Source organism: Mucilaginibacter sp. CAU 1740 (genome assembly GCF_039839285.1).
Taxonomy (GTDB): domain Bacteria; phylum Bacteroidota; class Bacteroidia; order Sphingobacteriales; family Sphingobacteriaceae; genus Mucilaginibacter.
Genome location: NZ_JBDOQS010000010.1, coordinates 230,686 through 288,228, shown reverse-complemented (window position 1 = coordinate 288,228; position 57,543 = coordinate 230,686). Strand labels below are relative to the sequence as shown.

58 protein-coding genes (1 of these 58 only partly in view) are annotated in these 57,543 nt (G+C 43.2%); 22 read left to right on the top strand and 36 right to left on the bottom strand.

Translation table 11 applies throughout. The features are described 5' to 3' along the window. Positions 1 to 229: 229 nt before the first annotated feature. The 3 genes from AAFN85_RS21755 (at position 230) to AAFN85_RS21745 (ending at position 2,956) form a co-directional block, all read left to right on the top strand. Positions 230 to 607, top strand: a complete 378-nt coding sequence (locus tag AAFN85_RS21755) for a BlaI/MecI/CopY family transcriptional regulator (RefSeq protein ID WP_347529756.1) — start codon at positions 230 to 232, stop codon at positions 605 to 607. After that, complete coding sequence (locus tag AAFN85_RS21750) at positions 604 to 2,397, top strand: M56 family metallopeptidase (protein ID WP_347529755.1); 1,794 nt, start codon at positions 604 to 606, stop codon at positions 2,395 to 2,397. Before AAFN85_RS21755 ends, AAFN85_RS21750 begins: the two co-directional genes overlap by 4 nt. Positions 2,398 to 2,713: 316 nt before the next feature. Next, complete coding sequence (locus AAFN85_RS21745) at positions 2,714 to 2,956, top strand: hypothetical protein (RefSeq protein ID WP_347529754.1); 243 nt, start codon at positions 2,714 to 2,716, stop codon at positions 2,954 to 2,956. Positions 2,957 to 3,051: 95 nt separating this feature from the next. Here AAFN85_RS21745 and rsmG read toward each other — a convergent pair whose 3' ends face one another. From rsmG to AAFN85_RS21730, 3 genes are read right to left on the bottom strand one after another with little or no spacing between them, the layout of a single operon-like run. After that, complete coding sequence (rsmG, locus tag AAFN85_RS21740; RefSeq protein ID WP_347529753.1) at positions 3,052 to 3,678, bottom strand: 16S rRNA (guanine(527)-N(7))-methyltransferase RsmG; 627 nt, start codon at positions 3,676 to 3,678, stop codon at positions 3,052 to 3,054. Next, positions 3,668 to 4,273, bottom strand: a complete 606-nt coding sequence (locus tag AAFN85_RS21735; RefSeq protein ID WP_347529752.1) for a sigma-70 family RNA polymerase sigma factor — start codon at positions 4,271 to 4,273, stop codon at positions 3,668 to 3,670. Before AAFN85_RS21735 ends, rsmG begins: the two co-directional genes overlap by 11 nt. Next, on the bottom strand, positions 4,264 to 5,385 hold the full coding sequence (locus AAFN85_RS21730; protein ID WP_347529751.1) for a glycosyltransferase: 1,122 nt from the start codon (positions 5,383 to 5,385) through the stop codon (positions 4,264 to 4,266). Before AAFN85_RS21730 ends, AAFN85_RS21735 begins: the two co-directional genes overlap by 10 nt. A gap of 224 nt (positions 5,386 to 5,609) precedes the next feature. Between AAFN85_RS21730 and tgt the strand changes: the two genes are divergently transcribed. From tgt to AAFN85_RS21705, 5 genes are all read left to right on the top strand, one after another. After that, a complete protein-coding gene (gene tgt / locus AAFN85_RS21725) occupies positions 5,610 to 6,740 on the top strand; it encodes a tRNA guanosine(34) transglycosylase Tgt (RefSeq protein WP_347529749.1) in 1,131 nt (376 codons plus the stop codon). 54 nt (positions 6,741 to 6,794) lie between these two features. Continuing rightward, positions 6,795 to 7,898, top strand: a complete 1,104-nt coding sequence (locus AAFN85_RS21720) for an LptF/LptG family permease (RefSeq protein ID WP_347529748.1) — start codon at positions 6,795 to 6,797, stop codon at positions 7,896 to 7,898. Then, positions 7,898 to 8,800: an EamA family transporter gene (locus tag AAFN85_RS21715; RefSeq protein WP_347529747.1), complete on the top strand. Its 903-nt coding sequence runs from the start codon at positions 7,898 to 7,900 to the stop codon at positions 8,798 to 8,800. The genes AAFN85_RS21720 and AAFN85_RS21715 overlap by 1 nt, the downstream gene beginning before the upstream one ends. Positions 8,801 to 9,819: 1,019 nt before the next feature. Further along, positions 9,820 to 10,098: a LapA family protein gene (locus AAFN85_RS21710; RefSeq protein WP_347529746.1), complete on the top strand. Its 279-nt coding sequence runs from the start codon at positions 9,820 to 9,822 to the stop codon at positions 10,096 to 10,098. Positions 10,099 to 10,101: 3 nt separating this feature from the next. Further along, the gene (locus tag AAFN85_RS21705; RefSeq protein ID WP_347529745.1) at positions 10,102 to 10,989 is read left to right on the top strand and encodes an NAD(P)-dependent oxidoreductase; all 888 of its coding nucleotides are present in this window, start codon (positions 10,102 to 10,104) and stop codon (positions 10,987 to 10,989) included. A 569-nt stretch (positions 10,990 to 11,558) separates the two neighbouring features. Here AAFN85_RS21705 and ispE read toward each other — a convergent pair. After that, a complete protein-coding gene (gene ispE, locus AAFN85_RS21700; RefSeq protein ID WP_347529744.1) occupies positions 11,559 to 12,359 on the bottom strand; it encodes a 4-(cytidine 5'-diphospho)-2-C-methyl-D-erythritol kinase in 801 nt (266 codons plus the stop codon). A gap of 171 nt (positions 12,360 to 12,530) precedes the next feature. Between ispE and AAFN85_RS21695 the strand changes: the two genes are divergently transcribed. The 6 genes from AAFN85_RS21695 to AAFN85_RS21670 all read left to right on the top strand — a co-directional run bounded on the left by AAFN85_RS21695 (position 12,531) and on the right by AAFN85_RS21670 (position 20,021). Next, positions 12,531 to 13,352, top strand: a complete 822-nt coding sequence (locus AAFN85_RS21695; protein WP_347529743.1) for a thymidylate synthase — start codon at positions 12,531 to 12,533, stop codon at positions 13,350 to 13,352. A 71-nt stretch (positions 13,353 to 13,423) separates the two neighbouring features. Further along, entirely contained in the window at positions 13,424 to 13,789 is a 366-nt protein-coding gene (locus AAFN85_RS21690; protein WP_347529742.1) for a four helix bundle protein, read from the top strand. 53 nt (positions 13,790 to 13,842) lie between these two features. After that, the gene (locus AAFN85_RS21685) at positions 13,843 to 14,325 is read left to right on the top strand and encodes a dihydrofolate reductase (RefSeq protein WP_347529741.1); all 483 of its coding nucleotides are present in this window, start codon (positions 13,843 to 13,845) and stop codon (positions 14,323 to 14,325) included. Positions 14,326 to 14,440: 115 nt separating this feature from the next. Then, positions 14,441 to 17,419 (top strand): protein translocase subunit SecDF, encoded by a 2,979-nt coding sequence (gene secDF, locus AAFN85_RS21680; RefSeq protein ID WP_347529740.1) that lies wholly within the window; start codon positions 14,441 to 14,443, stop codon positions 17,417 to 17,419. Between the two features lie 246 nt (positions 17,420 to 17,665). Then, the gene (locus tag AAFN85_RS21675; RefSeq protein ID WP_347529739.1) at positions 17,666 to 18,979 is read left to right on the top strand and encodes an NAD(P)/FAD-dependent oxidoreductase; all 1,314 of its coding nucleotides are present in this window, start codon (positions 17,666 to 17,668) and stop codon (positions 18,977 to 18,979) included. Between the two features lie 190 nt (positions 18,980 to 19,169). After that, positions 19,170 to 20,021 (top strand): hydroxymethylglutaryl-CoA lyase, encoded by an 852-nt coding sequence (locus AAFN85_RS21670; RefSeq protein ID WP_347529738.1) that lies wholly within the window; start codon positions 19,170 to 19,172, stop codon positions 20,019 to 20,021. Positions 20,022 to 20,155: 134 nt separating this feature from the next. On the opposite strand, the gene AAFN85_RS21665 is transcribed toward AAFN85_RS21670, so the two are convergent. The 6 genes from AAFN85_RS21665 to AAFN85_RS21640 form a co-directional block, all read right to left on the bottom strand. Next, the gene (locus AAFN85_RS21665) at positions 20,156 to 21,388 is read right to left on the bottom strand and encodes an ROK family protein (RefSeq protein WP_347529737.1); all 1,233 of its coding nucleotides are present in this window, start codon (positions 21,386 to 21,388) and stop codon (positions 20,156 to 20,158) included. A 211-nt stretch (positions 21,389 to 21,599) separates the two neighbouring features. After that, a complete protein-coding gene (locus AAFN85_RS21660; protein WP_347529735.1) occupies positions 21,600 to 22,292 on the bottom strand; it encodes a DUF4288 domain-containing protein in 693 nt (230 codons plus the stop codon). An 18-nt stretch (positions 22,293 to 22,310) separates the two neighbouring features. Next, a complete protein-coding gene (locus AAFN85_RS21655; RefSeq protein ID WP_347529734.1) occupies positions 22,311 to 22,844 on the bottom strand; it encodes a hypothetical protein in 534 nt (177 codons plus the stop codon). Positions 22,845 to 23,263: 419 nt separating this feature from the next. Next, positions 23,264 to 23,881, bottom strand: coding sequence for a pyridoxamine 5'-phosphate oxidase family protein (locus AAFN85_RS21650; protein WP_347529732.1), 618 nt, complete (start codon positions 23,879 to 23,881; stop codon positions 23,264 to 23,266). 90 nt (positions 23,882 to 23,971) lie between these two features. Next, entirely contained in the window at positions 23,972 to 24,508 is a 537-nt protein-coding gene (locus AAFN85_RS21645; protein ID WP_347529731.1) for a carboxymuconolactone decarboxylase family protein, read from the bottom strand. 96 nt (positions 24,509 to 24,604) lie between these two features. Then, entirely contained in the window at positions 24,605 to 25,468 is an 864-nt protein-coding gene (locus tag AAFN85_RS21640; protein ID WP_347529730.1) for an AraC family transcriptional regulator, read from the bottom strand. Between the two features lie 193 nt (positions 25,469 to 25,661). Between AAFN85_RS21640 and AAFN85_RS21635 the strand changes: the two genes are divergently transcribed. Continuing rightward, on the top strand, positions 25,662 to 26,480 hold the full coding sequence (locus tag AAFN85_RS21635) for a sterol desaturase family protein (protein WP_347529729.1): 819 nt from the start codon (positions 25,662 to 25,664) through the stop codon (positions 26,478 to 26,480). Between the two features lie 18 nt (positions 26,481 to 26,498). On the opposite strand, the gene AAFN85_RS21630 is transcribed toward AAFN85_RS21635, so the two are convergent. Both AAFN85_RS21630 and AAFN85_RS21625 read right to left on the bottom strand, forming a co-directional pair. Continuing rightward, positions 26,499 to 26,939 (bottom strand): DUF695 domain-containing protein, encoded by a 441-nt coding sequence (locus AAFN85_RS21630; protein WP_347529728.1) that lies wholly within the window; start codon positions 26,937 to 26,939, stop codon positions 26,499 to 26,501. A gap of 222 nt (positions 26,940 to 27,161) precedes the next feature. Next, the gene (locus AAFN85_RS21625) at positions 27,162 to 29,579 is read right to left on the bottom strand and encodes a glycoside hydrolase family 3 N-terminal domain-containing protein (RefSeq protein WP_347529727.1); all 2,418 of its coding nucleotides are present in this window, start codon (positions 29,577 to 29,579) and stop codon (positions 27,162 to 27,164) included. Between the two features lie 395 nt (positions 29,580 to 29,974). On the opposite strand from AAFN85_RS21625, the gene AAFN85_RS21620 reads away from it, so the two are divergent. Continuing rightward, complete coding sequence (locus AAFN85_RS21620; RefSeq protein WP_347529726.1) at positions 29,975 to 30,364, top strand: hypothetical protein; 390 nt, start codon at positions 29,975 to 29,977, stop codon at positions 30,362 to 30,364. A 14-nt stretch (positions 30,365 to 30,378) separates the two neighbouring features. On the opposite strand, the gene AAFN85_RS21615 is transcribed toward AAFN85_RS21620, so the two are convergent. The 11 genes from AAFN85_RS21615 to fdhD form a co-directional block, all read right to left on the bottom strand. Further along, on the bottom strand, positions 30,379 to 31,794 hold the full coding sequence (locus AAFN85_RS21615) for a hypothetical protein (protein ID WP_347529724.1): 1,416 nt from the start codon (positions 31,792 to 31,794) through the stop codon (positions 30,379 to 30,381). Positions 31,795 to 31,910: 116 nt separating this feature from the next. Further along, positions 31,911 to 32,306 (bottom strand): hypothetical protein, encoded by a 396-nt coding sequence (locus AAFN85_RS21610; protein ID WP_347529723.1) that lies wholly within the window; start codon positions 32,304 to 32,306, stop codon positions 31,911 to 31,913. A gap of 43 nt (positions 32,307 to 32,349) precedes the next feature. Continuing rightward, on the bottom strand, positions 32,350 to 33,369 hold the full coding sequence (locus AAFN85_RS21605; protein ID WP_347529722.1) for a hypothetical protein: 1,020 nt from the start codon (positions 33,367 to 33,369) through the stop codon (positions 32,350 to 32,352). A gap of 72 nt (positions 33,370 to 33,441) precedes the next feature. Then, a complete protein-coding gene (locus AAFN85_RS21600) occupies positions 33,442 to 34,011 on the bottom strand; it encodes a Crp/Fnr family transcriptional regulator (protein WP_347529721.1) in 570 nt (189 codons plus the stop codon). Between the two features lie 86 nt (positions 34,012 to 34,097). Beyond that, entirely contained in the window at positions 34,098 to 34,619 is a 522-nt protein-coding gene (locus tag AAFN85_RS21595; protein ID WP_347529720.1) for an O-acetyl-ADP-ribose deacetylase, read from the bottom strand. A gap of 42 nt (positions 34,620 to 34,661) precedes the next feature. Next, entirely contained in the window at positions 34,662 to 35,390 is a 729-nt protein-coding gene (locus AAFN85_RS21590; RefSeq protein ID WP_347529719.1) for an alpha/beta hydrolase-fold protein, read from the bottom strand. A gap of 44 nt (positions 35,391 to 35,434) precedes the next feature. Further along, a complete protein-coding gene (locus tag AAFN85_RS21585) occupies positions 35,435 to 36,040 on the bottom strand; it encodes a GDSL-type esterase/lipase family protein (protein WP_347529717.1) in 606 nt (201 codons plus the stop codon). A 107-nt stretch (positions 36,041 to 36,147) separates the two neighbouring features. Next, positions 36,148 to 36,468 carry a hypothetical protein gene (locus tag AAFN85_RS21580; RefSeq protein ID WP_347529716.1) on the bottom strand — a complete coding sequence of 107 codons (321 nt, stop codon included), beginning with the start codon at positions 36,466 to 36,468 and terminating at the stop codon, positions 36,148 to 36,150. Between the two features lie 156 nt (positions 36,469 to 36,624). After that, complete coding sequence (locus tag AAFN85_RS21575; RefSeq protein WP_347529714.1) at positions 36,625 to 38,943, bottom strand: FdhF/YdeP family oxidoreductase; 2,319 nt, start codon at positions 38,941 to 38,943, stop codon at positions 36,625 to 36,627. Further along, positions 38,940 to 39,296 (bottom strand): hypothetical protein, encoded by a 357-nt coding sequence (locus tag AAFN85_RS21570; RefSeq protein WP_347529713.1) that lies wholly within the window; start codon positions 39,294 to 39,296, stop codon positions 38,940 to 38,942. Before AAFN85_RS21570 ends, AAFN85_RS21575 begins: the two co-directional genes overlap by 4 nt. Before the next feature lie 7 nt (positions 39,297 to 39,303). Continuing rightward, on the bottom strand, positions 39,304 to 40,191 hold the full coding sequence (gene fdhD, locus AAFN85_RS21565) for a formate dehydrogenase accessory sulfurtransferase FdhD (RefSeq protein WP_347529712.1): 888 nt from the start codon (positions 40,189 to 40,191) through the stop codon (positions 39,304 to 39,306). 260 nt (positions 40,192 to 40,451) lie between these two features. Here fdhD and AAFN85_RS21560 point away from each other — a divergent pair, with 260 nt between their 5' ends. The 3 genes from AAFN85_RS21560 (at position 40,452) to AAFN85_RS21550 (ending at position 41,672) form a co-directional block, all read left to right on the top strand. Further along, positions 40,452 to 40,694, top strand: coding sequence for a MoaD/ThiS family protein (locus AAFN85_RS21560; protein WP_347529711.1), 243 nt, complete (start codon positions 40,452 to 40,454; stop codon positions 40,692 to 40,694). 112 nt (positions 40,695 to 40,806) lie between these two features. Next, positions 40,807 to 41,241: a GNAT family N-acetyltransferase gene (locus AAFN85_RS21555; protein ID WP_347529710.1), complete on the top strand. Its 435-nt coding sequence runs from the start codon at positions 40,807 to 40,809 to the stop codon at positions 41,239 to 41,241. Between the two features lie 11 nt (positions 41,242 to 41,252). Continuing rightward, the gene (locus tag AAFN85_RS21550) at positions 41,253 to 41,672 is read left to right on the top strand and encodes a molybdenum cofactor biosynthesis protein MoaE (protein WP_347529709.1); all 420 of its coding nucleotides are present in this window, start codon (positions 41,253 to 41,255) and stop codon (positions 41,670 to 41,672) included. A gap of 152 nt (positions 41,673 to 41,824) precedes the next feature. Here AAFN85_RS21550 and AAFN85_RS21545 read toward each other — a convergent pair whose 3' ends face one another. The 5 genes from AAFN85_RS21545 to moaA form a co-directional block, all read right to left on the bottom strand. Next, positions 41,825 to 42,886, bottom strand: a complete 1,062-nt coding sequence (locus AAFN85_RS21545) for a HesA/MoeB/ThiF family protein (protein ID WP_347529708.1) — start codon at positions 42,884 to 42,886, stop codon at positions 41,825 to 41,827. Then, positions 42,879 to 44,072, bottom strand: a complete 1,194-nt coding sequence (locus AAFN85_RS21540) for an NTP transferase domain-containing protein (RefSeq protein ID WP_347529707.1) — start codon at positions 44,070 to 44,072, stop codon at positions 42,879 to 42,881. The genes AAFN85_RS21545 and AAFN85_RS21540 overlap by 8 nt, the downstream gene beginning before the upstream one ends. Next, complete coding sequence (moaC, locus tag AAFN85_RS21535; RefSeq protein WP_347529706.1) at positions 44,053 to 44,523, bottom strand: cyclic pyranopterin monophosphate synthase MoaC; 471 nt, start codon at positions 44,521 to 44,523, stop codon at positions 44,053 to 44,055. Before moaC ends, AAFN85_RS21540 begins: the two co-directional genes overlap by 20 nt. Positions 44,524 to 44,759: 236 nt before the next feature. Then, a complete protein-coding gene (locus AAFN85_RS21530; RefSeq protein ID WP_347529705.1) occupies positions 44,760 to 45,962 on the bottom strand; it encodes a molybdopterin molybdotransferase MoeA in 1,203 nt (400 codons plus the stop codon). A gap of 21 nt (positions 45,963 to 45,983) precedes the next feature. Further along, entirely contained in the window at positions 45,984 to 46,973 is a 990-nt protein-coding gene (gene moaA / locus AAFN85_RS21525) for a GTP 3',8-cyclase MoaA (protein ID WP_347529704.1), read from the bottom strand. A 424-nt stretch (positions 46,974 to 47,397) separates the two neighbouring features. On the opposite strand from moaA, the gene AAFN85_RS21520 reads away from it, so the two are divergent. After that, a complete protein-coding gene (locus AAFN85_RS21520; RefSeq protein WP_347529703.1) occupies positions 47,398 to 47,988 on the top strand; it encodes a nucleotidyltransferase family protein in 591 nt (196 codons plus the stop codon). Positions 47,989 to 47,996: 8 nt separating this feature from the next. Here the strand turns inward: AAFN85_RS21520 and AAFN85_RS21515 are convergent, their stop codons facing one another. The 7 genes from AAFN85_RS21515 to AAFN85_RS21485 form a co-directional block, all read right to left on the bottom strand. Next, positions 47,997 to 48,440, bottom strand: coding sequence for a KTSC domain-containing protein (locus AAFN85_RS21515; protein WP_347529701.1), 444 nt, complete (start codon positions 48,438 to 48,440; stop codon positions 47,997 to 47,999). Positions 48,441 to 48,730: 290 nt separating this feature from the next. After that, positions 48,731 to 49,105 (bottom strand): hypothetical protein, encoded by a 375-nt coding sequence (locus AAFN85_RS21510; protein WP_347529700.1) that lies wholly within the window; start codon positions 49,103 to 49,105, stop codon positions 48,731 to 48,733. Between the two features lie 99 nt (positions 49,106 to 49,204). Next, the gene (locus AAFN85_RS21505; RefSeq protein ID WP_347529698.1) at positions 49,205 to 50,371 is read right to left on the bottom strand and encodes an aldose epimerase family protein; all 1,167 of its coding nucleotides are present in this window, start codon (positions 50,369 to 50,371) and stop codon (positions 49,205 to 49,207) included. Positions 50,372 to 50,415: 44 nt separating this feature from the next. Continuing rightward, entirely contained in the window at positions 50,416 to 51,468 is a 1,053-nt protein-coding gene (locus AAFN85_RS21500; RefSeq protein WP_347529697.1) for a UDP-glucose--hexose-1-phosphate uridylyltransferase, read from the bottom strand. 697 nt (positions 51,469 to 52,165) lie between these two features. Further along, entirely contained in the window at positions 52,166 to 53,035 is an 870-nt protein-coding gene (locus tag AAFN85_RS21495) for an HAD-IIA family hydrolase (protein ID WP_347529695.1), read from the bottom strand. A gap of 54 nt (positions 53,036 to 53,089) precedes the next feature. Continuing rightward, positions 53,090 to 54,130, bottom strand: coding sequence for a hypothetical protein (locus AAFN85_RS21490; protein WP_347529694.1), 1,041 nt, complete (start codon positions 54,128 to 54,130; stop codon positions 53,090 to 53,092). A 196-nt stretch (positions 54,131 to 54,326) separates the two neighbouring features. Further along, the gene (locus tag AAFN85_RS21485; protein WP_347529693.1) at positions 54,327 to 55,685 is read right to left on the bottom strand and encodes a glutamine synthetase family protein; all 1,359 of its coding nucleotides are present in this window, start codon (positions 55,683 to 55,685) and stop codon (positions 54,327 to 54,329) included. Positions 55,686 to 55,801: 116 nt separating this feature from the next. On the opposite strand from AAFN85_RS21485, the gene AAFN85_RS21480 reads away from it, so the two are divergent. Continuing rightward, the gene (locus tag AAFN85_RS21480; protein WP_347529692.1) at positions 55,802 to 56,218 is read left to right on the top strand and encodes a gamma-glutamylcyclotransferase family protein; all 417 of its coding nucleotides are present in this window, start codon (positions 55,802 to 55,804) and stop codon (positions 56,216 to 56,218) included. A gap of 2 nt (positions 56,219 to 56,220) precedes the next feature. Next, the gene (locus AAFN85_RS21475; RefSeq protein ID WP_347529691.1) at positions 56,221 to 56,721 is read left to right on the top strand and encodes an endonuclease V; all 501 of its coding nucleotides are present in this window, start codon (positions 56,221 to 56,223) and stop codon (positions 56,719 to 56,721) included. A gap of 60 nt (positions 56,722 to 56,781) precedes the next feature. Here the strand turns inward: AAFN85_RS21475 and AAFN85_RS21470 are convergent, their stop codons facing one another. Continuing rightward, positions 56,782 to 57,543, bottom strand: partial view of a glutamine synthetase beta-grasp domain-containing protein gene (locus tag AAFN85_RS21470; RefSeq protein ID WP_347529689.1) — the 3' portion only. It continues 249 nt past the right edge of the window; the window shows 762 of its 1,011 coding nt (coding positions 250-1,011); its start codon lies beyond the right edge, outside the window — the gene reads right to left on this strand; the stop codon is at positions 56,782 to 56,784.

The following is a 57,543-nucleotide window of genomic DNA, read 5'->3' as shown; positions in this document are numbered from 1 at the left end:
ATTACAAATGTGCAGATGAAAAGATCTACTCTCTATTTTCCAATCTGCACATTCGCACATCTAAAATTTGCACATCTGCACATCCGCACATTTGCACATTTGCACATCTATTCCCTCGCTAAAATATAAATAAATCCTAAAAATATTAGTAAAAAAATAAAAACTACAAAAATAGTTTGCAAACTATAAAAATAGTTGTAGCTTTATCTAACTACAAAAATAGTTTGCTATGCACATTAAAGAACTAACCAAGGCCGAAGAACAGATCATGCAGATACTTTGGCAGTTAAACGAGGCCATTGTAAAAGACATCATTGAACAAATGTCCGATCCCAAGCCTGCTTACAACACCGTATCTACAGTGGTAAGGGTACTGGAGGGCAAAGGTTTTATCGATCATAAAGCTTACGGAAACTCGCATGTGTACTTCGCCCTCATTACCGAGGCCGAGTATAAAAAGTTCACGTTTGATAAAATGATGAAAAACTATTTCAGCAATTCGTACCAAAGCCTGGTATCATTTATTGTTGACGAAAAGAAGATCAGCGTAAAAGAACTGGACGAGTTAACCTCCTTAATTGACGAACTTAAAAACAAAAAACAATGAACTGGCTGCATTACCTCATGGAGGCAAACCTATACCTATGCGTATTTTACGCCGGTTATTGCCTGTTTTTAAATAAAGAGACCCATTACACCTTAAACAGGGTGTACCTGCTGCTTAGCTGCATAGTATCGTTCATTATACCTGTTGTACAAATTGGCTGGCTAAAACCTGCCGAACAAGGCCTGCAAACCTTTGTGGTTAGGGGTAACGTGTCAACACAGATCAATACGGGCGCTATTCAATCTCATTTAAGCGCCAGTCAATTACTTATATACGCTTATATAATAGGTGTTACCGTACTTGCCGGAATGTTGATTGTTAAACTTTACCACCTGTTAAAACTTACCAAAACAAGCCAAACCCGGGTTGATAATAAATATAAACTGGTTAACATTGAAGGCTCCAACACAGCGTTCTCGTTTTTCAACTACCTTTTTATAGGCACAAAAACGGCTACAGATAATATCATCATTAAGCACGAACTGGTGCACATCCGCCAAAAACACTCGGCCGATATTGTGTTTCTGGAGCTGATCAAGATCATTAACTGGTTCAATCCCCTTGTTTACCTTTTACAAATCAGCCTGAAAACCGTGCACGAATACATTGCCGACGAGCAAACCGCCGCGCAGGAAAGTGATGCCATCAGCTACTCATCGTACCTGGTTAGCAACGCCTATGGTGTAAACGGCTCGCCCCTCGCGCATTCATTTTTCAATTATAATTTACTAAAAAAGAGGATCATTATGTTAAACCAAAAACGATCGGGGAAATTAGCCAGGCTAAAATACCTTGTGGCCGTGCCCATAAGTGGCGGCCTGCTGTGCGCATCAACGCTGGCATTCAGTAAAACTTATGGCTTTATCGACCTGTTGCCGCAACTCCAGACTAATGGCGCACGACCAGTATCTCTATCAGATACCAACAAACACGCGCAGGTTACCCGCAAGTACGATACCGCCAAAGGCTACAAATTTGAAGAGACCGGCTATCTGGTTAACGGCAAAACCGAGTTCCGCGTGATCATTACCGAGAAAAACGGCGAGCAAAAAGAGTATTACAAAAGTAAATCAACTCCCGAAGATCTGGCTACGCTGAAGGATAAATACGGATACACCTTCCCTAAAACTATGATCTATCCTAAACTTCCGCCACCTCCACCGGCTCCCCCCGGCCCGGCAAAAGCAGGCCTGCATGCATCTATAGATAAATTACCTCCACCGCCGCCACCACCGGTTGCTCCTAAAAAAGGCAAAAAAGCTAAAATAGTTGACGTAGTACTACTTCCTCCACCGCCGCCACCTGCAGATGGGAAGAATGTTCCACCTCCGCCGCCGCCAGCGCCGCCTGTACCTGGCAATGGAGCAAATATACCTCCGCCGCCGCCCCCTGCCGATCCATTTGGTGAATTGTATAAATTCATGGGAAAATATACGCGTTATCCGTCAAAAGCAAGGGAAAATCATTTAACTGGCCGCGTGATCTTAACCTTCAATATTGATAATGGTAAAATAAGTAATGTAAATGTAGTGAGAGGTGTAGATGAGGCAATTGATAACGAAATACTTAGGGTGTTAAATAAATTTGATGGAAACCTTGCGGTAAAATCAGGTCTTTACAGTTTACCTGTATATATGGGACTTAAAGATGCTAACGATAATGATTATCCTCCTAAAACATCTTACGATAATTCGCAATCAACCTATCCGGGCAAAACTACTCAGTCAACCGCTTCAGGAAAACCTACGATGAGTTTAAACGAAGTTGTCGTTATAGGTTACGGCGCTTAGTTTTGCAAACAATTTCATTAATTCGGAGCTATTAAATAGTTCTCATAATTGCCGACCGGCCTAAACCCGTTCCGGCAATTTTTGGCGTAAACAACTCTCCTCTTTTTTAGTAGTTTGCAAATATAAATCACTCAATACTTGCATTATATCCTCCTAAATTCCGTAACTTTATTATAGCCGGAATTTAAATGTATTTTCTGACCACCGGCCAAATACAAAGCAAACAAATACCATTGCGCTTTGTAATATTAGTACCAATTATACTTCCTTAACCTTACCGTTAGCCTGCTTTCGTTCAATTTTTAAACTTGATAATATGAAAAGGTTTGGTATCATTTTAGCAATTGTGGGGCTGATAGCTCTTATTGCCGGTAACTTTTTTTACGGATCGACCATTAACGCGGTGGATAGCTCAGGCAGCTCAATCATCACCACGGGGATGGGTGGCGGCTGGACATTTAAGCTTCCTGTTTTTGCGGGCGGCGCGTTGTTTTTCCTGGGATTTGTGTTCTGGGCAGCGTCACGTACCGACAATCAACATCATGATCATCTGATATAATCTTCAGCATAAAACAGCAAAAGCGCTAAGAAAAACTTTGCGTCTTAGCGCCTTTGCGTGCTTATAAAATCTAAAATTGATGGTAAACGATAGGATTATCCCTTTACATATATCACTTGTTTTGTTTCAAAAAACTCTTCTTTAAAGTAGTCTTTAAGGTGATATTGTGTTACCTGTAGTCCCGATTCCTTGATCTCCTGCGCAAGGTCGCCACCTTTTAAATAAAGGATACCGTTAGGTAATTTATTGTTGGATTGTTTGTTGAATTTGCCCCTTACCCATGGATAAAAATCCTTTAATTGGGTAACGGCGCGCGATACAACAAAGTCAAATTTTTCGTTCAATTGCTCGGCGCGGAGATGTGATGCGCGAACATTTTTCAAACCTAAACCAGCAGCAACTTCGGTTACTACCTTAATTTTTTTGCCGATAGAATCAACTAAATGGAACTGTGTTTCGGGAAATAAAATGGCGAGTGGAATGCCCGGAAACCCTCCGCCTGTGCCTACATCAAGCACATTTTCGCCCGGCAAAAACGTCATAACTTTTGCAATTCCGAGCGAATGAAGCACGTGCCTTTCAAACAAAAGATCGATATCCTTGCGCGAAATTACGTTGATCTGGCTGTTCCAATGTTCATATAAGCCGGGCAGTTTTTCAATTTGTGCCAGCTGTTCAGTACTTAAATCAGGAAAATATTGTAGAATTATTTCAGATGTCATCCCGGTTGAAACGGTTAATAATATTACCAAGCAGGTACCTCGCCCTAAACAATTGTGCCTTTACTGTACCCAGCGGAAGATCCAGCTGCTGAGCGATTTCCTCGTACGAAAGCTCATCAAAATACCTTAAAGTAATGAGGTTTCTGTAACGGGTTGGCAAACTTTCAATAAGCGATTTTAGCTCCTGGGTTTGTTGTTTTTTGATAGAAGTTTCTTCCGGATTGAGCGTATCAGCCTTAATTTGCAGCGGTTTTTCATCGCCTTCATCATCCATCATCCCATGGATAGACATGGTATTGAGCTTCTTTTTCCGGATAAAATCGATACAATTATTGGTAGCTACCCTAAAAAGCCAGGTACTAAAAGCAAAATCGGGCTGATATTTTTCAAGCTTTTCAAATGCTTTTGCAAAGGTTTCTACGGTCAAATCCATTGCATCCTCCTTGTTGTTTACCATTTTAAGCACCATAAAGTATATCGAATCTTTATAGCGGTGCATTAAATCGGCATAAGCCTTTTGATCTCCCTGGCGCGCTTTTACCACCAGGTGAAAATCATTTTTAGCATTTTCGGTAAAATTGGCGTTTATTTCCATTGTTTAGTTTTTAAAAAGGTACCGATCGTTCCAAAAACATTTAAGTACATATAATAAATAATGTCAAAAAGGGGGAAATACCAATAAAGGCTTTTTGCTTCAAGTTTTTTAAATATACGATTATAAATGGCCAGTTGTAATATCATTCTAAAAATGCACAAACCCAATGCCAGTACAGGCTCATACCTTAAAATAAGGAATAATATTAGCAAAATATAAAATATGAAACCACTTATGGCGTCAAAACTAAGCATACGCCTGTGTTGGTTTTTATACAGCTTGCCTACACCCATATGTCGTTTTTTTTGCCTAAACCATGCTTTAAAAGAAGTTTTAGCTTCTGTATATACAAAGGTTTCGGGGTTTAGTTCTATCACAGTGTTGTTACTTGTAGCGTGCTGGTTAACAAACAGGTCGTCATCTCCAGATAGTACGTGCATGTGCGAAGCAAAGCCTTTTTCACTAAAAAACAACGTTTTTGTGTAAGCGAGGTTACGCCCAATACCCATGTACGGATCGCCAACTAAGGCGCTGGATAAGTAGCTGATAGCGGTTTTAATAGTTTCAAAACGGGTAAAGGCATTTAAAAATCCCCTCCTTTTGGTGTAAGGCGAATAGCCCAAAACTATTTCAACACCGGTTGAAAAATTGGCCATCATCCGGCTGATCCAGTTTTCTGAAGCTGGGCTACAATCAGCATCGGTAAATAAAAGATATTCGTTTTTTGAGGCTTTTATCCCCAGCGTAAGTGCAAATTTTTTCCCGGTTTTAAACCTGTCGTGCTCGGTTATGGTGACAACTTTAAGGTGGGCATACTGCTTTTCAAGTTCCTCCAACACCTCGTCCGACCTGTCGTACGAGCAATCGTTTATCACCACAACTTCAAAATCGGGATAATTTTGTTCGAGGATAGCGGGCAGGTTTTGCTGCAGGTTTTGCGCTTCGTTACGGGCGCTGATGATAACAGATACCGGAATAAGCACCTCGGGAGGTGGCCCTTCGGCGGGTTTATAACCGGCCAGGCGGGTATGCCTGCTTATCAAATAATACAGCTGAACTATAAAACAAAGCTGAAAAAGAATAAAAAGCGCGTTTTGTACGTACGTTTCCAAACAAAAAAAATAATCAGGCAAATTTGTTAAAAATCGATGAAATTAAGGCGGCGGTTCAGCGTTAATTTAAAGTTTAATAGTGTATTAACGTAATAGTTCTCAACAGTGGTCAACTTTATTAACATGGGTTCAATAATCAATGCCTTTACAGGTACCTTTCCGGCACCCTTATATAGGGAAACAACGGGGATGAGGCTTTTTTTTGCTAATTTTGCAACCTCAAAATGAAATTTACTTTAACCACCCAAGATCCGCTTTCGAAGGCGCGTGCCGGCGAGATCACTACCGACCACGGCACTATACAAACGCCTATTTTTATGCCTGTGGGTACCGCGGGCACTGTAAAAGCTGTGCACCAGCACGAGTTAAAAAATGATATCGAAGCCCAGATCATACTGGGTAACACCTATCATTTATACCTGCGACCGGGCTTAAACACACTCGAAAGCGCGGGTGGTTTGCATAAGTTTAACGGATGGGATGGCCCTATCCTAACCGATAGTGGTGGCTACCAGGTTTACTCATTAACAGAGGTACGTAAGATAAAAGAAGAAGGCGTTACTTTCCGCTCACATATTGACGGATCGAAACACCTGTTCACGCCCGAAAACGTGATGGATATCCAACGCGTAATTGGCGCGGACATCATTATGGCATTTGATGAATGTACCCCCTACCCGTGCGATTACAACTACGCCAAACGATCGATAGAAATGACACATCGCTGGCTTAAACGCTGCTGCGACAGGTTTGATAGTACCCAGCCAAAATACGGTTATAGCCAAACACTTTTTCCTATTGTACAGGGTTCGGTTTATAAAGATCTGCGTGTACGTTCGGCCGAAGTTATTGCTTCGTACGAGCGTGAAGGGAACGCCATCGGCGGCCTATCAGTAGGTGAACCTGCCGAAGAAATGTACGCCATGACAGAGATAGTTTGCAATATATTGCCAGAGCATAAACCACGTTATTTAATGGGCGTTGGTACGCCAATAAATATACTTGAAAACATAGCCCTGGGCATTGATATGTTTGATTGCGTTATGCCAACCCGCAATGCACGCAATGGCATGTTGTTCACCAAAAACGGCATCATCAATATTAAAAACGAGAAGTGGAAAAACGACTTTTCGGCCATTGAAGAAGACAGCGACCTGTTTGCAGATAAAGCTTATACCAAAGCTTATTTGCGTCATTTAATTCACTCGGGTGAGATGCTGGGTGCACAGATAGCAACGCTACACAACCTCCATTTTTACCTGTGGCTGGTGAAACAAGCACGTGAAAAAATCATAGCAGGCGAGTTTTACGACTGGAAAAACATGATGGTAAAACGCCTTGGTCAGCGTTTGTAAATTCCAGAAAAGCACAAACAAATGAAGCAAAAAATCAAACAAAATAACCGATAAATGAAGGCTATTTTTCATAGGTATTTAAAGATCATCGACAGGTTTATCATCGGAAAATACCTGGGCACTTTTATATTCACCATGGCTATTTTCATGGTGATATCTGTAGTGTTCGACGTATCAGAAAAGCTGGATAATTTCCTGAATAAACATGCAAGCCTGCACGATATCATTTTCAGATATTACGCCGGTTTTATTCCATTTTACCTGAATATGTTATCGCCATTGATCAACTTTTTGGCGGTAATTTTCTTCACGGCCAAGATGGCAAACCAAACAGAAATTGTTCCGATACTAAGCGGAAGGGCGAGTTTTAGCCGCTTTTTAAGGCCGTATGTTATTGCCTCAACGCTCATTTTTATCGTGTCATTTTTTGCCAATGTTTATCTTATTCCGTACACAAATCGTTTAAAAATAGACTTTGAAAACGCCAACGGAATGATGGATAATGACCCTACAAAAAGTGAAGTACACATGCAAATTGATAAGCATACCTTTGTTTATCTTTCCAATTATGATGCTACTACACACCTGGGTTATAACTTCATCATGGAAAAATTTAATGGAGACACGCTTCGTGAAAAGTTAATTGCCACCCAGATCCAGTACGATTCGGTAAAAAATATTTGGACTTTAAAAGATTACGGGACTAAATATATTAACGGTATGAAGGAACAATTCCTTGCACATCAGCCGCAAAAAGACACCGTTTTAGATATGCGCCCAAGCGATTTTATTGTGTATGATAACGTATATACAGCCATGTCATTAAGCGACCTGAACAAGAATATCGACAAGGAAAAACTTCGCCGGCCAGAGTATTTAAAGTCGATCTATTTCGAGAAATTCCATCGGTTTGTGTACCCGTTATCTGCTTATGTACTCACGCTAATAGGCGTTTCCATATCATCAAGAAAGGTGCGTGGCGGCGTTGGTTTACCGCTGGGGATAGGTATCCTGTTATGCTTTGCTTATATTATATTAGAGCGTTTTGCACTGGTATTTTCGGTAAAAGGAGGTATGCCACCACTTGTAGCGGTGTTTATTCCCAACATTATTTTCGGCGCTTTGGGCTATTACCTGTTATTAAAAGCACCTAAATAATGTCGCAAACAGCCCGTGAAAGTCTAAATAAGAACCTAATTATTCTCCATCTTACCGTTTTTGTGTGGGGATTTACCGGAATTTTGGGTGCTTTAATCACCATTTCGGCAGTGCAATTGGTATGGTTTAGGGTTTTGATCGCTTCTTTATCATTGTTTTTATATTTCCAATTCAACAAAACCGATTTTAAAGTTGATCGGAAATCACTGCTTAAAATGGCGGCTACCGGGGCTATTGTTGGTGCGCACTGGGTGCTTTTTTTCGCGGCTATCAAGCTTTCAACAGTTGCGGTTACACTGGTTTGCCTCTCATCCATCACTTTATTTACCGCTATTTTTGAGCCGCTCATCAATAAAAAGCGAATCTCAAAGCTTGAAATTTTGGCCGGAGTTTTAATTATCACCGGCATAATTTTAATTTTCAAATTCGAAACACAATACACTAAGGGCATAATAACAGGGTTAGCCAGCGCGGTTTGCGCAAGCCTTTTTTCTATCATCAACTCGCGCCTGGTTAAAAAAACAGAAGCCCCGGTGATAGCTTTTTATGAGTTATCAGGTGCCTTTGTATGGATCTCGATATACCTGTTTATTACCTCGGGCTACACCCGCGCCATGCTTTTGAAGCCTGCAGACATAGGCTACTTATTACTACTTGGCACCATCTGTACATCCCTCGCTTACGTTGCCGGCGTATCCGTAATGCGCGAACTTTCAGCGTTCCGGGTAGCACTCATCACCAACCTCGAACCGGTGTATGGCATCATTATGTCGTTCATTTTTTTTGGCGATATCAATAAAATGACACTTGGTTTTTGGGGCGGAGCTTTGCTTATTTTGTCCACAATTTTTCTGTACCCGCTAGCGCAGACTCAAATTTCAAAAAGAAAAAGCAGGGCCTGATCCTTTATTTTTTTGCCCCGATCAAATCGTACTTACTATAGAAAAGCTATCTCATTTGGGATAGCTTTTCTGTTTATAACTCATCCCTGCAACCACAAATCAAACCCCAAAATCGCCTTGATATTTCTGCCCGAAGAGAGGAAATCCCAGTATTAAAACAAGCCATTTTTAGCCCCTCTAAGCCATTATAATTTTTCGACGTATTTCTGCCCGCAAACTGCAATCCTGAGCGAACAGTGCCAAAATCCAATTTTTAGTTAGTGTACTTAAATTTTAACCAATAAAAACACTGCCATTTTGCCACCACTCCATTTTAAAGGTAAATTTCATTTATAAAAATGAAATTCAGGTTTAAATAAATAAAATATAACACTAAAAATCAGATATATATTTATTTTATATAAATAAAAAATAAAGGTCAGTAAATTTAAGTAAAATCACAAAAAACTAAAAAAATTAGCAATTAAAAATAGAACACAAAATTTACATCATTAAAAATTAAAAATCAGTTATTTAAACAGTATTATATAACTAAAAAGTTCACATTAAGGAGTACCCCGATGATCGTTACCATAGTGTAACGAACTAAAAAATGAGAATTAGATAAAATTCGCGGTATCTCTCCTGCTTGTATGCGGCACGAGATTTTTCGAGAGATTTTCAGCACTCTCATCCGACGAAAAAATCACCGAAGAGCAGAAAAAAGTCGCGGCGGGAAGCGACAACCTTACACGCTTTTTTTATGCGAAGAGCGAGTAGCCAGAGCGACGTATAACTTCTTTAAAGCGGACAAAAATTCCAGGATTGATTTTATGGCAAAGAGATCGGGCTGCGATATTGAGAAAGGAGATGACATGCCTGGGTTTTTCATCATGATCGCAAAACCCGAACGGAGTAGGCCTCTTCACCGGCACCGGTAAGAGCCGATGATAATCCCGACATCGCCGTGTATATTTTATTGACGTTTTATTTAAACATTTAAAAAGCGGATATTGTATTATCTAAAATCAAGATCTATCATGAGCATTAAAACAATCGTCGTTGTAGTAGTCGCAGTTTTGCTAACCATCGTGTTAATGCAAAATACCGACGAGGTTTATTTCAAATTTCTATTCTCCACTTTCAGGGTTTCCAAACTAATGATGATGCTGGTGGTTGCCGTTACAGGATTCGTGCTCGGCCTCATCGTGGCCTGGCCCAAAAAGCAAAAGTTTGACATTGGCGGGTATCACGATGCCATTCACGACAAAAACAACCCCGATACACTAAGCGACGAAGACAGGGAATACATCAACTAACATATGAAAACAACAATCGGCTTTATAGGCCTCGGCAACATGGGTGTCCCCATTGCGCAAAACCTGCTTGCCGCAGGTTATCAATTACAGGTTTACAACCGCACACTTTCAAAAATAGATGAGCTGGGTACCGAAGGCGTAACCAAATGTCAAAGCCCGGCCGAAGCGGCCAACTCGGTGCCATTTGTGATCTCGATGCTATCGGATGATGCCGTTTTGCGAGAATCAGTTATAGGCGACGGCGGAATTTTAAAAACGCTACAGCCAAATGCCGTACATATCTCTATGAGCACCATCTCGCCGGATACTGCCGAAGAACTCGCCGCCTTGCATGAGCAAGCCGGCAGTCGCTACCTCGCCTCGCCGGTATTTGGCAGGCCAGAAGCAGCAGCCGCACGCAAGCTTTGGATCTGCATTTCGGGCGATGAAAAAACAAAGGCAGATGCCCGCCCCATACTGGATACGCTCGGGCAGGCGGTGATTGATTTTGGCGACAAAACCGCCGGTGCCAATGTGGTTAAAATAGCAGGTAATTTCATGATCATGGCTTCGATGGAAATGATGGCCGAAGCCTACACCCTCGCCGAGAAAAACGGTCTCGACCGCGTGCAGGTTTCAGAGTTTTTTGGGTCGACACTTTTTGCCGCTCCCATCTTTCAAAACTATGGCAAAGCTATTGCCAACAAACAATATCAACCGGTTGGCTTCAAATCAAAATTGGGCTATAAGGATGCGCGGCTGGCATTCAAATTATCGCAAACCAGCGAGATGCCTATGCCTACTGTAAACACCGTGCACAACCGCTTATTAACGGCCGTAGCCAAAGGCTGGGGCGAGGCTGATTGGGTGGAAGGTGTAAGCCGCGGTGTGAGTGAAGATGCGGGGATCTGATTTCGAATTTCGGATGTTCGATTTCGGAATTATTTGATTGAAGAGTTTTTGATTTTCAATTGGATTTAAATTAAGATGCCGGATGATTTATAGACTGCTTGTAAGTCGATAAATCATCCGGCTTTTTTTATATTTTTTGGATCAGCTTTGATTGCCACAAGCGTTCTCGCTTATGGCCTGCGTTTAGGTTATCAGGCAGAAACAATTTCGCAGAGCTTAGCATGATGCCCGCAAGCGAGGACGCTTGCGGTAGCGGTGCTTATAATAGCTATACAAAAAGGACTTTTCGAGCAATAAAAGCGGGGGCATCTGAAGAGATATATGATATATACCTCACCGTCGTCATGCCGAATTTATTTCGGCACCCCATAGGACAGGTAGCCGCTTTGCTTTGCGTGGTTGCTTAGCGAGTGGGATGCTGAAACAAGTTCAGCACGACCTTAATTTTATATTATGTCATTGGTAGCACGAAACAATCGCGAACTTTACCGGGCGGACCTGCTAATCGGGGATTGCTTCGTTCCTCGCAATGACGTGGTGAGTTACCTTTTTTAAAGCTTATTAACACCTCAACAATAAAACACCTCGTTCTCCCCTTCCAGAAATTTCACATCTGGTGTACCTTCAAAAATCCCGAACACCGAAGCCCCGCTTCCGCTCATGCTGGAGTAGATGGCACCAGCCTCGTAAAGGGCAGCTTTAACCCCGCGGATCTCGGCGTGGTTTTTAAATATCGACGTTTCAAAATCATTCTTGATATACTTCTTCCAATCGGCTATCGGCAACTGGATCAGATCGAATAATGATTCCTTTGGCTGGGCCGGAACAACGCCCCTAAAAGCTTCACTTGTGGAGATATGAACAGGCGGCATTACCAACACAATTTTATAGGCCGATAGGTCGAGCTTGATGGTTTCAAATTCGTCGCCACGCTCAAAGGCGAACACTGGTTTGTTTTCGATAAAAAAAGCGCAATCGGCACCAAGGCGGCGGGCATAATCGGTCATTTCTTCTACCGATAAATCAAGTTTAAATTCTTCGTTCATCAGGCGGATAAAATACGCTGCATCCGATGACCCTCCGCCCAGTCCGGCCCCTATCGGGATCTGCTTGTGCAGGTGGATATTTACCGGCGGCAAATCGTGGTCCTGCTTCAGCATATGATAGCCTTTTATACAAAGGTTATCCTCCATCCTGCCGGGAATTTCAAGGCCCGACGAGGTGAAGCTAAGCTTGTCGCTCGCCACTACTTCCAGGGCGTCTTTAATATCAAGCGGATAAAAAATGGTTTCGAGATTATGGTAGCCATCCGGCCTGCGTTCGGTAATGTTGAGGCCAATGTTTATTTTTGCGTTCGGAAATAAGATCATACAAAGTAATTAACACCTGATGTTTTTGCCAACATCAGTAGGAAACCAAAAGTAGATTATTTTTCTTTGCCTTTTGAATTGGTCATTGAGTCATTTGGTCATTAAGTCATTTTTTAGTTCGACTTAATTGCCTTCTCTAACTCAGTCTCCTTAATCTAACCCCAACAAAAAATGAAACAGTATCTCGACCTGATGAGGCATGTGATGGAAACCGGCGCGCAGAAGCACGACAGAACCGGCACCGGTACGATAAGTGTATTTGGCTACCAGATGCGTTTCAACCTGAACGATGGTTTCCCGATGGTAACCACCAAAAAGCTTCACCTTAAATCGATCATCCACGAGCTCATCTGGTTTTTGAGCGGCGACAGCAATATCCGCTACCTGCAAGAGAACGGCGTAAAAATATGGGATGAATGGGCCGACGAAAACGGCGACCTTGGTCCGGTGTACGGTAAGCAGTGGCGCTCGTGGCCAACACCTGATGGTGGCCATATCGACCAGATCCAGCAGGTGATCAATCAGCTTAAAAACAACCCGGATTCGCGCCGCATTATGGTATCGGCCTGGAACGTTGCCGAGGTTAACCAGATGGCCCTGCCGCCATGCCATAGCTTGTTCCAATTTTATGTAGCTCCGGCAGATGCGGCGAAGGGCGAAACACGGGGAAAACTATCATGTCAGCTTTACCAGCGTAGCGCGGATATTTTCCTGGGTGTTCCTTTCAACATCGCATCCTATGCCCTCCTCACTATGATGATAGCACAGGTATGTGATCTTAACCTTGGCGACTTTGTACACACCTTTGGCGATGCCCACCTGTACAACAATCACCTGGAACAAACAGCCCTGCAATTAAGCCGCGAACCACGCCCGCTGCCAACCATGAAAATCAACCCGGAGGTGAAAGATATTTTCTCGTTTAAATATGAAGATTTCACGCTGGAAAATTATGATCCATGGCCGCATATTAAGGGAGCAGTGGCAGTATAGTCATTTACTTCGCGTCATTGGGTCATTGAGTCATTTTTTGCTTGTCCCGTTTTACCTATCCTAACCTTATCATGAGTAATCGAATTGAAGATTTAGAAGTTTATAACCTATCCGAAGCATTTGGCGATCGGATATGGTTTTTAGTAGCAAAATGGGATTACTTTGCAAAAGATACTTTGGGCAAACAGATCGCAAGGTCAGCTGACTCAATTGGCGCGAACATAGCTGAAGGCTTTGGTCGTTATCACTACAAGGAAAATAAAAACTTCTGTTATTTCAGCCGGGGATCGGTAATTGAAACCAAGGGCTGGCTAAAGAAAGCAAATACAAGAAACCTGATCAGCGACGAAGATTATCAATCACTGCTTAAGGAATTAGAAACAATTCATATTAAACTCAACATCTACATCAAATTCATTGGTAAAGGAAACGCTTAAGCGTAAGTCAAAAAAATGACTTAATGACCCAATGACTTAATGACCTGAAAGAAATGATACTATCTATAATTGTGGCCATCGCCAAAAACCACGCCATCGGCAAAGACAATAAATTACTGTGGCACCTGCCTAATGATCTGAAGCATTTTAAGGATACCACATCCGGTCATACTGTGATCATGGGGCGTAAAACTTTTGATTCGGTTGGCAAGCCGCTGCCTAAGCGGCGCAACATTGTGATCACCCGCCAGGCCATCAGCATTGAGGGCTGTGAAGTGGTTGATTCTTTGGAAGCCGCTGTGGCGCTTTGCAAGGCAGAGGACGAAGTTTTTATTGTTGGCGGAGCCGAGATATACAGGCAGGCTATTCCGCTTACAGATCGTATCTATCTTACTATAATCGACCATGAGTTTGAGGGGGATACTTTTTTCCCGGAGTTAAACCCGGACGAGTGGCAGGAAACAAAACATGAAGATTTTGAGCCAGACGAAAAAAACAAGTACAAATATAAGTTTATCACGCTCGAGCGACGATAACATTTTTTGTCATGATTTTGTTTTAATTTAAAATTTTGTGCTTACGAAATTTTATTAGATTTGCTGCCTTATTAAAAAAAGCTTATAAACTAATTTATTACATATTACAAATTCGATGCAAGGCAAAGGGGTTATTAAATTTTTCGCCATACTACTGGCAGTGGTGTGCTTATACCAGCTATCATTTACGTGGGTGGCCCATAACGTTGAGAGTGATGCCAAAGCGTACTCAAAAGGAGATCCGGCAAAATATACTGCCTATTTAGATTCGATTTCCAATCAGCCGGTTTATCCGTTGCTTAAACACGATTACTCGTACGTAAAGCAACGTGAAATTGCCTTAGGTTTGGACCTTAAAGGAGGTATGAACGTTACCATGCAAATTCAATTGAACGAATTGGTGCGCAAAATCTCTAACAACAATCCTGATGTAACCTTTAACCAGGCTTTGGCTAATGCCGATAAATTACAGGCTAATGCTCAAACCAGCCAAAAAGATTATATCGCGCTATTTGTAAGCGAGTATGAAAAGCTTAACCCTAACGGTAAGCTTGCCGCTATCTTTTCAACCAAAGACAACCAGGACCACCTGAAGTTTAATGCTTCAAACAGCGAGGTTAAATCGTACCTGGAAGATTTGGCTGCAACAGCGGTTAAACAATCATTCACTGTATTGAACACCCGTATCAACCAGTTTGGTGTTACCCAGCCAAACATTCAGTTACAACAAGGTTCGAACAGGATATTGGTTGAGTTACCAGGTGTTAAAGAACCAGAGCGTGTGCGTAAATTGCTTTCAGGCTCGGCTAAACTGGAGTTTTACGAAACTTTTGATAACGCTGAGGCTTACCAATACCTGATCAATGCAGATAACCTGCTTGCAGCAAAAAGCAAAACCGCTAAAGCTGATACAGGCAAAGCAGATACTACAGCTAAATTAGCTGCTGCAAAAACTGATACTGCTGCTAAAACCGGTTCGTTACTAAGCAAGGTTCAAAAAAACGCTGCTAAAAACGATACTTCGGCGGCTTCATTAAGCAAAACCAAATTAGCAGCTCAGCACCCGCTGTTTGCTGTAATGTCATTAAACGTTGGTCAAGGTCAAAACGGTCAGCAGCAATTAGGCCCAGGCCCGGTTGTTGGTTACGCTCCGTTACAGGATACTGCCAAAGTAAACTCATACCTGCACAGTGCCGATGTACAATCAGTACTGCCACGTAACATTAAATTTTTGTGGGAAGTAAAACCTATCAAAAACACCAAAACTTTTGCTTTATACGCTATTAAACTTACAGGTGCTGATAACGGCCCGGTATTATCTGGCGACGTAATTAACGACGCCCGTGCAGATAACGACCAAAAAGGTAGCCCTGAGGTTGTGATGATCATGAACTCGGAAGGTGCGCAAAAATGGCGTGCTGTAACTGCCGAAGCATCATCAGGTACCAGCAAAAAAGCTATCGCCATTGTATTGGACGATAACGTGTACTCGGCCCCTACCGTTCAAAACGAAATTTCGGGTGGTGTATCATCAATTTCTGGTAACTTCTCTATCGAAGATACGCGCGACTTGGCAAACGTATTAAAAGCAGGTCGTTTACCGGCTCCTGCACACATCGTATCTGAATCAATCGTTGGTCCGTCATTAGGTCAGGAAGCTATCAGCGCCGGTATCCTATCAAGCGTATTAGGTTTGGTTGTGGTATTGGTATTCATGATCGCTTACTACAACCGTGCAGGTACTGTAGCGGTAGTTGCGGTAATCATCAACATCTTCTTCCTGATGGGTGTATTAACCAGCTTAGGCGCGGTATTAACAGTACCGGGTGTTGCAGGTATCGTACTAACTTTAGGTATCGCGGTAGATGCGAACGTACTTGTTTACGAACGTGTACGTGAAGAGCTTGGTTTAGGTAAATCATTAAGCGTTGCTATTTCAGATGGCTTCAAGCATGCTTTACCTTCTATCCTCGATTCGCAGATCAGTACATTCCTTACCGGTTTGATCCTGTTTGTATTCGGTTCTGGTCCTATTCAAGGTTTTGCAACTACGTTGATGATCGGTATCGCTACTTCATTGTTCTGTTCGCTATTGATCTCGAGAGTTATTTTTGAGTGGATGCTTGACAGAAAAATGGATATCAAATTCTCAAATCCATGGAGTTCACATACCTTCAAAAATGCAAACTTCGCGTTTGTTAAAAACCGTGGTAAATTCTACATTTTTTCAGGTTTGTTTATTGGTTTAGGATTGATTTCAATCTTCACCCGTGGCTTTACTTACGGTGTGGATTTTGAAGGTGGCCGTAACTACATTGTTAGCTTCAGCAACAAATCAGTAACTACCGAGCAGATCCACGAAGCTATCGACGCTACTTTAGGCCGTAGTACTGAGGTTAAAACCATGGGCGATAAATTCAGTATCACCACCAACTATTTGTTTAACGATAACTCAACAGCTGCCGATGTTAAGGTAAAAAGCACTCTTGTTGACCTGTTAAACAAAAAACCGGAAACCAAAATTGCCAATAGCGATTTAGGTGGATCAAAAGTGAGTGCTACCATTGCCGATGAGTTGAAAACATCAGCTATCTACACGGTGTTGTTCGCCATCTTCGTGATCTCGGCCTACATCCTGATCCGTTTCCGTAAATGGCAGTTCAGTTTGGGTGCGATGGTTGCAACAGCACACGATGCTTTGCTGGTACTTTCATTCTTCTCGTTGTTCAATGGTTTCTTACCATTCTCATTGGATATCGACCAGGCGTTTATCGCGGCTATCCTTACCGTAATTGGTTACTCAATTAACGATACCGTGGTAGTGTTCGATAGGATCCGTGAATTCCTGGATCACTCTGGAAACGAAAAACAGGAAGATGTTATTAACCGCGCTATTAACAGTACATTAAGCCGTACTATTATCACAGCATTAACCGTGGTATTCGTATTGTTAGTATTGTTCATCTTCGGTGGCGACGTTATTAAAGGTTTCTCTTTCGCGTTATTAATTGGTGTATTATTCGGTACTTATTCGTCGATCTGCGTGGCAACACCGGTTATCGTTGACTTTGGAAAAAAACACCTTAAAGACTAATACAAAATATCAATATCGAAAAGGCTCCAAAGTAATTTGGGGCCTTTTTTGTTTATATCCCTCGTTGCTACAGATCGACATAAATAATTCCATAATGCCGATAGATGGTGTTGCATATCGTAAACAATAAATTAAACTTGCATTATAAAATCATACATACCCTATAGGCGGCACGGAGATTGTATTACCCTCCCAAATACATACTATCCTAAGCCTCCAAACGGATATATTAACTAATACCCTGCCATGGATACTCCCAATAAATCAAAATTCCCTTTAGTTGTTATAGTAGGCGGCGGCTTTGGCGGCCTGCAGGTTGCCAAGCACCTTAAAGATAAACCGGTTGATGTGTTGATGCTGGATAAGCACAATTATCATGTATTTCAACCACTGCTTTACCAGGTGGCCATGGGCAGCCTTGAATCGGAATCAATCGCGTTTTCTTTGCGGAAGAATTTCGCCAACCAGAAAAACTTCCGTTTCCGGATAGCCGAGGTTACCCGGGTTGATGCCGAAACCAATACGCTCGAAACCACCATTGGCAATATCAGCTACGATTACCTGGTGATAGCCACCGGCTCAACAACCAACTTTTTCGGCAATAAGGACATTGAGCATTATGCCATGCCGATGAAATCCATCCCCGAGGCATTGAACCTGCGCTACTCTATTTTGCAAAATATTGAAGAAGCTCTGCTTAAAACAGGAAAAGCCGAACGCGATCCGTACCTAACCTTCGTGCTGGTAGGTGCCGGACCAACTGGCGTGGAACTTGCCGGATCATTGGCCGAGTTACGGAACCACGTACTTACCAAAGATTACCCTGAGCTAAAAAAGGAAGATATGAAGGTTTATCTTGTAGATTTTCTGCCCAAAGTGCTCGGGCCGTTCTCTGACCAGGCCTCAAACGCGGCAAAAGACTTTTTAACCGGTATGGGTGTTGAAGTGCTTACAGGTATGAAGGTTGAAAGCTACGACGGTGAAGAGATCAGGTTTGAAGGCGGCAAAACCATCCGCACCAAAAATGTGATCTGGAGTGCGGGCGTTATGGGTGTTGTACCCGAGGGATTTGATAAAGATGGCATAGAGCGGGGCAACCGCATCAGGGTTGACAGCGTGGGCCGGGTAGCAGGCAGCAGCAATATCTTCGCCATAGGCGATGTGGCAGCCATGATAACCGACGAAACACCTAAAGGCCACCCCGGTGTAGCGCAGGTAGCCATACAAATGGGACAGAATGTGGCCAAAAACATTATCCATATCATTAACGGCGAACAAACGCAGCCGTTCAAGTACAACGATAAAGGCTCATTGGCCACTATTGGTCGCAATAAAGCCGTAGCCGATCTGGGTAAAGTGAAGTTCCAGGGATTTTTTGCATGGCTGGTATGGATGTTTGTGCACCTTATTTCGCTTTTAGGCGGCCGTAATAAGGTTATTGTGTTCATTAACTGGGTATCGAGCTATGTAACCTATAATGGCGGCACAAGGCTTATAATTCGCAAATTTGAGCGGGAAGGATTAACGGAGGAGCAGCATTTGCCTAATACGGTGGATTGATTGAAATAACGAGTCGAATATTCTTTATTTTAGTGCTACCAATTATTTGAGGATCATAATCTCCCCCGTCATTATAAGGTACGAAGCAATCTCCAATAAGCAGGTGCACCCTGTATAGTTCGCGATTGCTTCGTATCTCGCAATGACGATAGCTGTTAGCATTAGTGATTATTACTCTGTACTTAAAGCCATGCCAATCAAAATAACCGAATGCCCACGCGATGCCATGCAAGGCATCCACGCTTTTATTCCAACCGATGTAAAAGCGGCCTATATCAACCTGCTTTTACAAGTAGGTTTTGATACCATTGATTTTGGCAGCTTTGTATCCCCAAAAGCAATACCTCAATTAAGCGACACTACAGAAGTATTGAGCAAGCTTGATCTTGGCGGTACAAGCTCAAAGCTGTTAGCCATTATAGCTAATTATCGCGGTGCGGAAGATGCGGTAAAACACCCCGAGATAACCTATTTAGGCTACCCCTTCTCTATATCCGAAACATTTCAACTCCGTAATACTAATACAACCATTGCGCAGGCTTTTGAAACTGTGCAACGGATCAATGAATTGAGCATAGCGAACGATAAGAAGCTGCTTGTGTACCTATCCATGGGTTTTGGCAACCCCTACGGCGATGAATGGAATACCGGAATTATTGAACAATGGACTGAAAAGCTGGTAAAAGAGGGCATTAAAAACATAGCCCTGGCAGATACCATCGGCGTAGCAAACGAAGCGCAGATAGCCGGTATCTATCCCAACTTAGTTGAACTATTTCCTGATACTGAATTTGGAATCCACCTTCACTCTACCCCAGATGCTTGGCAACCCAAGATTGACGCTGCTTATAAAAGCGGTTGTAAACGGTTTGATACAGCTATAAAAGGCTACGGAGGCTGCCCAATGGCCGCAGATGAGCTTACAGGCAATATCGCTACCGAAAACCTTATCTCCTACCTTGAAACACAAAATGAGCTTACAGGGCTTAATATGGATAAATTTAAGAAAGCGATGGAGTTTTCCGGGAGGGTGTTTGTCTGAATCAGAATTTACAGAATTTTAGGATTTTAGAATGGTCAGAATGCATTGTGATAGCTGGCTGGCTGCAAACTATCAATTTGTATCGATCATTCTGTTAATCCTAAAATTCTGTAAATTCTGATTCAGACAATTTTTTACGCTGCAGCACTCTTCGCTGCTTTCACAGGCTTGGTTTTGATCACCCTGTCAAAATTCTCCATTACCAAAACCGCGGCTCCGATCAACTCGGCATCAAAACCTAATTCAGATACTAATAATTCGGTACCTGCTGCCAGGCGGGGGATACAATATTTGTGGAGCGCCTGCTGGATAGGTGCCATTAATATTTTGGCAACCCTTGCACCACGGCCGCTTAATACGATGATTGCCGGGTTCATAATGTGGATCAGAATGGCAAGGGCCTTCCCTATTTTGTAGCCTGCATCTGACAATAATTCGATGGCAAACTGGTCGCCGTTGTTAGCGGCTTCTATCAGGGCATCGCCCATCAGTTTTGAATGATCGTCTTCGCTGTATTTTAGGCTGGTAACACGGCCTTTTTTAATACCTGCAATTGCTTTTTGTGCCACTACCAATAATGAAGCCTCGGCCTCTAAACAGCCTCGTTTACCACATTCGCAAAGCGATCCATCTTCCGATAATGGGATATGGCTCAACTCGCCAGCGAACCCGTTATGGCCACGGAATAAGATCCCATTAACTATCATCCCTAAACCAATGCCCCAGCCCAGGTTGATCACCATTACTTCCTGCTGCGATTTGGCAATACCAAACTTTTGCTCGGCAAGGGCTATCAAGCTCGAATCGTTATCAATATAGGTTGCAATTCCTGTTTTTTCGCTGAGATAAGCGGTGAGGCTTTGGCCGCCCGCATCAAGGTAAGTATAGTTTATACCTTCGGTTACATTGATAAAACCAGGCATACCTATACCGATCCCCGCTATCCTATCTTTTGAGATACCGGTATGCGCTATATAAGTGTTTATTTCGGCAACCAATTTAGCCAGTGCATCGGGGTTATTAAGCAGCTTAAGCTCGAAGGTAAGCATCTCGGCAACGGGGTTGTTCATCAGATCGAACATCTGGATGCGTGCCGTAAGCTGATCGAGCGCTATAGCCAGGATATGCATGGCGCTTGATTTTACCGAGTACATTAAGGGCCTGCGACCGCCGCTTGATGGCGCGTAACCCTGCTCAACTACAAAACCTTCCTGCATCAGCTCATTTATAGCCTTAGCTATAGAAGGGATACTTTTATCAAACAGCTCACTTAGCCCGGCACATGACATCGCTTTATTAAAATAAAGCCTTTTGATGATCATATTCTTTAGCTGACTGCCCTTTACCCCTTTAGTCGTAAGTTCCATTAACAAATCTTATAGTTTGGTTTATAACAGGCTACACCCTTAGTGTACTGTACTTTATAAAATTAAAAATAAAGTGATAAAGTACAACTGTATTAATTACAGTTTAGGCCCGTTATGCAAGTAGATGGACACCATAATCATGACATTTGCCTACAGCCTGCAAAAATATCTATAAAATTTGTGTACATTATAAAATAAGCGAAAGTTTTGATTAAAATTTGCCGTCCCAAACCGTTTTGGCTGTATTTTTTCGCTTTGATAGCTTTGAATACACCTCAACACCGGCAGGGTCATTCAAATCGGCAGGTGATTGGATATTAGTTTCAAAGCAATCGTCATAACTTTCAATTCGCCACCTTACAAAACGGCCATCTGGATTCAGGTATGGCTTAACGTAATCATCCTGGCTTTTTTCGAGTTTTTCATAAGCATCATCGAATGATTTTGCCCTGATCAATACAAAACGTTTCTCAATATCTTGTTTTTTTGACGAGACGCCTTCCACCTCAATTACAACAGTCATTTTTACGCAGAAGTATTTATCAAGCACTACAGCTTCCTTTACATTGAGTACTGCATCATCTATCGACTGAATCCTAATACCGGCCACATACCCCAGCGCATTCAGCTTTTTAAGCTGGTTATATTTTAGCTTCGCGATGATAAACCGTGGTCTTTTTTTTGGAGGTTCAACCTCATGGCTTTCAAATAAGTTCAAGCTGATGAGTTTTTGATAATTTTCTTTAAAAACTTTATCTATAGCCTTGATCCGTTCTTTTGGTTTAAGATCGATAAAAAGTGCAGGGTCAGGGTACTGAAGCGAAATTTTAACAGCGGCAAAGCGCCGACTGTTGGGGACCTTCTTATCTAAAACCCAATCATTTAATCCACTAATTTTTTCCATAATATAGATAAGGCTTAATTACGGCAACAACCAAAATCGCCAGCCCCCCCAATATTCATCATATTGTGAATTAAAATCTTTTAAATGCCGGGATAAAGGCAGATCCTTCGCTACGGCCAGCATGTTATACATCGGCTCGTCGCTAAAATTCACAAAAGCTTTGGTTTTGAGGTTATAAACTTTATACCCCGAATCTACCGACATACATAGGTTATCTCCTTTTACCAGGAAAGTCTGCACGTTTATTTGTTCCGGCTTTCCTTTTGGCACAAAATAGGCAAAGGTATCGCTTTCTTGCATAGCCTCGCCATAACCTAAGGGAATGCGTGAATCGTCGCCTAAACCATGATCGCCATAATAAGTAAACGAAAACACAAACAGCAGGATGCTTACTATTTTATAAACAGCAAATAATTTATACCATTTGAACCCGGTGCATCTTTTGCGCGTTTTTAATATCAGCACCCATAAAAGCCAAATTATAGGCGTGTAAATAAGGCCAAGAATGCACGACTTAAATACAACGAATAGAAAGTGAAGTGGAGCAGTCATCAGGAAACTATTTTATCACATATTGAGATCACGCAACCTGCCATTATTTTTATCAGCATAATAATGAGTACAGCGTAACCAAATTCAGGCAGTAGAACCTAAATGATTTTTTTAATAATAAAATTAACCATAGCAGTAACGATACGGATATAAAAATCAAAACATAATACTCTGTCAATAAAAGCGCCAGCCACGTTATCTGTTGTGCACTGATGTTATGACGAGATACAGCAGATTGATACCAATCTGCCAGGTAAAATCGAAGAATAAAGCGAACTACAGTATGAATAATATAAGTTGAACCCATTAACGTGATCATAAACAGACCAATAAAATTAAAATGCAGTTGTTTACGATATAAAGCAGGCATTGGTGATAAGTTTGTACTAAAGTAAACTATTAAGCTTATCCGTCAAAGTTTACTTAGCAGCCAGCTCTTTTTTTAGCTTTTCTATCTCATACTCCAATTTCAATACATATTCGTTTTGAGGAGCGAAGGCTTCTTTTATCTCATCAACGGTATAACGCGGAGTGATGTGTTGAGGACAATTCCAATCGAACGCTTTCACATCGAAAATGAGCATGCGCTCGGCAGTATGTTTATATTCTGACGGATCGATCAGGTCGAACAGTTCCGGGTTATCGGCAAGTTCAACTATTTTGGCGTCGGCATAAATTTTCAGGCGGGTTTTATGCGGATAATCCATCAAAAATAAAGACACCTGCGAATGGGCCAGTACATTACCTACAGAGATGTATTGCTTATTCCCCCTAAAATCAACCACGCCGAGGGTATGGTTATTGATCACTTTGATAAAACCGGCAGGCCCTCCCCGATGCTGGATGTAGGGATAGCCGTTTTCGCCAATGCTGGCCATGTAAAAGCTGTCGCGGCTTTCAATAAATAGTTGTTCATCTTCGGTAAGGCCTTCCTTATCGGCCAGCATATTTTCCATGCGGGAATAGGCCGGGCGGCTGCCATATTTTTCCTGGAGTTTTTTAACCCCATCGGTAAAAGCGAATCGTGCGAAGTTCATGATACAGGTTTTTAATAAAAATAAACAGATATGCCCACCTTACAGCAGTAAGGCGGGCATAAAAGCGTAAACTAAATTATAAACTGACAATTATTTTACTTCAGGGATAGCTGGCCAGTCAACTGGTACCTGGGTTAAAGCGTAAACATAGTTGGTGATGGTTTTATCGCCTACGGCAACTACTACATCAATGAGGTTGGCCTGGGTATAACCGGCTGCGTAAAAGTTTTCAACTATTTGATGATCGGCATGGCCTTTATTTTCGGTAATTGATTTGGCTACTTTAACCAATGCATCAATTTTGGCATCGAAAGAAGCACCACCTTTACGGATCTCAACGATCTGGTCGTCAGTATAGCCGTTCAATTTGGCAATAGCTGTGTGGGCGGCAGAACAGTAAGCACAATCGTTAACCTGGCTAACAATTAGGTTTACGGCTTCTTTTTCTTTAGCACGTAATGATGATTTACCGTTTGACAGAGTGATGTAGTTAGCAAGGGCATGATCTGATGTTGCGAATACGGCAAACAGGTTTGGTACGCGACCTACTACTTTGGTTAATGTATCGAATATGGCCTGATTTTCAGGAGTTACTTGTTCTCTGGTTGGGATTGCGAAAGTTTTCATTTTTGTAATGTTAATTTTTGTTGTTTTGAATTAACAATACAAAGATGCGGCGGAAAAGCCCCCTCCCAAATAGACAAACTTCCCGGTTACTTGTAACTATTTCCCGTCGGCCACTAAAAGTTTATTATTTCTGAAATCGGTAGGTGAAAATGAAGTGTGTTTTTTGAAAAAGTTACTGAAATAAGCAGCATCGTCAAAGCCCAACTCGTAAGTAATTTCTTTGGCCGATTTATCGGTATAGTATAAAAGCCGTTTGGCTTCGAGAATTAAACGCTCCTGGATGATCTGCAAAGGTGTTTTATGATTATACAGGGCGAATACATTTGATAAGGTTTTGGGCGATTTATTAAGCTGCTCGGCATAATAAGCTACTGTATGGTGCTGACGATAATTGTTTTCAACCATCAGATTGAACTTGCGAATGGTGGCAAACTTCTCATCCGAATGATTGGGATCACCCGCGCGACCGGCCTTGGCCAACCTGGTCACCAAAATAATCAATCGTTTTAACAGCATCCTGAGCATATCAACCTGGATGCTATCAGTTGTTTCAAACTCTTCCACGAAAATATCAAGCAGGCGCTGTATTTTAAACCGCATGGTTTCGTCCATCTGAACAAAAACCTGCTCCGAACTGCCGTAAAACAGGAAACCCACACAACTCACTTCCTCATCGTGGTCAACAATGCAATAAAAATCGCGGTTAAACTGCCAGGCAACAATATCTTCAGGCTTTTCGAACCTGAACGATTGGTTAACCATTAAAGGCAAAATGGTGTCGGGCAAAAAATCATAAGCTACCTCGTCAATAATAACCGTTTGCATTGCCCCCCGGTTCCAGGCAATGGTTAAGTATTTATGTTCACGATCGCGCGTAAAAAACATCCTGTCGAAATGTTTTTCGTTAATGAGCAGGTGCAGATCGCCGCCTGTAGATTGTTCTGTAACCGATAGCTTCATGTTGGTATAGCAGACAAATATATTATAAATGGCCCTGGATTTAAACAAAGCATTACCGCGTATTTACAATAAGCAAACAATAGCATAAATAATCCGACGGTTCACTTCATCAAACATTCATAGTTAAAAAAGAAATTGCAAGCTTAATTGATTTGTCAAAAGCCTATCAATTAACTACCCCTATTAATTTAACATGACTGTTACCCAATTTATCGGCCAGCACGAAGATGCTGTGCAAATTGCTTTGTATGCTTTTATTATAAGCTCATTATGGCTTATGGAGGTTTGTTTTTCGCTGGGCATTACAGTGAAAAAACGCTGGCAACATAATAAAACCAACCTGTTGTTTATCTTTACAGCCCTCCCCATTCAACTGATACTTACCACTTTTGTGTTGATGATAGTAAGCTGGACCAATAGCCATCATTGGGGACTGATCAATTATATTCCACACCATCAAAACAAATGGGTGTACTATATTAGCCTGTTTATGCTGATGGATTTGTGCGAATACGTTTACCATGTGGTAATGCACAAAATAGACCCGCTTTGGAAATTTCATCTTGTACACCACAGCGACCAGCACGTTGATGTTTCAACCACCGTACGTGAACATCCAGGCGAAACCTGTGTACGTACCAGCTTCCAGATGCTTTGGGTATTTTTACTGGGACCCGCTGTAAGTGTTTTGGTATTAAGGCAAACCTTCCAGTCGCTTTTTAATGTACTGGCTCATACCGAGTTCAGATTACCACCGCGAGTTAATAAAGTAGTGGGGCTAATTTTTATAACGCCTAACCTGCACCATGTACACCACCACTACCAACTGCCTCACACCGACCGTAACTACGGCGATGTATTAAGCATCTGGGACAGGCTTTTCGGCACATTTGGCCAGCTTGATGCTGATGATACACGCTTTGGCATTGATACCCATATGGATAAAAACATTACGGGTAAGTTTTTAAATATCCTTAAGATACCGTTTCAAAAGCTTGAACGGCCTAAGTGATAGCGAAGTAGTCAACAATTACTCATCCTCATCTCCAAAATCCTCTATCACCCCAAAATACTCGTCCCATTCAGGGTCGTCGGTAACGGTAATATTGATAGGGAGTTCGTCAAACTCTGCCAAAGCTGCGTTTAAGCGCTCGCCCGCTATATTGATATCAGTAGTGTACCAGGCCCACCAGCGTTCGTTTTCGCCGGTAAAGGCAAAAGCAAGGATGGTTTGATGATCGCTTTCAAAAGCTTCTATCAGCGCATCTTCAACTTGCTCCATCAGTACCATTTCTTCGGCAGGTGGTAATAACGACGAATCGATAGCATCGTAGCTCCAGGTGATATCCATTCGTTGGAGGTAGATACCACTTTCAAAAAAATTGTTAAGATTAGGTCGGTAGCGAACCAGCAGAGGGATCTCATCGTCGGATACGGCTTCGATAGCTACCCAGGTATCGTCTAATATCATAGGTTTAAATTTAGGTTGAAGTTAGGAAAAGACGTGAAATTAAATGCTTCAAAAATTGATATCATAAAAAAACGTCATTGTGAGGTACGAAGCAATCGCAAACTATACAGGGCGGACCTGCTGATCGGGGATTGCTTCGTACCTCTCAATGACGGCTTTTATACTTTAAGACTTACGAAGTTTTAGAAACTTCGTAAGTCTGGCTGGAATTGGTATTAAACTTTACTCTACCTCAAACTCTTTTTTCAATTTCAAATCAACCGACGAGCTGCCTATCATCACCGTAAACTTGCCTGGTTCAACTGTCCAGTTCATGTTTTTATCCAGCAGGGCCAGATCATCTGGGTGAAGGGTGAATTGAACAGTTTTCTTTTCGCCGGAAGCTAAGGTGATCCGCTCAAAGCCACGCAGGTCGTACTCGTAAGTGGTAACGCTGCTTACTTCATCTTTCAAATAAAGCTGTACCACTTCGTCGCCTTTACGGCCGCCTGTGTTAGTTACATCAACACTAACCTGGTACAGGCCTTGTGAGTTTTGTTTTTCGGGCGATACCTGCAGGTTGCTGTACTCAAAGGTGGTATAGCTTAAACCGAAGCCATAAGGATAAAGCGCGCCTTTAACGCTGGTTTTACCCCAGCTGTTTTGCCCGCCCTGCTCTGCCTGCGATGCCTGTTTGAAAGGGAAATTATATTCCAACTGACCTAATGTTTTCGGGAAGGTAATTGGCAACCTGCCACCGGGGTTATTGTCGCCAAAAAGGGTTTCGGCAATAACCTGACCGCTTTGTGTGCTCGGGAACCAGGCCTCCAAAATAGCCGGTACGTATTTATTTTCCCAGTTGATAGTAAGCGGCTGACCGTTGATCATTACCATTACTACAGGTTTACCAGTAGCCTGCAAAGCCTGGATCAGCTTTAATTGCCTGCCTGGCAGGTTTAAACCTGTGCGGGAAAGGCTTTCACCTACTCTATCCACATCTTCGCCTACAACGGCTATAACAACGTCTGATTGCTTAGCGGCAGTAACGGCAGAATCAATACCGGCCTGTTCCTGTGCTGTTAACGGCGTTTCGATGATCTCGCTTTCGGGCCAGGTGGCATCAACCATATCGCAGCCTTTTGCATAAATCACCTTACCATCGGCACCCACATAGTTTTTAATACCATCAAAAACGGTAGTAACCGGGTTGTGCGACGGGCCGTACCTGCTAACCGCATAGTTAGTTTCCTTAGCCAGTGGTCCTGTTACCAGGATATTAGGATATTTCTTTTTATCCAACGGCAGCAAATTATTGGCATTTTTAAGCAACACCATCGATTCGCGGTTCATTTTCAGGCTCATTGCCTTATCCTCGTCGGTATGTACAATTTTATCGGCAGCTTTAGGATCTTTAACATAAGGACTATCAAACAAGCCCAACCTGAATTTCACTTTCAACACCTCGCTAACACGGGTATCAATAATTTTCATCGAGATGCGGTTTTCTTTGATCAGCTCGCGCAACGGCATAATAAAGGTTTGCGGCATGGTGAAGTTGGTGCGCACATTCAAGCCGGCTTCTACAGCCTGCCTTACTGCCTCTTTATAATCAGCAGCAACATGGTGTTTAGAGTATAGAAACTCAACCGCCTCGCTATCGCTCACTACATAACCGTTAAAGCCAAACTGCTGGCGTAAAAGCGTTGTTAAAAAGTAGTAACTACCGGTGATAGGCACGCCGTCCCAGTCATTATAACTGCTCATTACGCCCATTGGGTGCGCTTCCTGAATCACCCTTCGGAACGGATACAGGTAAAGCTGGTGCATTTCGCGCGGGGCCACATGCGGATCGGTACGGGCACTGCCGTCGCGGCCTCCTTTAGGCACACTGTACACCGCGAAGTGTTTAAGGGTTGAAGCAACGCCTTCTTCCTGGATGCCCAAAACCATTTGCTTGCCCATTTCGGCAATATGGAATGGATCTTCACCATAGCATTCAACCACACGGCCCCAGCGCTGGTCGCGGGCTGGATCGAGAATTGGCGCATAAACGTTGGTATAGCCCAAAGCTTTCGCCTCACGACCTACGGTTTTACCTGCCTGGTAAACCAGTTGCTTATCAAATGTACTGCCTATGCTGATAGGTGCAGGCAATGGCGTGGCCCTATCGTGATTAAGGCCGTGGATGCCCTCATTAGTAAAATCAACAGGGATGCCCATACGGGTTTCTTCAACAAACCATTTTTGGATGGTATTGATAGCCGAGGCATGTTTGCTGAATGGATATGAATATTGCGTAGGCGCATCGTCGGTATGCGAGGTAAGATTGTTCAGCTCCTCGTCGATATTGGCGATGCCATCCTTCCAAACTTCGTTTTTCCAGTTAGGAACGGGCATTTCATCTTTCAATACGCGTTTGTAACCGTAGAGGGTAGCCATTTGGCAGGTTTTCTCTTCAACGGTCATTTGGCTTACCAGGTCGGCTACACGTTTATCGATGTTTTGCGAGGGATCTTCAAAAACGTCCATTTTACCGTTCTTGTTAAAATCTATCCAGCCTTTGTGATAGATATTATTTTTCTGGGCCGATGCCGAAAGGCTAAAACTGATGAATAAAGCAGATGCCACAAACGCCCGTGGCAGGTGGTATTTATTTCTCATGTGAGGTTGTATTACGGTTGGTGTTTTCAAATATATACGTTTAGGGGCAAGCAGTAAGGCTTTTGCAAGGTTGGATGTGGTATATTTTCACTACATCGTTTGAGAAGGGTGGGGAATAGAGGCAGGATGTCAAGAGGCAGGAAGCAAGAAAGAAGAAATTAATATTTCATTGCAAGTAATTAAAGCGGTTGCATCTGAGGTAGGTATAACATTCGCCCACTTATCATGCTGAGGTACGAAGCATCTTCTTCGCCCTGTATAGCTGCTATGCCTGCTGAAGAAGATCCTTCGCTATCGCTCAGGATGACACCACTTTTTTAACTTATCCTGAGGAGGATAATTCGATAAGACTTCAAACTTTGTTTCTCCCAAACTTTATTTACATTAGCCATTAAATGAGTTTAAAGCAACCTGTAACCCTAATTTCACGCTCGCTAATCCAGGCTGCTATGTGTGTACCTTTTTTATTGGTAACACTTATTATTTACGGCATATCGCGCGAGGGTGAGGATTTTGGTGCGGCCATCATGTTCGGGTTGTTTGCTATTCATGGTTATGTGCTGGCCTTTATCAACTATATATTTTTCAATATTATAGAGTTTAAAATAAAAAGCAGGTGGCAGTTGCTTAAACATGCCTTGCCATTGATACTGTTGATCATCGGACTATTAATTATCCCATCGTATAAGCAACACGATCAGCAAGTGCTTTTTACCATTGTTATCACCATTATGCTGGTTGACCTGGGCAAGATCCTTTACCACAGGGTTTTGAAAACTCTCTAATCAGGCCGAGTAATTTAGCGGGCATCTGCCCAATCGGCATCGGTAAAGGCCGGATTTATTTTATAATCATTATAGGTGATGGTGCTTTTCTGCATGCCCTCGCTTTGCAGTTCGGTAGCAGGTAATACAATGCCATCAACAGTTTTAAAGCCGGTAAATGCCGATACCTGACCTGCCGAGCCTGTTTTTGTTCCCTCGCCTACCAACTGGTTATTGCTATTTAAGGCCGCGAAGCTGATAACCCCATCAAAACTGTAACTTACTATGGTGATGTTATTTTTTCCTTCCTGCGCTTTGGCGTTTTGAATCCGGCTAAGGTTCTCCTTTCTGAACAACAACGGCCCCGAACGGAAACCTTGCTTTAATTGTGCAACCCGCGCGGCCGGAAGAGGTTGTTTACTACCGTTGCGCCATTGCCAGCCGTTATCACCGTCCAGTTGCTCAACCTGTAGTAGTTTTCCGCCTTTTCTAAACTCAGTGCGCGCGCGGCGGGCTGCAAGATCAACTTTTAGGGTGATATCAATACCCATCATGGTGGCCGATACCTGCATAGTTTTGATTGCATCGAGCTTTGCACCACCGTGTACTTCGGCAGCTTTGTTTAGCAGATCCATGGCGGTGCCACCGCTTGCTTCCGAAGGGTTTTCTGTAGAGGTATTAGCTTTACTACCGCTTACCTGCGAGCCGGAAGTTGTTTTGGTTTTGGCTGATGACGAAGCACTTTTGGGCGCTTTATCTTTCATAAAATAGATATTGCCGTCGATAGCAGCCATGATGGGCTTCTCGCCGGGGCGGCAAAAAAAGCTGTGTGTTTCGGTTTTCCCGTTACTGTAATTTAAGGTAAGGATGCCATCTTTAATGGTATAAGTACCGGCCCCGCTATCTTTATGGCTTCCGCCACCGCCAATATTATCGCCCGATACCATAGTAGCCGACGAACTGTTCTGACTAAAGTTTCCCTTCCCATCAAAATACAAACCCCTTTCGCCAGATGTACCTACAAAAACCATCCCTGTCCCCGCACCGCCCATACTGCTGTCGTGGGTAAACTCGTAATAACCGGCAGGTACAAGGTTAGATGTATTTAGCTTGAGGATATTGAAACTCCCGGCATCAATGTCGCCATCTGGCTCAAACGTGTATTCTTGTTTAGAACCCTTCAGGTATTCCATTTTAAGCTTTTTGCCTTGCACCTGGTAATGGCCGGCAACACGGGTTTTCCAATCAGGCTTATCGAGCAAATCGTTAAAGGTACCATCGGGTCGTAACATGTAAACCACATCGTTACGCCCCATGCCTGCGCCCATGGTTACAGGCAGCGTTAATTCGATACCAGCATATACGCCGCTTACATTTTTGGTTTGTGCACCGGCAAGGTTAAAACCGTCCAACAGAGTGATGAGCAGGCAAAACGCAAAAGTCTTTATCATATCAGCAAGAAATATTTTAACATTTTGAGTTAAGTTTTTAACTCATTGGCGGGAAAAATGTTTTCAGCTTATTGATAAGGTCTTGTTAAGCATAAGTGAGTATGGAAGAGAATATTTTAGTCTTTGCTTTTTAATCTTTCAACCACCCAAGGTTTTCCTTTTTTTGAACGATGAGCATAAAACCCTGGCTTGAGCACTGGAATCTGTAAAAGTGTAGTATCCAACTTTAATAATTGACCAAGTCCTACAATTTTAGCAACCGCTTCATAGTTATCAAACTTATCAGCACTATAAAACATCAGCGCCCCGTCTTCCGGTTCACATCGCACAAGTACAATATCATGTTTATCATTAATAACAAATTTTGTGGTGAACACAGCGGTATTAAAAGACTGTGAAAAGTTTCCAGTATTTGTAGAACCTGCCGGTGCATTCTTATTGACTTGTGCACCAGCTGTTAATATTAATCCTTTAAAAAAAGCAATTATCAAATAAAGTTTAGGTTTAAGCATCAGATCTCGCTATATTTTTGCTGCAAGATACCGTTTATCAATTTTAATACTTCAACTCTTTCCTAAAAAAAGCCACCGCCAAACTATCAACCTGTAAATGCACGGCATGCCTGTTTACCGAAGTATCATCAGTAAAATATATAGGCGCTTCTTTCTTCACCTCATCAATAGCTTCACCAAGCATTACATAATGGCCGGTTTTGCCGGGCAGTTCGGTATAGCTTGATTTAGGGATCAACTGGTGATAATGCCTGGCATTGGTTTTTACCGGTGCAATACTGTCGCTTTGCGAACCAACAATATACAACGGACTTACAATATCCGCCACCTGCTCTTTACGCGTAAAACCAAACCCAAGCGCGGGCGAGATGGAAAAAAATGCTTTTATCCGTTTATCCTTTAACGGCGACACATGCTTAGAGCCTGCAATCAGCGCGCTATCATCCAGTAATTTTATTAAACCCGGAAATTCGGGAATCTCCAATTCTTTATGGCCTATGGTTTTATAATAATTACGGGCCTGTTCAAAATCGAGCTTTGCACCGGCAAGCGCTATCATGGTATATCCCCCGAAAGAGAAACCTGCTGCCCCTATTTTTTGCTGATCTACCAGCGGACCAATATCCGGATTGTTTAAAAGTGAAGTAATAGCAAAGCTGATATCCAGCGGCCGTTCCCATGGCTTTACAAACTCCAGCGGAATTTTATGATCATAAGTATTGCCGTAATGATCAACAGCAGCAACAATGCAGCCGCTGTTGGCTATGGCCTGTGCAAGCCATTCGAGCGTTAACCTGCCTCCACCTGTTCCGTGCGACATCAGGATCAGTGGCAGTTTACGCGAAGGTAACTTGCCATCGCGCACCGTGGCCTGCCTTAAAAAGGGCGAAAAGTGTTTATCAGCAGGTTGTAAACTATCTGTTGTGGGATACCATATCTCGGTGACAACAGGGCGGTTATCGCGGCCTGGATCTTTAAAATTAAAGGTACGTTCGCCTAAATTCTGGGCTGATATGGTGTGTGTTGCAAGCAGCAGGATAAATACCGTAAGTAATTGCCTCATGATGGTTTATTGTTGTTGATACCACAAAACAAGCCATTTACGGTATTAAAAAGATTGACAATAGTCAATAAATCACTTTTTTGATTTCAACCTACTCAGGGTTTCCTGCGACATGCCGAGATAATCGGCCACTATTTTATTAGGGAGGCGCTGGATGATCTCAGGGTGGTTCTGCATCAGGATGCTGTAGCGCTCTTTGGCATCCATGGTAATGAGGCTTTCTATCCTGCGGATGGAGGCGATATAATCCAGTTCAAGCCCCTGCCGGTACATGGTTTCAAAACCGGGGATCTCCTTAAGCAGCAAATCCCTATCGGCATAATTTAACATCAACAACTCGGAAGGTTCGGGACTTTGTATCGATGCAGCAGAAGGTTCTTTCAGTATAAAGCTTGGAAAGGCAGTGCCCATCCTCCCCTCAAATATCAAAAACCGGGTGGATTCGTTGCCTGCATCATCAGTTAAGAAAACCCGTAAGCAGCCCTTTACCACAAAAAACAGGTGGCGTGCGATGCTACCCTTCTCTACCACTATTTCGTTGCGTTTGGTAAGCTTCGGTTTAAAACAGCTGTCGATAAGCTGCTCGTGCTGAGGAGTGAGTTCAAGTTTACCTGCCAGATGTTGTTTTAAAGCGGGATGCATAGCTGCAAGTTAATATTTACCCACGTGATAACAGAAGGTATTTTTTCGCCCTAATTCCCCCTTAGCGGCTTTGCGACTTTGCGTGTTTATTTATCGTTAAGCAAGCTCTCATATAGCTGATAATTTTCATCATCAAAACAAACAAAAGTCACCTTTTCAACCACTTTGCTATCGGCCAAAAATTCTCTGACTGTAGATACGGCTATCTCTGCTGCCTTATCCTTCGGGAAACGATAAATACCAGTACTGATATTAGGGAAGGCGATGGTATGCACATCATTTTCTTCAGCAACCTTTAAGCTGTTTAAATACGCCGAACGAAGCAGTTCTAATTCTTTCGGCTTCCCGCTGTTATACACCGGACCAACCGTATGGATCACGTATTTTGCTGGGAGGTTGCCGCCCGTGGTAATAACAGCCTGGCCGGTTTTACAGCCGCCCTGACGGGCTACTATCTTACGGCAATCATCTAATATAGCTGGGCCACCTGCGCGATGAATGGCACCATCAACTCCGCCACCGCCCATTAATGAGGTATTGGCCGCGTTAACAATAGCATCGGCTTCAATTTTGGTGATATCACCTTGTACAAGTTGGATGTTTGGCATTATGATACGTTTAGGTAAGTAATTGTTTTGTTGGCGAACGCGCTAAATATAAAGCTGCACCATTTTACGCCAATAGCGTGCACGATGGGCTTCCTCATGCCATATATACAGATCGTTTTTTATACCCTTGGAATTAAGGATAGAGCTTAGGTACTTGTTATCCTCTAAAAAAGCGTCTTCCTCTCCTATTACAATAACAATATGGAGCTTCTTTAAGGCATTGATAATATCCGGGTTGCCCAGGTTAGGCATAAACTGGTTGGGCATGTTGAAGTACACATTCTCGTCGCGGTAGCCGTCGAGCAGGTCGCGGAAATCGCCCATGCTTTGGGTTACGTCATAGCGGCCGCTCATGCCAACCACTTTTTTAAATAAATGGGGGTGCTTAAAGGCTGTGGTAACCGCGTGGTATGCCCCCATACTGCAACCTGCAGAAATGAGTGCTGTGCCAGGGTTAGTCTTTTGCATGAACGGGATCACCTCCTGCAAAATATATTGCTCGTATTGCAGGTGGCGTTCAATGCGGTAATGCGGATGGCTGTATTCGTTGTAAAAACTTTCCAGATCGATGCTATCAACACAATAGATCTGCAGGTGACCGGCTTCGATTTTACTTCTAAGAGACTCGATCACTTTCCAGTCTTCATAATCATAAAAGCGGGCCGTTCGGGTTGGAAAAAATAAGACGGAGGCGCCGGAATGGCCGAAAACCAGCATTTCCATATTACGTTGCAGGAAGGGACTGAACCACTTGTGGTACTCTCGTTTCATCTTTAAAAACCGCCGAAAGATGATAAATGCCTGTAAACCCTGTATTAAGTTAATTTGATACTTTGGGGCATACGCTGTAAAACAGCGTTTTTCCACAAAGTGTACCCGGTACTGCTTAAATGCAGCCCGTCTTTATCATAATATTCCCTCACCGGCCTACCCGAACTATCCATCATCTGGTTAAATATATTTACAAACTGCCAGTTTTTGTGGCGGTGTATTATCTCGTTTTCAATAAGGCTGTTAGTGTACCTGTACTTATCAACAAGCGGCCAGCGGGCAATGCTTGGCTTTAATGAAATAAAATAGCAGGGGATATCGCCAAACAGCCGGGCTACCTCTTCGGTAAGCTGCTTAAAAAAAATAAAAACTTCTTCGGGATTGCGGCCGTCGCCCAGGTCATTGTCGCCGGCGTAAATTACCATGGCTTCCGGATTGTAGGAGTGCATAATGCGCTCAAAAAACCATACGCAGGCCGCAAGGGTTGAGCCGCCAAAGCCAAGGTTAACCGGCTGAAATTCGTCAAAATCAGCATCGAGCGTGTTCCATAACCTGATAGACGAGCTGCCGTAAAATATAACGCGTGGTACGTAGTTAAGTTTCGTTCGCTTAATTTCCAGTTGCTTCACATCCTCTTCGTACCAGATCATATTATTTATTAAATGGGGTATTTCAATTTTTAACGCGCTAAAGATAGCATTATGACCTGCAAGTTAAATCGTTTTAACAAAAGAATGATGTTAAACACATAATATTTTTACTCGCCTTCGGCTGCTTCTTCGCCTTTTGTACCCAGTTCAACAATATCGCCTTTTTTAAATAAGATGGCTTGCAGCGTGGTACGCCAAATGGGTTTCTTGCGTAATAAAAATTCCAAATCCATACCAAAGTGTTTAAACTCTTCCTGTTGGGCATTTTGCATAATGGCTTTGGCTTGTTTATCTTTTTCTACCGAAATGCGCTGCTCGTACCAATTAATGGCCTCAGCTTCTTCGGTAAGTGAAACTATCATGCGGGCAAAGGTTCGGGTTTCTTCAGATAGCTCTGAGGCCGGTTCGTGATATTGATCAAATGACATAATGTTTGTTTTTGAGATACAAGCATTATTGGGGTGGTTTTGTTTGAAATTTATAACACCACGTCATTGCGAGGCACGAAGCAATCGCGAACTATACAGAGTGGACCTGCCTATGTGCGATTGCTTCGTACCTCGCAATGACGACTTTTTGATACCTCACTTCCCCTCCCCGTGCTTCCTGATCTTTATCACCACCAACTTTGATGTTGGCGTATTACTCTTCTCAGCAACACTATTTATCGGGATCAATACATTGGCTTCGGGATAATACGTAGCTGTATTGCCTTCAGGAATATTGTATGGCACAATTACAAACAGACGGGCAACGCGCTCAACACCATCATCATAGTTAAACAGATCAACCTTATCGCCCGATTTTAAGCCTGCTTTAGCCATATCCTTTTCATTCATCAATACTATCCGGCGCTCGTTGTGGATACCACGGTAGCGATCATCAAGACCGTAAATGGTGGTATTGAACTGGTCATGACTGCGGATGGTGGTCATGTGGTATTCACCTTCGGCCAGGTTATGCTCAGGTAGCGGGGCAATATTGAAAGGTACTATGCCGCCGTTTGTATCGGTTATGAACTTGCCATCCCGTGCTGCGTTGGGCAGGTAAAAACCACCAGGCAAGCGCACCTTCTGGTTATAATCTTCAAAACCGGGGATCACCTTGCCAATTACATCTCGCACTGCATCATAGCTTTTGGCATATTTATCCCAATCAATAACCGAGCGGCCGCCTAATGTAGCCTTGGCCAGGTTGCAAACGATCTGGTTTTCGTTCATCAAATGCTCAGATATCGGCTTCAGTTTCCCCTGGGATAGTTGCACAACGCCCATAGAATTTTCGCAGCTGATAAACTGGTCTTCACCATTCACTACGTCCTTATCGCTGCGCGATAAAGTGGGCAGGATCAAGGCCTCCTCACCATGTACTAAGTGACTCCGATTTAATTTGGTTGAAACATGTACCGATAGTTTCAGCTTCCGCATGGCCTGCGCGGTGAAAGCAGTATCAGGCGTAGCAGAAAGGAAATTGCCACCCATAGCGAAGAACACTTTCAGTTTACCCTCATCCATCGCTTTGATGGATTCTACTACATCATAACCATGCCGGCGGGGCGGTTCAAAGCCAAACACTTCTTTCAGCTTATCCAGCTGTTTGGGTTTGGGCTTATCCCATATCATCATGGTGCGGTTACCCTGCACGTTGCTGTGCCCGCGTACCGGGCATAGGCCTGCACCCGGCTTGCCAATGCTGCCTTTAAGCATGGCCAGGTTTACTATCTCTTTAACCGTGGCTACGCCATTTTTATGCTGGGTAATGCCCATGGCCCAACAAATAATAATGCGGCTTTTGTATTTGATCAGATCAACGGCCTGTTCAATTTCAGCAACTGTTAAACCGGCACGTTTAGCGAGGTCAGATAGTTCGTACTGTTGCAGATCGTTAATAAAGGCCACATAATCCTTCGTGTTAGCTTTAATAAATTCGTGATCAAATACTCTACCGGGGCTACCCAGTTCATCCTGGTAAAGCAATTTTTCCATGGCTTTAAGCAGGGCCATATCACCGTTTATTTTTACCTGCAGATAGAGATCGGCCAGGTGGGCGGTGATACCCAGAACACCTTTTACTTCCTGCGGGTTACGAAAACCCATTAGCCCGGCTTCGTGAAGCGGATTTACGGCAATGATCTTAGCGCCTTTCTTTTTGGCTTTTTCAAGCGCCGTAAGCATCCTTGGGTGATTAGTGCCTGGGTTTTGCCCCATGATCAGGATCACATCGGTATCGTAAAAATCCTCAAGCGTAACAGTGCCCTTGCCAATACCAATAGCTTCGGCTAAGCCAACGCTTGTGCTTTCGTGGCACATGTTGGAGCAATCGGGCATATTATTGGTACCAAACTCGCGTACAAATAATTGATACATAAACGAGGCCTCATTGCTGGTACGGCCTGAGGTATAAAACGCCGCCTCATCCGGCGAAGCCAAGGCATTTAACTCATCGGCTATTTTTTTAAAAGCAAAATCCCAGCTTACGGGTGTATAATGCGTAGCGCCTTTAGACAGATAAACCGGTTGGGCTATCCTACCCTTTTTACCTATCTCATAATCATTGAGCTTCGCCAGATCAACAATCGAATTTTTAGCGAAGAAATCGCCGGTTAGTTTTTTTGTCGTAGCTTCTTCGGCAAGGGCTTTGGCCCCATTTTCACAATATTCCGCAACGGGCGAGCGTTCATCATCGGGATCGGGCCAGGCACAGCCCGAGCAGTCGAAACCTCCTTTTTTGTTCATATGGAACAAACCTTCCATACCACGCACCAAGCCTGCCTCCTCCAAAATATCGGCCATGGCATGCGCCACCGCCGGGATACCCGCGGCCCATTTTCCGGGTTCGGTTACTTTGAGTTTTAGCAACTCTTCGGGGTTTTCTGCCGCCGGTTGTTCAGTTGGCTTGCTCATACTTTTTTTGCCGCTAATGGGTTAGGATAATTATCGCTTTGGTCCTCGGCAACTTCATCTAAACAGGTAAAATCTTTTTCAACCAGTAAATGCAGGCTGCCATCTATGCCTTCAAAACCCACTTTATTTTCATCGGCAAGGCCTTCAACCAAGTCCTTGGGCACATAAAGCATAATGGCATTATCCTTATAAACTGCCGAAAGTTGTTCTTCATCAGTCAGCTTCAGGGCATACGTAAAAGCCTGATTAATAAAAGCCGTTCTTTCCTGTATGTAGCCGTCCTCAGTCAGTTTTACCACATCGGTTTTGGTAAGCCTGTATCGCAACGAATTGCCTTTTATCCTTATTTTCATGGGGGTTTTATTTTTGTGCCGATGATAGCCCATTTAAAACAGCTTCATCGGCCGGAACCATCACCCGGTGTGCGCCGGTGTATATGTTAAAACGCTCATCGCGCAAAAATCCTATCAGGGTGATATTAAATTCTTCGGCCAATTGTACAGCCAGGCTTGATGGCGCACCCACAGCCGCAATGATGCTGATGCCTGCCATAGCTGCCTTTTGTATCAACTCAAAACTGGCCCTTCCGCTTAACACCAGTATGGTTTGTTGCAATGGTAGCCAGTTGTACATCACGGCCGCACCAATCAGTTTATCTAAAGCGTTGTGCCTGCCTACATCCTCTCTTAGTAATACCAACTCTCCCATAGGAGTGAACAATGCCGAGGCATGTAATCCTCCCGTATCATCAAAAACACGCTGGTGACGGCGCAATAAATTCGGTAATTGATAAAGTAAAGCGCTGTGCACTATCGTTTCATCAGGTTGCCCGGTAAATGAACTAACCGTGCGGATAGCACTGATAGAACCCTTGCCGCATACCCCGCAACTACTGGTGGTATAAAAATTTCGTTCTGTATTTTGAAGATGCGGCTCTACGCCTGGTTCAAGGCTTAACAAAATAGTATTCTCTTTATTTTCGGCGCAGGCAATAAAACTATGCTTAGCCGATTGGATGCCGTCGGTATTTTTGATAATGCCTTCGGTAAATAAAAAACCTGTTGCCAACTCGGCATCATGACCGGGCGTGCGCATGGTTACCGAGATGTTTTGTACCTGGCGGTTATCCGTAAGGCCATATTCCAGTTTTATTTCCAGGGGCTCTTCTATAGCCAAGGTATCTTCGGCACGGATACTTCGGTTTCTGTTTACTTTTACGATGGGAATATTTTGGGTGGATACGGCCATAATCAAATATACAACTAAGGTTCAGGGTTTGTTTACTTCGCTACGGTTTACGTTACAAACGTAAACCCATGTTAAGCACTCATCACAGATGAGCGCAAGATAGTAAGCGCCTACGCTTACTGTGTATTTGTTTTACGTAAGCGTAGACGCTTACTTTTCGAATGGTTCGAGCGAGGACGCTCAAACCTGCATTTGAGAATAGCGTTTATTAAATTAAATTCTTACCTGCTTTTATAAGCTAATTTGAATATTTTTGAAATATGAAGATCAACGTACTGGCTTTTGGTGTGACTAAAGAGATTTTTGGCAGTAGTGAAGTTAGCCTTGAAATGACCAACGATGCAACTATCTCCAACCTAAAATACCTGCTGGAGCAGCAATACCCACGCCTAAAACAGCTTTCATCATACATGGTAGCCGTTAATAACGAGTATGCCCTACCCGGTGATACTATCCACGAGCGCGACGAAGTGGCTATTATCCCGCCTGTAAGCGGAGGATAAATTCAGTTTGCAGTTATTAGTGGGCAGTTTGCACCGTTAGTTGCAGAAGCAGTTTTGGGTTGCAGTTTGCTTATTTTGATGCTCCTATCTATTCATAAAATATCATTCACTAATGCCTATCAGAAATGCCACTTTGGCTGACCATTCCGCTATATCCGCATTGCTAACGCAATTGGGTTATCCGGGTACCGAAGATTTTTTACCTGCTAACCTTGAAAAAATGTTAGGCCAATCACAGTCGAGAGTTTTGGTTTATGAGGATGAAGGAACGGTTGCCGGTTTTATTGCTATTGATTTTTTAACGCAACTGGTTGTTAAAGGCGACTTTATCAGGATCAGTTGTTTTTCGGTAGATGAAAATATCCGGGGCAAAGGCATCGGTAAAGCATTGGAAGATCACATTACCCAACTTGGCAAAGAGCGCAACTGCGACCGCATAGAAGTGCATTGCCATACCCGCCGGGTAGATGCCCATCGTTTTTATTACCGGCAAGGCTATGTTGAATCGCCCAAATACCTGATGAAATCGCTAATTGAACAAGCTTAAACTATTGAATTTTGAATACGCAGATATTACTATCGGACAAAACACTCAACATCCAATCATGTATCGATTGGATCATGTCGCCCGAATCGGGAGGCATAGATGTGTTTATTGGCACCGTGCGTAATGCCACCAAAGGCAAAAAAGTTTTAAAGCTTGATTTTGAGGCCTATGAACCGATGGCCATCAGCGAGATGAACAAGATAGCTACCCAGGCTTTTGAGCGCTGGCCGGTTCAAAAAATACTCATCCATCATCGTACCGGCTTATTACAAGTTGGAGAAGTGCCTGTAGTAATTGCCGTTTCGGCCGCTCATCGCGATGCAGCCTTTGACGCTTGCCGGTATATTATTGATACACTTAAACAAACCGTGCCCATCTGGAAAAATGAAAGCTTTGAGGATGGGGATATTTGGGTGGCGGCGCATCCGTGAGTTGGGTATATAAAATTCAACGCAGCCGCTTGGCTCCAGCCGAGTGGCAATTACCACAAGGCCTCTGGCCTGCGCACCTTGCAATACTGCTCCGGCGGCCAGAGGCCGCTTCAATAGTTGCCACTCGGCTGGAGCCGACCGGCTGAGGTAAGTCAATTACTCAATGCCCATTCCCCTAATCCCCCTTCCAACGAAAACACATCAGCGTCAGGAATACGTTTCATGATTAGTTTGACAGCCTCATCACTTCTTTTACCCGACGAGCAGTAGAGCACTTTGGTATTGGCACTGGCAAAATAAGCCAGATATTCTTCAAGTTCATCAAGCGGGATATGTGTACCGCCAATATCAAAAACGTCACGTTCCTGCAAGGTGCGTACATCAATCAGTTCAAGGGTATCATCATGCAGCATCTTTTCTTTCAGATCGGCAGCATTGATAGTTGGAATAGCAATGGTTGTTTTTAAGCGCCTGATATGCGTTTTGGTAACCGGGCCAATTTTAAAAATGCGGCTTTGCATAGTTTGTGCGTCAAAGATCAGCACTTTACCAGCCAACAGATCGCCGGTTTTAGTGATGTATTTGATAACTTCATTGGCCTGCATACAGCCGATGATACCGGCCAGGGTTGGGATCACCCCGCCCTCTGTACAGTTAGGGATCTGCGTTGCGTCAACATCAGAAAACAGATCACGGTAATTGGGCGAATTGGTACCTTTTCCTGTGTCTACATTCCATACGGCAACTTGGCCTTCAAACTGGTAAATAGCGCCGTAAACCAACGGCTTTCCACTTAAAACGCAGGCATCATTAAGCAGGTAACGGGTTTCAAAATTATCGGTACCATCCAGCACAATATCATAACCGGCTATAACCTCCATCACATTATCAGAAGTTACTTTTTGAGTGTGTGGTATTAGTTTAATGCCGGGATTTTGCAGGGTAAGCCTTTCGCAAGCAACTTCAGCTTTATTTTTGCCTTCATCGGCCGGGGTATATAATACTTGCCTGTGCAGGTTGCTGATAGATACCGAATCGTAATCGGCAATACCCAATGTGCCTATACCGGTTGAAGCCAAGTATTGAGCGGCAGGGCAGCCTAAACCACCTGCTCCTACTACTAACACCCGGGCTTGCTGTATCAGTTGTTGAGCCTGGTTGCCAAAGCCCGGCAGGGCTATTTGGCAGCTATATCGTTGTAAATCCTCATTCATTAGTGGTAACTATTTTAGTGTGGATCATTGATTTTACTTTTTCCAATTCTTCGGGCGTGTTTACATTGGTTAAAGCCTCGAAATTGGGCGCATTAAGCAAGGTAATGTCACTATTGATCAAAACTTTGCGCGGGCATGAATTTCCCTGTGCCAGGAATGATAACAGTACCTGATAGCTTTTAGGTTCCCATATAGCTATCAAAGGCTCCGGAAAATCAGTAACCGGACTATGATAGGCCGTAGCCACCGACGAAATATTACGCCAGGCCACCAGGTTACGCAATGTAGCCTCATCCATTAAAGGCAGATCGCAGGCGATAACCAGCCATGCGGCATCCGGTTGTTCTCTAAAGGCTGAAAGGATGGCTCCAAACGGCCCCAAACCGGTAAAAGTATCTTCAATAACTGGGTATGCCTGGTCAATTTCCTGTCGTTGTCCTGGCCTGCCCGAAATGTAAACATCTTTACAAAAGTTTTTCAGCATATCGGCCATGTAGTAACGTTGCTGTTTGCCGTGCCATGCCGCTGCGCCTTTATCAAAACCCATCCGGGTACTTTTGCCGCCTGCAAGCACCAATCCGTTTAAAACGGGTTTGGCCTGCTTTAAAGCATCGTCGAAAAAAGCGATAATATTTTCACGGTCATCAGCTCGCAGTACAGGAACCTGCTGCCAGTGCGGAATAGCTTCCCGGACAAAATCAGGGATCTCGTTCGCGTTATCAGCCAGCAAAAACAATTGTACATCGGTTAACTGCCCCAGCCGTTTTTGCAGCGAGGCTGTTTTATTAATATCGATGATCACCACCTGTTTTTTAGCCTGCTGATGGTTACCGTTAACCAAAATCAGATCGGCAGCAGAAAATTGCTGTTTAAGCTGATACGGGTAGATTGGATTGGGGTAATTGAATTGCTGATGATTGATCTGGTCAGTATATTCTAACGAAGCACCGCCTGCTAAGCGCCCCGGCAATGAAGTAAAATCATCACTATGTGAGGTATCCACATACGCACACTTATAAACCGGCGAAAACGCCCTGATCACGTCATCAGCCAGCAGCTTGATCACCGTACACGGGCCACCTACAATGGCCCACTCATTACGGCCGAAATTACCTGTTGATGGTTTAGCCAGTTTGGCATGTTTACGATGCCCTTTATCTGATTGGTTATGATCGTTTAAAATCACGTTTACCTCCTGTTTTTGCTATCAGTTTGGTTTCTTTTATCACAATATCATGGCTCATGGCCTTGCACATATCATAAATGGTTAGCGCGGCTATTGAAGCGCCTACCAAAGCCTCCATCTCTACCCCTGTTTTGGCGGTAATACTTGCTGTACAATCAACAACTACCTCCTGCTGTTCGTTAATTTGAACGCTGATATTACAGTTATCCAAACCCAGCGGGTGGCAAAGCGGGATCAGGTCGCCGGTTTTTTTGGCGGCCATAATACCGGCTATAATAGCCGTTTGAAAAACAGGCCCTTTTTTCGATTGCAACTCATCGCCCGATAAAAGTTCAAAAACTTCGGCAGGTAAAATCACAATGCTACGCGCGGTGGCGGTACGTTGCGTAACCTGCTTTTCAGTTACATCAACCATATTGGGGTTGCCTTGTTTGTTTATGTGGGTTAACATTATTTTTTTTGGGGATTACACCGATTGATTTTTGATTACACCGATTCTTTTTCAGCTGATTATTTTTTTCTGGGATTACACAGATTTATAGGGTGATTACACAGATTTCTTTTTAGTTGATTGTTTTGATTTTATTTTTGCTTCATTTAATTCTATTCAATCATTTTAACCGTTTTAATCCATCATTAAATAAATCAATCTTTAAAACCCTCCAAAAAAATCGGTGTAATCAAAAATCAATCGGTGTAATCCCAGCAAATAAACACCTCACCCTTCTTAAACTCGCTCCTTTCCAATGGCAGTTCTAAAAAAGCTTCGGTACCGGCTAAATTAGCAAAATCGCCCGAACCATTTCCTTCCACGGGCATGGCTATCAGTTGAGCCTGCTCGTTGCTTTGTAAAGTTACCTGTAAATAGTACTGTAATTCGGGCTTAAAAGTAAAATCACGACCTAACGCGGCGTAAGTTACTTTTTTGGAAGGCAAGCTTAATGTGGTATTAAGCCAGGTTAAAAAGTAGCGGTGCAGGCACATAAATGTTGCTACTGGGTTGCCTGGAAAAGCGAATACCAGCGCGCCCTCATCGCCATACCTTCCAAACCAAAATGGTTTACCCGGCCGCTGGGCTACTTTATGGAATAGTTTTTCTACACCCAAATCTTCTAATGCCTGCGGGATATAATCAAACTTGCCCATCGAAATGCCGCCGCTTAACAGCAACACATCGTAGTTTTTGAGGCAATGTTGTATTTTTTCTTTAGTGATAGCCGGATCATCTGGAATGTGCAGAATATCGGCATCTATGTTATGCTTTTTCAGTACCGCCTTTACCGTGTAGCTGTTTGATTTTCGGATCTGGTAGGGCGATGGGGTTTGATCTCCATCAACCAATTCATCGCCCGACGAGATGATCATTACCCGCGGCATTTTTTTCACCAGCAAATGGGTTTTGCCTATCGATGCCGCCAGGCTAATGATGACCGGGCTAACAACTACGCCTCCTTTTGCTACCAAATCGCCTTGTTTTTTATCAACTCCTTTTAGGTGGAGGTTTTGCCCCTGTTTAATTTCTGCTGAAAGCAATGTTGCCTGACGTTGATCTATCTTTACATCCTCGTAACGCACAACTGTATCTACCGATGCAGGCAAAACCGCCCCGGTCATGATCTCGATGCATTCGTCTTCCTGTTCTATATTAACAGGTTCGTCTCCGGCTGCTTGTGTGGCTTTGATCCTAAATGTATCGATACCATTTTTTATGGCCGAATATTTTAGCGCGATGCCATCCATGGTTACCCGGTTAAAAGGCGGCAGGTCACGGTCGGCTTTCAGATCTTCGGCCAGTACATAGCCTAAAGCCTGCTCAAAAGGGAGCAATTGGATACCATAATCCCTTATTTGTGAAAGCACCAGTTTTTCGGCCTCGGCAACGGTTGTCATATTTTATATTTGGATTAACGGCTACCCTCCTATGGTTGCCATCGATTCGTGGATGCCTGTTTGGGCTGCTCTTGTTCGCTCAGCTTCCCAGCCATCTTTTGGCCGGTGCTTAAAGGCTTCCTGCAATATATTTCGTAATCTATCGTCCTCTATGCCCTCTCTCAGCAAATCTCTTACATTAAGTATCCCATCATCATACAAACAGGTTTTTAATTGCCCCTGCGGAGTAATGCGAATGCGGTTACAGGTACCACAAAAGGTACGGGAGTAGGCTGCAATAATGCCTACACTACCTTTATGCCCCGGAATTTGATAATTGTAAGCGGTTGAATTTGCCGGATCATCCAGTTTTTTGATCTGCGGATACTTTGTTTTGATCTCATCCAAAATCCTCACATAATCCCAATGCAGGCCATCGTAAACATGGCCATCGCCATTAAAAGGCATCTCTTCAATAAACCTTACGCTTACCGGCAAATCTTTGGTTAGCTCAACCAATGGCAAAATGTCCTGCGTGTTTTTGCCATCCATTACCACAGCATTTATTTTCACCTCCATATCGTGGTGCAACATAGCTTCCATAGCGGCTATTACGTTGGCAAATTCATCGCGGCGGGTTATGGTAAAAAAGCGATTGGCATCTAAAGTATCCAAGCTGAGGTTCACCGAGCGGATGCCTATCTTTTTCAATTCGGGAACGTAAGGGGCTGTTAATACGCCGTTGGTGGTAAGGCTCAATTCTTTCAAACCATCCAACCCGGCAATAGCCGTGAGCAATTGCATAATATCTTTACGCACAAAGGGCTCGCCGCCGGTAATTCGAATTTTTTCGATACCCATATTTACCATTACCCGGCAAACATGCAGCATCTCTTCGTAACTCATCAACTCAGCGCGCGATAACCAATCAAGTCCCTCTTCAGGCATGCAGTAAAAACAACGCAGGTTGCATTTATCTGTCACCGCAAGGCGCAGATAGGTTATTGGTCGGCCGTGGTTATCAATCAGCAAAATAGTTTCCTTTACCCGGTAAATTTAATCAATAAACATTGGTAGCATGTTAAAGTTTATACATGCTTAAGGTAAAAATAATCAATACCGTAGGGAGGAGCCTTAATGAATTACATTTTTTATTAAACCATTAAAGCCAATGGTAGTCCTATTTTAAACTAATAGATAATTAAAAAAACTAAAAGAATGATAAAAAATACACATAAGTATCAAAAAATCAATTCGTTATCAATTATCACACATAACTATAACTTTAATTAAGTACTTACCGTAATAAGGGATACATCTGCAACCTGGCACTGTAATCGGGGAATCCCCTAAACCCGGAATAAAATAAAAACGTTGCAGAAATTGTGATAGCTGATTTGATAACCAGCTTAAATTATATCAGCAGCACAATCGGCCTATCTTAAACAGTTTTTAAATGACAGGGATCATTATTTTAGCCGCGGGGGCATCAAGCCGTTTCGGTTCGCCAAAGCAAAACCTTATCTACCAGGGCCAAACCCTGTTACAGCGCGCCGTTCAAACAGCGTTAACCTGTCTGCATTGCCAAAAAGTTATTGTGGTACTTGGTGCCAACGAAGGCGTTATCCGCCCCAACATATCCGACCAAATGGTGCATATCACTTATAATACCGATTGGCAGGAAGGCATGGCCTCATCAATACGTTTGGGTGTAACCGAAATGCTACGATTGGAACCACGCGTAACATCCATTATTTTGATGCTGTGCGATCAGCCTTTTGTTGATCCTTTCCTGTTATCGCAACTAACTGATAAAAATGAGCATAGCGACTGTGGCATTATAGCCAGTAGCTACCGCGATGTGGTGGGTGCCCCGGCTTTGTTCGATGCTAAATATTTTCCCGAATTGCTTCAATTAAAAGGACAGGAAGGCGCAAAAAAAATCATCGAGGCGCACCCCGATGACACTTTAACTATTCCTTTCCCTTTAGGGGCTATTGATATTGATACTACCGACGACCTGGAAAGATTAAACCAGGCCGGCTAATTTTATAATTAGGCCGAAGCTACCAGCTTGTTTACGCTACGATAAACAAACTCGGTAAAAATATGCCTGCGTGCAAAACGGCCCGGCGAATCGGCATTAACTAATTTAACGTAAACCGCTCTCGGCACGTCAAAATATTCGTACGCGTTGCCATCCAAAAACTCAACTTTTAATACCTGTTGCTTGTATTCAAAATCGGCAATATTTGATTGCGTGGTGGTTGCTGTATATTCGGCTAAAGTTTGCGCACGGGTTTCGGGGGCTATACTTACCAAAAAATGGTAGGCTTCAATAATGGTTTTGCTTTTTTCTTCAGCCTCAACCCTACCCTCATCCTGAAACCTGTCGGGGTGCCAGGTTTTCATCAGGCTTTTATATACTGACCTTAATTCGCTTAATTCTGCTGTTTCGGTTACGCCTAAGAGTTTCCTGTAGTCGACAATTTTTTTCATGCTGATTTATTAGTTATTTCCGTTGAAAGCCAAGCGTGTAAATGATAAAATGCTGGCTTTTAGAAAATAACGGCGCGAAGGTACGCTTTTTAATCGAGGAAAAATGAGGAGATTTAATTATGGTTTTGTTAAGGGATTGTGAGGATGGCAAGGAAGGCAGGGAATCGGCCGTGGAGACACGGCCTTGTGGGGTAAGTTGTAACTTCAATTACTCTCCCACGCAAGGTCGTGTATTCATGACCAATTGCAGGCAATCAGAAGTGGAGAGATACTATTGCAGACAAAATTTATCAGCGTACCGCATAACGTCCATCCAACTCCTTCATAATCGTATCATCCAGCCTTTGCTTTAAAAGCTCTCTTATTTCTAAATAAATATCCCGGCTAACCCAAAGATGCATGGCCTGCAGCGTTTCCGTTCTATCTCCCAGATGTTCATAAAAACTTACTCCTGCGGCATTCCATAAATCTTTAGATTTTTGACTAAAGCACCATGCAGCGAAATCATAATACTGCTTAAGTAACACCTGGTCTTTATTTTGGTGGGCCGCGATAGTGGCCGGCAGCAGTTCCATAAATACACCGTAAATTGAAGTTGAGGGTGCTTCAAACTCTTTTCTTGATTCGGGCAGACATTCTATCGCTCTTTTTCGCCAGGCACTCATTTCAAATTAATAGATATAATGGTAAGGTTAGAATACTAATATAAAACAAAAAGTCCCGCCATGAGCAGGACTTTTATGTATATCTGAATAAACTAAAGCTTATTTCACTACCGAAAATTTATATAACGATTGTGTTTTGTAAGTATCCCCAGGTTTCAACTCAGTTGATGGGAATTGTGGCTGATTTGGAGAATCAGGAAAATGCTGTGTCTCCATCGCGAATGAAGTACGGTATTCATCTTTAATACCGCGTTTCATCACGTTTTTAGCCTGCATAAAGTTACCGCTGTAAAACTGTAAGCCTGGCTCTTCGGTAAATACTTCCATTTTAATACCGCTTTTATCGCCAATAACGGTAGCAACAGGCACACTCATATCATGCTTGTTCAGCACAAAGTTATGATCGTAACCTTTACCATCTTTCAACTGCTCGTTGTTTTCGTTAATGCGTTTGCCAATGGTTTCAGGTTTGGTAAAATCAAACGGAGTACCTGCAACTTTTTCAATTTTGCCTGTTGGGATCAAACCGGCATCAACCGGCAGATAACCATCGGCATTAATTTGTACAAGGTGATCAAGGATGGTACCGCTACCTTCCCCGTTAAGGTTAAAGAAAGCGTGATTAGTTAAGTTAACAACCGTTTTTTTATCAGTTGTAGCCTCGTACTCGCATTTAAATGAGTTATCATCGGTAAGGCTGTAAGTTACCTTAACGTTCAGGTTGCCCGGGAAACCTTCTTCCATATCTTTTGATACGTAGGTAAGCTCAACAGTTGATGAATCGATCAGCTTTCCATCCCATACTACTTCCTGGAAGCCGTGTTTGCCACCGTGCAGCGTATTTGGGGTATTGTTTATTGACGATTGATAATCCTTGCCATCTATTTTAAAGTGTCCTTTAGCAATGCGGTTACCGTAGCGGCCAATGGTAGCTCCATAATAACGCTCGGTCGATTTTTCGAAACCTTCCACATCATCAAAACCCAAAACTACGTCGGTCAGTTTGCCATTTTTATCAGGAACTGAAAGGCTTACTACACGGCCGCCATAGTTGGTAATGGTAGCAGTGGCGCCGTTTTTGTTTTTAAGGGTGAACAAATGGGTTTGTTTCCCATCAATTGTTTTTTCGAATGCCGATGCAGTAGTTTTGGTGCTATCCGCCATAGTAGTGTTTTTCTGTGAGGTTGAAGTTTGATTACAAGCTGCCAAATATAGGCTACATGCTGGTAAAATTGCTAACGAAATGCCTTTAAATAAATTTCTCATAAATGGCTTGGTTATAGTTTGGTTTTAAAAATAGTGTTTTTTCATTATTCCCTCGCTTTGTAGTGCACCTCGCTTAAACCCCTTAACTTTTCGGCAGCAAATTCGGCAGTGATGTCGCGCTGCGGATTAGCCAGCATTTCATAGCCTACCATGAATTTTTTTACCGTTGCCGAACGCAGCAATGGCGGATAAAAATGCATGTGCCAGTGCCAGTAAGGATGATCGCCAGAGTTAACCGGCGATTGGTGCATACCGGCCGAATAAGGAAACGAGGTTTCGAACATATTATCGTACCTAATGGTCAATCGTCTGATGGCATCGGCCAAAGCTACTTTTTCCTCATCAGTAAAATACAGGATGCTTGTAACATGTCTTTTACTAATGATCATGGTTTCGTAAGGCCAAACAGCCCAAAACGGCACCAATACTGCAAAGTGCTCATTTTCAAAAACTACGCGGTCTTGTTTTTTCAATTCAAGCGCCAGGTAATCGGCCAGCAGGCTGGTGCCTTTTTGCTCGAAGTGTAGTTTTTGTTGCTGAGTTTCTTTAGCCACTTCAACAGGCAGGCTGTTTTGTGCCCAGATCTGGCCATGTGGATGCGGGTTACTGCAACCCATGATATCGCCTTTGTTTTCGAAGATCTGGATATGTTTGATCCATGGATACGATGCAAGGTCTTGAAATTCATTTTGCCATACATTAACCACTTTAGCGATCTCTTCAGTGGTCATTTGCGGCAAAGTAAGATCATGTCTTGGTGAGAAGCTTATAACGCGACAAATACCTTTTTGGCTGTTGGCTACCAGCAGTTCATCTTCGTTTAAACCACCGTCGGGCGTGTTTAATAATAATGATGAATAATCATTGGTGAACACAAAACTGCCTTTGTAATCGGGGTTTTCGCTGCCATCGGCGCGTTTGTTGGTTGGACAAAGGTAACAGGCCGGGTCATATTGTGGGCGGTCTTCAGCTTGTGTAGCCTCAACCTTGCCCTGCCATGGGCGTTTTGTACGGTGTGGCGATACCAGGATCCAGTCGCCTGTTAAAATGTTTAATCTACTGTGCGGGTGTTCTTTTAAGTCGAAATTAGTTTCCATTAGTTTTTAAAATCAGGTAACAATTGGCTAATACATGTAAGGTAGACAGTTATACCTTAGCGATTTCAAAGGTGGTAAAAATAAATGTAAACCTTACATTTAAAATAGAGTTTTTGAAATAAATAGAAATGGTAGAAAGATTGATAGGATTTGTGGAAAGGAGAGCCGTTTTGGCGGAGGTTTTAAGTATACAAAGGCACTATGGTTTATTTGCCTGGCGTAGGTTTTAGGCACGCAAAGTCGCGAAGACGCTAAGGAAAAGATAAGGACTGGCTTGTTGTAGATTTAAGTATGCAGAGTTGTAGAAATATTAAAGCCGCAATGGACTTAAAATCTTTGCGGCTTCGCGCCTTTGCGTGATATAAAAAAACTTGCGTTGCGGCTTTAAAACCCAAAATCGCGAAGACGCTAAGGAAAAGATAAGGACTGGCTTGTGGTAGATTTAAATATGCAGAGTTGTAGAAATATTAAAGCCGCAATGAACTTAAAATCTTTGCGGCTTAGCGTCTTTGCGTGATATAAAAAAACTTGCGTTGCGGCTTTAAAACCCAAAGTCGCGAAGACGCTAAGGAAAAGATAAGGACTGGCTTGTTGTAGATTTAAGTATGCAGAGTTGTAGAAATATTAAAGCCGCAATGGACTTAAAATCTTTGCGGCTTCGCGCCTTTGCGTGAAATAAAAAACTTGCGTCGCGGCTTTAAAACCCTAAGCCGCCAATCTCCACCACAGCCGAATCGCAGATGTAAGTTGGTACAATGCCCGTTGAGGTTATCCGGTTTTCGGCATCCTTAGCCTGTGTGTTGCCGGATAATACTAATACCGTATCTAAACCGAATTTATTGCCGCCCAGGATATCGGTTTGCAGGGTATCCCCTACCATTACGATATCTTTTTTGCTGATAGGCCTACGCTCACGCAGCAGATCGTAGGCAAACATAAACATCTGCGAATCAGGTTTGCCGAAGCGGATGAAGGCTTTGCCTACAATTTTTTCGATCATGCTGGCCAGGCCTCCTATGGCTATGGATACATCCTGTTTGGTAACGGGATAAGCCTGATCGGTATTGGCTACAATAGCCGGGATGGTGCGTTTCCGCATCAGGTTAACGGTTTTGTTGAGGTCGCGTTCCCACTCGAAGCCTTCGTCATCGAGGAAAACAAGGGCATTAACGCTATCGATATTGCTTGCGTTAACCTCGCTGATAGGCAAGGTGTGCAGACCTGAACTATCAATATAGTGCGCGGAATCCGGCGTACCGAGGTAAGCCACAATACCATCATTTACCTTTAAATCAAGGTATTCTTTGGTAAGCATGCCCGATGATATGATCCTATCGGGAGTTATTGCGGTTAAGCCTTTGCTGCTATATGATTCGGCCAGTTGCACCGGGCTGCGCGAGGCATCGTTGGTTACAATAAAATACTCCTTGCCTTGCTCTTGCAGGTATGCGAAAGTATTTTCAATACCCGGCAGTAAACCACCATAGTTTTTTAAAACTCCGAAAGCATCAAAAAAAACAACTTCATATTTATCGATAATGGATTTAAAGTTGTCTATTCGGGTCATACTTTCAGATTTTTTTGGGGGTTAGCAGATAAAACGGCCCGAAAGATAGCTAACCTATTTCAATTTTAAAGCCTCGATAATTTTTTCGGCATCAAAATCCCTGTCTACCGATGGTAAATACACGTCAAATGCTTCGGCCTGTAGTTTTTTGGCGTATTGCTCGTTAAAAAAGTGCTTTCCATCTTTAACCACATAATTGAGGATAAAAAAGCGGTAAGCTTCTTTCAAAAACCTGATCTCGTCTGCTGTAAGCGGATTTACTTTGTGATATTCTTTCAAAAACAAGATGAAACGATCTTCCATCATGGTGTTGATCACGTAGCTAAATACGGTACGATCGCCAACATCAGATACTACACGGCTGAAAAAGTAGAAATCGAGCAGGCGGTAACTCATCCTAAACCAATCGTAATCCCAGCGAGAATACAATTCCAGATCGGGCGTTACCGAAAAATTGCCGATGTTCCAGTCGATAAATACCGGTATGATCTCGAACGAACTCATGTTGTATTTAGAGCGGTTTTTCAGAAAGGTTTCACAATGGTATTTCAAGAAATCAGCCTGCATGCCGCTGCCGAATTGCTTAGGATCGGCCTCCAGTTGTTGCATCAGGGCCGAGATATCGGTACGCAAGGTTTTTGACGATTTAGGCAACACGTTTTTAACCCTCGAACATGCTTTGTGAAACCGGCCTACCTGCTGGCCAAGCTTTTTGATGTGCTTATCTTCAAGGCGGCGTGGCAAGCGTTCCAGAATGCGGGTTGGATTGTAAAATACCACCCAGGCCTCTTCAGCTTTATTTTGTTTATGATGATAGATATAAACCCGGTTATTTTTTTGCAGTGAACGGGCCAAAAAGTTTTCGAACGGATAAAGCAGGTTAATGGCCAGCGTTTGGATAATGCGGTGGTCCTCTTTAAAATTTTCGAACTTGCCAAAGTATGAGAGTTTAGCTATGATTATGTCGTCATCGTCGAACGTAATGCGGTATACGTGATTGGTTGATACCATCGCGCTGATCTCTTCAATGTCGCGGATAGTTTTCGACGCGTCATACCCCTCCCAGGCCTTGCGGATAATAAAAGAATAGTCCATTTGTATAATTCTGCCGGCAAAGTTACGCCAATGGCAGCTTCGGTTTATAATTAAGGGGACAAATATATGATATTTTGTTTAGGCGGGATTAATAATAAAACGTCATTGCGAGGTACGAAGCAATCCCAAACTATACAGGGCGGATCTGCTAATCGGGGATTGCTTCGTACCTCGCAATGACGTTAAAGGGAAAACATTATATGATCTCAAAATACCTCTTCAGCTCCCAATCAGTAACGCTTTTGGCAAACTGACGGTACTCCCACAACCTTGTTTGCGTAAAATGCTCAACAAAACCTTCGCCAAATAACTCTTTGGCCAGGTTAGATTGTTGCATGGCTGTAGCTGCGGCATGCAGGTTAGGCCATAATACGCCGTTACGCTTATCCTGGTAACCATTGCCTACTGTAGGCTCAATATTTAGTTCCAGCTTATTTTTAATGCCGTATAAACCCGAAGCCAGTGCAGCTGCCATAGCGAGGTATGGATTAGTATCCGAGCCAGGAATACGTGTTTCTAACCGGGTATAGTTTTCGGTAGTGTTAATAATGCGGATGGCTGTGGTACGGTTCTCTACTCCCCAGGTAATGGTGGTTGGTGCCCATGCACCTTCAACCAGGCGTTTATAGCTGTTAATTGTTGGCGCGTACATTGGCAGTAAATGAGGCATGCAATACAACTGCCCTGCAAGATAATGCTTATGCAGGTCGCTCATTTTGTTTACATCATTGGCATCGTAAAACAGGTTTTTTGATTGATCTTTTGTCCACAAACTTTGATGGATGTGGCCAGAGCAACCTGGCAACGTTTCAGTCCATTTGGCCATGAACGATGCTATTATGCCGTGTTTATAGGCTATCTCCTTAACAGCTGTTTTAAATAAAGCAGCTTTATCAGCGGCAGCTAAAACCTCATCATGCAGTATAGCGGCTTCGTACACTCCCGGACCAGTTTCGGTATGCAGCCCCTCAATAGGGATATTGAATTTGGTAAGCAGATTAAACAGATCGTAATAAAAATCACTATTCTCTGATGTGCGCAGTATTGAGTAGCCAAACATTCCCGGCGTAAGCGGCTCAATATTGGTAAACTTTTTGTCGGCGAGGCTTTGCGGTGTTTCTTTAAAATTGAACCATTCAAACTCCTGCGCAAACTCGGCATGGTAGCCCATTTCGTTACATTGCGCCTTGATATGCTTTAATAAACTGCGTGGGCAGGCGGGCAAGTCATTACCATCGGGCTTACTGAAATCGGCCAAAAAGAAAGGAATATCATCCTGCCATGGCACATTGCGCAGCGTTGAAAGATCAATACGGCAAAGCTTATCCGGGTAACCGCTTTGCCAGCCTGTAAGCGCTACATTATCATAGCAAACATCGCTGCTGTCCCAGCCAAAAACCACATCACAAAAACCGTAGCCGCTTTGCAAGCCGTCCAGAAACTTTTTGGGATGGATCACCTTTCCGCGTAAAACGCCATCAATATCGGCAAAGGCGAATTTGATTTTCTGGATGTTATTTTGTTCAATATATGCTTTGATCTGCTCTGCGTTCATGGTATAAAATTATGGCTGGTTAAGGTTGGGCAAGATAGTTATTATGGCTTAAACTATAAAAATTAAGCCCCCGCGTGTTTAATACGCACATCCGCTTACCTTTGTTTTATTATTTAATGGAAACAACAAGCGCTTATTTATTTGTTTACGGAACATTGTTATTGGCAACCAACCAGTTTGGCCAATATCTAAACGCACACTGCAAGCTCATGGCCCCTGCAAAGTTTAAAGGCAGGCTTTATGATATTGGCGAGTATCCGGGTGCAGTTGCCGATGACAGTACCGGTACCTATGTTTACGGCAGTATATTTTTAATGAACGATGCCGAAACCGCACTACGAATACTCGACGATTATGAAGGCATCGGCCCCAATGATCCCCTCCCCCATGAATACACCCGTGAGTTATATAAGGTTGAAACAGATAGCGGGGCTATGAACTGCTGGGTATATTTTTACGCCCTTCCGGTTAATCAATATCCCCAAATAATGAGCGGAAACTATATACAATATCTTACTAACCAATCTGCCTGATCATGCTGCTTGCTATTGATGTTTATTATATGGAAGACAGGGCCAAAGCTGTTGGCGTTTTATTTAACTGGCCCAATGAGCAACCTGTTCAAATAGTCACCGAATACTTTACAGGGATTGAAGAATATATCTCCGGCGAATTTTACCGACGCGAACTTCCTTGCATCCTAAAGCTTTTAAAACAAGTGGACCTTCAAACCCTCGACGCTGTTATTGTAGATGGCTACATTTATATCAATAACGAAGGTGGTTTTGGCCTGGGCGGTAAACTTTACGAAGCATTGGATAAACAGGTACCCGTTATTGGCGTGGCCAAAACCTCATTCATGAGCAATAAGGATACTATTATTGAGGTAAAGCGGGGCGAAAGTGATAATCCTTTATACGTTTCGGCTATTGGTATCCCACTTAATGAAGCAGCCCAAAACGTAAAAAACATGAAAGGCCCCTACCGGATGCCATCGATATTAAAACTGATGGATACCGAAACCAAAAAGGACTAATAAAAAATCCCTCCCAATTTTACATCGGGAGGGACTGACTATGAGTTATTCAGGGGGAAATTACAATTTCGCTGATTTAACAGTTTTAATGATCACCGAAGCAACTTTGTATGGATCTGCAGCCGAGTTAGGGCGACGATCTTCCAGGTAACCACTCCAGTTGTGATCTACAGCGTAAAGCGGGATACGGATAGAAGCACCACGGTCAGATACACCATAGCTAAAGTCATGAATTGAAGCTGTTTCGTGTTTACCGGTTAAGCGCTGATCGTTATCGGCACCGTAAACTGCGATACACTCGGCAACTGCAGGGCGGAAAGCTTCGCAGATAGCTGTGAAAGTTTCTTTGCTGTTAGCAGTACGTAAGATCTCGTTCGAGAAGTTAGCGTGCATACCAGAACCGTTCCAGTCTAATTGACCAAGCGGTTTGCAATGCCAGTTAATTGAAACTCCGTATTTCTCGCCAATTCTTTCTAATAAATAACGTGCAACCCAGATCTGGTCGCCAGCTTCTTTAGCACCTTTTGCAAAGATCTGGAACTCCCACTGACCGGCAGCAACCTCAGCGTTGATACCTTCAACGTTTAAGCCAGCTTCTAAACAAACATCTAAGTGCTCTTCAACAATTTCACGGCCGTAAGCGTTTTTAGCGCCTACTGAACAATAGTATGGGCCTTGTGGAGCTGGGTAGCCACCTGCCGGGAAACCAAGTGGTTTATCGGTAGCAGGATCCCACAGGAAGTACTCCTGCTCAAAACCAAACCAGAAATCATTATCGTCATCGGCAATAGTAGCACGACCGTTTGATTCGTGTGGTTTACC

Excerpts from the sequence above, each read along its gene's own strand:
- AAFN85_RS21720 (WP_347529748.1), top strand. The coding sequence starts at position 6,795 with ATGAAGGCTATTTTTCATAGGTATTTAAAGATCATCGACAGGTTTATC.
- AAFN85_RS21670 (WP_347529738.1), top strand. The coding sequence starts at position 19,170 with ATGCCAATCAAAATAACCGAATGCCCACGCGATGCCATGCAAGGCATC.
- ispE (WP_347529744.1), bottom strand. The coding sequence starts at position 12,359 with ATGATCTTATTTCCGAACGCAAAAATAAACATTGGCCTCAACATTACC.
- AAFN85_RS21595 (WP_347529720.1), bottom strand. The coding sequence starts at position 34,619 with ATGCCAAACATCCAACTTGTACAAGGTGATATCACCAAAATTGAAGCC.
- AAFN85_RS21580 (WP_347529716.1), bottom strand. The coding sequence starts at position 36,468 with ATGTCATTTGATCAATATCACGAACCGGCCTCAGAGCTATCTGAAGAA.
- AAFN85_RS21735 (WP_347529752.1), bottom strand. The coding sequence starts at position 4,273 with ATGGAAATAAACGCCAATTTTACCGAAAATGCTAAAAATGATTTTCAC.
- AAFN85_RS21755 (WP_347529756.1), top strand. The coding sequence starts at position 230 with ATGCACATTAAAGAACTAACCAAGGCCGAAGAACAGATCATGCAGATA.
- AAFN85_RS21710 (WP_347529746.1), top strand. The coding sequence starts at position 9,820 with ATGAGCATTAAAACAATCGTCGTTGTAGTAGTCGCAGTTTTGCTAACC.
- AAFN85_RS21620 (WP_347529726.1), top strand. The coding sequence starts at position 29,975 with ATGAGTTTAAAGCAACCTGTAACCCTAATTTCACGCTCGCTAATCCAG.
- AAFN85_RS21515 (WP_347529701.1), bottom strand. The coding sequence starts at position 48,440 with ATGAAAAAAATTGTCGACTACAGGAAACTCTTAGGCGTAACCGAAACA.
- AAFN85_RS21690 (WP_347529742.1), top strand. The coding sequence starts at position 13,424 with ATGAGTAATCGAATTGAAGATTTAGAAGTTTATAACCTATCCGAAGCA.
- AAFN85_RS21675 (WP_347529739.1), top strand. The coding sequence starts at position 17,666 with ATGGATACTCCCAATAAATCAAAATTCCCTTTAGTTGTTATAGTAGGC.
- AAFN85_RS21505 (WP_347529698.1), bottom strand. The coding sequence starts at position 50,371 with ATGAGAAATTTATTTAAAGGCATTTCGTTAGCAATTTTACCAGCATGT.
- AAFN85_RS21510 (WP_347529700.1), bottom strand. The coding sequence starts at position 49,105 with ATGAGTGCCTGGCGAAAAAGAGCGATAGAATGTCTGCCCGAATCAAGA.
- AAFN85_RS21555 (WP_347529710.1), top strand. The coding sequence starts at position 40,807 with ATGCCTATCAGAAATGCCACTTTGGCTGACCATTCCGCTATATCCGCA.
- AAFN85_RS21590 (WP_347529719.1), bottom strand. The coding sequence starts at position 35,390 with ATGAAACGAGAGTACCACAAGTGGTTCAGTCCCTTCCTGCAACGTAAT.
- AAFN85_RS21665 (WP_347529737.1), bottom strand. The coding sequence starts at position 21,388 with ATGGAACTTACGACTAAAGGGGTAAAGGGCAGTCAGCTAAAGAATATG.
- AAFN85_RS21485 (WP_347529693.1), bottom strand. The coding sequence starts at position 55,685 with ATGAACGCAGAGCAGATCAAAGCATATATTGAACAAAATAACATCCAG.
- AAFN85_RS21530 (WP_347529705.1), bottom strand. The coding sequence starts at position 45,962 with ATGACAACCGTTGCCGAGGCCGAAAAACTGGTGCTTTCACAAATAAGG.
- rsmG (WP_347529753.1), bottom strand. The coding sequence starts at position 3,678 with ATGACATCTGAAATAATTCTACAATATTTTCCTGATTTAAGTACTGAA.
- AAFN85_RS21605 (WP_347529722.1), bottom strand. The coding sequence starts at position 33,369 with ATGAGGCAATTACTTACGGTATTTATCCTGCTGCTTGCAACACACACC.
- AAFN85_RS21660 (WP_347529735.1), bottom strand. The coding sequence starts at position 22,292 with ATGGAAAAAATTAGTGGATTAAATGATTGGGTTTTAGATAAGAAGGTC.
- AAFN85_RS21745 (WP_347529754.1), top strand. The coding sequence starts at position 2,714 with ATGAAAAGGTTTGGTATCATTTTAGCAATTGTGGGGCTGATAGCTCTT.
- AAFN85_RS21640 (WP_347529730.1), bottom strand. The coding sequence starts at position 25,468 with ATGAAGCTATCGGTTACAGAACAATCTACAGGCGGCGATCTGCACCTG.
- AAFN85_RS21635 (WP_347529729.1), top strand. The coding sequence starts at position 25,662 with ATGACTGTTACCCAATTTATCGGCCAGCACGAAGATGCTGTGCAAATT.
- AAFN85_RS21630 (WP_347529728.1), bottom strand. The coding sequence starts at position 26,939 with ATGATATTAGACGATACCTGGGTAGCTATCGAAGCCGTATCCGACGAT.
- AAFN85_RS21500 (WP_347529697.1), bottom strand. The coding sequence starts at position 51,468 with ATGGAAACTAATTTCGACTTAAAAGAACACCCGCACAGTAGATTAAAC.
- AAFN85_RS21685 (WP_347529741.1), top strand. The coding sequence starts at position 13,843 with ATGATACTATCTATAATTGTGGCCATCGCCAAAAACCACGCCATCGGC.
- AAFN85_RS21475 (WP_347529691.1), top strand. The coding sequence starts at position 56,221 with ATGCTGCTTGCTATTGATGTTTATTATATGGAAGACAGGGCCAAAGCT.
- AAFN85_RS21750 (WP_347529755.1), top strand. The coding sequence starts at position 604 with ATGAACTGGCTGCATTACCTCATGGAGGCAAACCTATACCTATGCGTA.
- AAFN85_RS21575 (WP_347529714.1), bottom strand. The coding sequence starts at position 38,943 with ATGAGCAAGCCAACTGAACAACCGGCGGCAGAAAACCCCGAAGAGTTG.
- AAFN85_RS21600 (WP_347529721.1), bottom strand. The coding sequence starts at position 34,011 with ATGCATCCCGCTTTAAAACAACATCTGGCAGGTAAACTTGAACTCACT.
- AAFN85_RS21650 (WP_347529732.1), bottom strand. The coding sequence starts at position 23,881 with ATGAACTTCGCACGATTCGCTTTTACCGATGGGGTTAAAAAACTCCAG.
- AAFN85_RS21585 (WP_347529717.1), bottom strand. The coding sequence starts at position 36,040 with ATGATCTGGTACGAAGAGGATGTGAAGCAACTGGAAATTAAGCGAACG.
- AAFN85_RS21545 (WP_347529708.1), bottom strand. The coding sequence starts at position 42,886 with ATGAATGAGGATTTACAACGATATAGCTGCCAAATAGCCCTGCCGGGC.
- AAFN85_RS21615 (WP_347529724.1), bottom strand. The coding sequence starts at position 31,794 with ATGATAAAGACTTTTGCGTTTTGCCTGCTCATCACTCTGTTGGACGGT.
- AAFN85_RS21705 (WP_347529745.1), top strand. The coding sequence starts at position 10,102 with ATGAAAACAACAATCGGCTTTATAGGCCTCGGCAACATGGGTGTCCCC.
- AAFN85_RS21495 (WP_347529695.1), bottom strand. The coding sequence starts at position 53,035 with ATGACCCGAATAGACAACTTTAAATCCATTATCGATAAATATGAAGTT.
- AAFN85_RS21715 (WP_347529747.1), top strand. The coding sequence starts at position 7,898 with ATGTCGCAAACAGCCCGTGAAAGTCTAAATAAGAACCTAATTATTCTC.
- tgt (WP_347529749.1), top strand. The coding sequence starts at position 5,610 with ATGAAATTTACTTTAACCACCCAAGATCCGCTTTCGAAGGCGCGTGCC.
- fdhD (WP_347529712.1), bottom strand. The coding sequence starts at position 40,191 with ATGGCCGTATCCACCCAAAATATTCCCATCGTAAAAGTAAACAGAAAC.
- secDF (WP_347529740.1), top strand. The coding sequence starts at position 14,441 with ATGCAAGGCAAAGGGGTTATTAAATTTTTCGCCATACTACTGGCAGTG.
- AAFN85_RS21610 (WP_347529723.1), bottom strand. The coding sequence starts at position 32,306 with ATGCTTAAACCTAAACTTTATTTGATAATTGCTTTTTTTAAAGGATTA.
- AAFN85_RS21490 (WP_347529694.1), bottom strand. The coding sequence starts at position 54,130 with ATGGACTATTCTTTTATTATCCGCAAGGCCTGGGAGGGGTATGACGCG.
- AAFN85_RS21645 (WP_347529731.1), bottom strand. The coding sequence starts at position 24,508 with ATGAAAACTTTCGCAATCCCAACCAGAGAACAAGTAACTCCTGAAAAT.
- AAFN85_RS21520 (WP_347529703.1), top strand. The coding sequence starts at position 47,398 with ATGACAGGGATCATTATTTTAGCCGCGGGGGCATCAAGCCGTTTCGGT.
- AAFN85_RS21625 (WP_347529727.1), bottom strand. The coding sequence starts at position 29,579 with ATGAGAAATAAATACCACCTGCCACGGGCGTTTGTGGCATCTGCTTTA.
- AAFN85_RS21480 (WP_347529692.1), top strand. The coding sequence starts at position 55,802 with ATGGAAACAACAAGCGCTTATTTATTTGTTTACGGAACATTGTTATTG.
- AAFN85_RS21655 (WP_347529734.1), bottom strand. The coding sequence starts at position 22,844 with ATGACTGCTCCACTTCACTTTCTATTCGTTGTATTTAAGTCGTGCATT.
- AAFN85_RS21570 (WP_347529713.1), bottom strand. The coding sequence starts at position 39,296 with ATGAAAATAAGGATAAAAGGCAATTCGTTGCGATACAGGCTTACCAAA.
- AAFN85_RS21560 (WP_347529711.1), top strand. The coding sequence starts at position 40,452 with ATGAAGATCAACGTACTGGCTTTTGGTGTGACTAAAGAGATTTTTGGC.
- AAFN85_RS21695 (WP_347529743.1), top strand. The coding sequence starts at position 12,531 with ATGAAACAGTATCTCGACCTGATGAGGCATGTGATGGAAACCGGCGCG.
- moaC (WP_347529706.1), bottom strand. The coding sequence starts at position 44,523 with ATGTTAACCCACATAAACAAACAAGGCAACCCCAATATGGTTGATGTA.